Source organism: Sorangium sp. So ce296, from assembly GCF_051529605.1.
Lineage (GTDB): Bacteria > Myxococcota_A > Polyangia > Polyangiales > Polyangiaceae > Sorangium > Sorangium cellulosum_D.
The window spans coordinates 12956330-13013534 of record NZ_CP150325.1; the positions used below are offsets into that span (position 1 = coordinate 12956330).

Consider the following 57205-nt stretch of genomic DNA (forward strand, 5'->3'; position numbering starts at 1 on the left):
CGCGCGAGGAGCCGCCCGCGCACCTCCTTCGCGACGTCGTACGCCTCGGCCTGGCTCGCGGCGGCGAGCGCGTGCGGCAGCCACCGGGCGCAGAACGGCCACGTCTCCACGTCGTCGCTGCTCTCGGGGAACGCGTGGTCGACGAGGCGGACCGCCGCCTCGGCCCACATCCGCCGGTCCTGGGGCGAGAGGCGATCGCGCACCACCGCCTGGACGAGCCGGTGCACCGAGAGCGCGCCCTCGTGCACGTCGATGAACGAGTAGCGGCGCAGCGCGGCGACCGCCTCGTCGAGCATCAGCGGATCGCTCAGCGCCTCCGCGAGCGCCGGCGGCAGGTGCGGCGCGGCGTCGGCGAGGCCCTCGCGCGGGATGTCGTCGGGCGCGAGGAACGCGCACAGGCTCAGGAGATCGACCGCGACCGGCGAGAAGCGCTGCGCCTCCTGGAACGCGAGGCCCCAGGTGGTGGCGACCGGCGTCGGGTAATCCATCGGCACGCCGCGGAGCAAGAGCTCGCGCTGGTGGTCGCCGAAGACCGCGTGGTAGGTCGCGATCGACGCCCCCGTCTCCTTGATGGTCGCCGCCGCCTGCACCAGCGCGAGCGGCAGGTCGCCGAGCGTCTCGGCGAGCCTCTCCGCGGCGCGCTCGTCGCTCTGCCCGGTCTTCTCGAGCAGGAACTTCACCGAGTCGGCGCGATCGAGCGCCGGCACGGTGAGCGGCGTGGCGATGCCGCGAAAGCTCGGGTTGCGCGAGGTGATGAGGATGTGCCCGGTGCGCGGGTGCGGGAGGTACGGGGCGACGTCCCGCGGATCGTTCACGTTGTCGAAGACGAGGAGCCACTTGTCGTTGCGCGACAGCCACGACCGGACCGCCTCGATGGCGATCCGCTGGTCGGCCTCGTTCTGCTCCGGCAGGTCGAGCGCCGCGGCGAGGCGCGCGAAGTCCTCGGCCGTCGTCGCCGGCTCCTCGGCGCGGACCCACCAGACGACGTTGTACTGGCTCGCGTACCGGTGCGCGTACTCCGCGGCGAGCTGGGTCTTGCCGATCCCGCCGAGGCCGCTGATCGCCTGCGTGAGCGCCGCGGGCCCGCCCGTCGTGAGCGCGCTCCGCAGCTCGTCGAGGAGCCGGTCGCGCCCGGTGAAGCTCGGGTTGCGCGGCGGCAGCTTCTTGATGTGCGGCTCTGCGTCGGGCGAGCTCGACGGCCGCCGGGGGGCCGGCCGCTGCGTCGGCGGCTCCGTCTCGCGCACGGCGCTCCGTATCCCCTTCGCGATCTCGGTGAACGCCTCGCTCTGGTTGGGGTAGCTCGTCACCGGCCGCGCGCGGTTCGGCAGCGGCTGCAGCTTGCCGAGCGCCGTCTTCTCCCAGGCGCAGGGCCGCAGGATGACCGGGATGACCCGGCACTCCCCCGCCTCGTGCCGGGCGATCGCCTCCCGGAGCTCCGGGGAGAGCCACGCGTCGGTGTTGAGGAAGTCCGCGCTCACGAGCAGCAGCACGACCCGCGCTTCGCGCAGCCTCGCCGCGAACGCCTCTCTCCGCTCCCGCCCGCCGCCGAGGGCGAAGCCCTGGTATGTCCGGATGACCCCTTGCCGCTTCAGCGCGTCGAGGTGGGTCTCCAGCTTGGGCCGCAGGTCCTCGTCCCTCGGGGAGTAGGAGAAGAACAGATCGGCGGGGCTCGTCGCCAAGGCAACCATAGTTCCTCTCGCGGGCCTTAAGGTCTCACGACGGACCTGGAGCGCAACGAGAATACGCGCTCGGGAAAGGCCCAGGAAGGGACGGGTTGTGACGCTCTCGGCGGATACATGCGGGTCGAACCTCCATGGCTTCTTCGGGGGTTTGCCTTACCCAGAATCCGGCTCCGTCCTACCTTCGCGTTCCTCTTCCGTGCCGGGGAGGAACCTGCCGGAAGCCTGCACGATGCGGCGCGCCGCTTCCATCCACTGACGCCGATCGTCCCGCCGCAGCTGGTTGCGGACGACGATCTTCACGAGGCGGTGGACGCTGAGCGCGTGCGGCCGCACCTCGATGAGCGAGTGCAGCCGCAGCATCGCGATCGCGTCGTCGAGCGCGAGCGGGTCGTACTCGCTCAGCGCCCGCCGCGGGATCTGGTCCATCGGCAGGAACGAGCACAGGCTGAGGAGCTCCGCCGCGGCCTGGTGGCTGAACACGGCGGCGAGCGCGCTCTCCCACGCGGTCGCGACCGTCACCGGGAAGCTGACCGGGCGCTCCAGGAGCGCGGCCGGGCGCTGGCGGAACAGCGCGAGGTACTCGGCGAGCGGGCGCCCGGTCTCCTCGATGTACGCGCCGGCCTGCGCCAGGGCGAGCGGCAGGTCGCCGAGCTCCTCGGCGAGCGCGTCGGCCGACTCCGCGTCGGTCTCGCCGGTGCGCCGGAGCAGGAAGGCCACCGACTCGCCGCGCTCGATGCCGCGGACGGTCACCGTCGTCAGCCCGCGCCAGATCGGGTTCTGCGACGTCGCGAGGATGTGGCCGCCGTGCGAGACGCTCGGAACGTAGGGCTCGACCTCGCTCGGGTCGCGCACGCCGTCGAAGAGGAGGAGCCAGCGCCCGCGGCGCCCGAGCCGGTTGCGCACCGCCGCGGCCGCGCGCGCGGGATCCAGCTGCTCGTGATCGGGCAGCCGCATCTCCGCGGCGAGCGCCACGAAGCCGGCGTCCATCGTCGCCGGGCTCTGGCCGTCGATGAGGAAGACCGTGTCGTAAGCGCTGGCGTTGCGGTGCGCGTACTCGATCGCGAGCATGGTCTTGCCGGTGCCGCCGAGCCCGCAGAGCGGCGCCATGCCGCGCCGCGCGAGCGTGGCGCCGATCTCGGCGAGCAGATCCTCGCGCGAGGCCAGGTTCCGGCCGGTCCACGCGGGGACGCTCCAGATCCCGGGCGGCGGTGGCACCTCCGATTGGCTCACCGGCTGGGCGCCGGGGGTCGGTGAGCCTACGGGGGGTTTTGGGTGAGCTGCTCGACCTGCTTTCGGATGCCCTTGGCGATGTCGGTGAACGCCTCGCTCTGGTTGACCCAGCTCGTCACCGGGCGCCCGCCCCGCGGCAGGCTGGCCAGCCTGCCGAAGGGCGCGCCCTCCCAGTCGCAGGCGTCGAGGATGACCGGGATGACGCGCGCCTCCCCCCGCTCGTGGCGCTCGATCGCCTTCTGCATCTCGACGTCGTAACAGAAGTCCGACGCGAGGAAGTCGGCGCTGATGAGCAGGAGGATGACCTTCGCGGTCTCGAGGTGCTCGGCGAGCGCCCGGTCGCGCTCCTCGCCGGCGCCGATCTCGCCGTCGTGCCAGCCGCGGATGACGCCCTTGCGCTTGAGGATGGCGAGGTGCGTCTCGAGCTTGTCGCGCAGCTCGCGGTTGCTCTCCGAGTACGAGAAGAACACCTCGATGGGGCTCGCCGGAGGCTCGGACACCCGCTCGCGCCGCGGCGAGTCGAGCGCCCCCGGCATCGTGACCGTGTCGTCGTACGCCGCCGCGTCGGGCGGGAGATCGTACGACGGGAAGCCGAGCGGCGACGACGACGGCGGAAGCTCGAGGTCGGGGATCGGCGGCGGGACGATCGAGCGGGAGCGGGTCGGCGCCCCGCGCGGGCGGGGCGCGCTCACGCGCTCGAGGATCGCGAGCGCCTGGTCGTGGCTGCCGTCGGAGGTGTCGTAGGGCAGGAGCGAGAACCCCATGTCGACGAGCGTCGCGCGGCGGAACGGCGTCAGGCTCGCGCTCGGGACGATGACGAAGCGGGGCGGCGGCGAGCTGCCCGAGAGCGCGTGGATGTCGGCCAGCATCTCGTCGAGGTTGCCGTCGGCGCGCCCGAAGCCGATGAAGAGCACGGGGCAGTTCGAGAGCACGGCCGTGAGCGACCTGCGCACGTCCGGGTCCGCGATCGAGGCGAGGAAGCGGTCGCGCGCGAACACCCAGCTGCTCGGCTCCTTCAGCGTGCCGTGCAGCTTGAGGATGAAGCGCCGCCGCCACGCGACCTCGTCGGTGACGCGCCACAGGGTGTCCCACTCGGGGCCGAAGGCGCGCTCGAGCAGGTGGTTGAGGTTCGTGGTGAGCACCGCGCGCAGCCTGTCCCGCAGCGCGGCGATCGCGAGCGCGATGCGCGGCGGCTCGAGCCCCTCGTCGTCGAGCGCGTCCTCCACGAACGCGTTGAACTCCGCCGCGCCGAGCGCGTGCTCCGCCGCGGCGAGCGCCTCGCTGTAGCGCTGCGATAGCGCGAGCGACGCGACCTCGGCGGTCATCACCTCGTCGCCGACCTGCTCGCGCACCCTCTCGACGAGCAGGTCGACGAGCTGGCGCCACGTCGGCAGCCCGGCCGCGGCCGAGATGCCTCCCCCCACGAAGAGCACGAGCTCTCCGCTCTCGAACGCCTCGCGCAGCTCTTCGATCACCGCGGCGTCGAGCTCCGCGCTCACCGTGTTGCCGTTGTCCATAAGGGTTGACATCGAGCCCCTCGAGTCTATCGCTCCTCGGCGCCCGGCGCACTTTTGCGGCGCGTCGCGCGCGCTTCCGCGCGTGACGCGCGTGACGCGCGACGCGCGACGCCGGGCCCCGCGGGGCGGCCGGCCCGCGCCCGCGATGTCCCAGACGACAGGGCCGCGCCGCCGCGGGCGCGGTCAGCCGCGGTCGGAACAGGCGGAAACAGTCCGCGAGCCTGGAGCATGCTACGCCTGCGACATGCGTCCGGCGGCTCTGTTCGTGCTGGCCACGCTGGCCTCGATTTTCGCAGTCTCCATGGTCGGCGTGGCGGCTCCTGCGCCGGCGCCTCCCCAGCCGCCGCCTACCCGCGCGCGGCGCGCCCCGCGCCTGCCGGCGGGCGCAGAGGCCGCGCTCCCGGCGGGCGCCGGCGGCCAGGGCGCGCGCTCGCCCGCGAGCGTCGTCGCGCTGCGCGCGCCCGGCCCGCCCGCGGTCCTCGTGCGCGCGGGCAGCTTCACGATGGGCTCGAGCGAGGTCGAGATCGCGCACGCGGTGACGCTCTGCAAGCTCGAGCCGGGCGGCGATCTGTGCGTCGACGAGACCGAGGCGAGCTTCGCGAACGAGCTCGTGCCGCACGAGGTGTACCTGTCGGACTTCTGGATCGATCGCACCGAGGTCACCGTCGCCAGCTACCGCCGGTGCGTCTCGGCCGGACTCTGCACCGAGCCTCCGTATGCGTCCGGCGGGCAGCGGTTCGATCGGCCGGAGTATCCGGTGGTGCTCGTCTCGTGGGGCGACGCGCAGCGCTACTGCGCCTGGGCCGGCGGCCGCCTGCCGACCGAGGCCGAGTGGGAGCGCGCCGCGCGCGGCGCGGCCGGGCGTCGCTACCCGTGGGGCCATGTCTACAACCCGTTCCACGCGAACCACGGGAGGCTCTCGTTCGACGAGCTCGACGACGGCGACGGCTTCCTCGAGCTCGCGCCCGTCGGCTCGCTCGTCGCCGGGCGGACCCCCGACGGCATCGACGATCTCGCCGGCAACGTCGAGGAGTGGGTCGCCGACTACTACCATCCCGAATATCCAAGCGGCAGCGCGAAGGATCCGCGGGGGCCCGACATGGGGGAGGAGCGCGTGCTGCGGGGCGGCAGCTACATCCTGGGTCGACCGTGGCTGCGCGGCGCCGCGCGTGGGCACGACCTGCCGACCAGCCGCCGCGCGTGGCGCGGCTTCCGCTGCGCGCGCGACGCCTGACCGCGCCGGCGCGCGCGGCGCCCATGCGCGCCGGCGATGCGCTCGCGCGGCGGTTGGCCGCCGCGCCGGATGGGCCCATACTGCGCCCGTGAGGATCGCGCACCTCTCAGATCTCCACCTCCTGTCCCTCGAGGGGGCCATACCGTTCCGGCTGCTGAACAAGCGGCTCACGGGCTACATCAACCTCCGCTTCCGGCGCCGCGCCATCCACAAGCCGCACGCGGTGCACGCGGCGGCGAAGGAGATCCGGCGGCTCGGCATCGACCACGTCGTCATCACGGGCGACGTGTCGAACCTCGCGCTCGAGCGGGAGTTCGTCCTCGTCCGCAGCTTCCTGCAGCGCGATCTCGGGCTCCCTCCGGAGCGGGTGAGCATCGTCCCGGGGAACCACGACGCGTACACGAAGGGCGCGCACCGCTCGCAGCGGTTCTCCCAGTACTTCGCGCCGTACCTGCGCTCCGACCTCCCGCTCGACGACGCGGCCAAGCGCGATGACGGCGCAGGCGGCAGCGACGGCGGGGGCTCGGCGTTCCCCTTCGTCCACCTGCGCGGGCCGGTGGCGATCATCGGCCTGTCGACCGCCTGGCCCCGTCCGCCGCTGGTCGCCTCGGGGCGGCTCGGCCCGGTGCAGCTACGCGCGCTGGAGCGCGTGCTGTCGCACCCGGAGGTGCGGCGGCGGACGCCGATCGTGCTCCAGCACCACCCCTTCCACAACCCGGCGAGCCGGGCGAAGACCTTGCTGGAGGGCCTGGGAGACGCCGCGGCCGAGGGGCGATTGCTCCGGCACGTCAGCCGCGGCCTGCTGCTGCACGGGCACCTGCACCGCCGCATTCACCGGAAGCTGCACACCGAGCGGGGTCACATCGACGCCGTCGGCGCCGCCAGCGCCTCGCTGCTTCACGAGAGCGATGAGCGGATGGCCGGGTTCAACGTCTACGAGGTCGACGACGCGGGCGCGATCAGGGGCATCACGTCCCACCGCTTCGTCCCGGGTCAAGAGGCGTTTCGCGAGGTCCCGGTCCCTGAACGCTGAGCGTACCCCGCGCTCGGCAGAACGCCCCGCGGGATGGGGCGCTCTGCCGAGCGCCCCACCGGACACCGCGCGCAGCTCATCCGCCACGCGACGAACCCGCCGTGCGGGCGCGAGATGATCGGGCTCGGAGGGGGGTGGTTCGATCGCAGCGGGGGGAGCTGCGCTGGCAGTCCGGTGGGGCGCTGGTCAGGAGGAGATTCAGGCGGTGGCGCGGATCACGTTGACCGCCTGGAGACCTTTGGGACCTTCCTTGATCTCAAATTCAACGGTCTCGTCCTCGAACAGACGGCGGCGCCCCTCCCCGTTGATCTGCGAATAGTGAACGAAGACATCGGGGCCGGTCTCCTGCTTGATGAAGCCCCAACCCTTCTCGTCGTTGAACCACTTGACCTTGCCAACTGCCATATTTCCTCCACTTCAGAGCTCGTCGATACCCGAGGCGCGCAGGCTGGGAGTCGGGAGGAGGCCGCGGCTGCGGCTGCGGCTGCGGCCACGGCTCCCATGATTCCGATGCGGGCTTCGCTGCTTGCAGCAAAACCCCCCTCGTAGACAAATCCAGCTTGCGCAGGGCGGCTGCCCAGCCGCTGGTTGATGTGCATGCGCGGCGACTTCGACGATTCTCCCCGGTCCGAGCGGGCGCCAACGTAAACGGCCCGATGCGCCAAGGTCAAGCAGCGATGATGGTCCGACCCACGCTTGCGCGAGGCCGCACCGCCTCACCGGCAGTCCCTCCTTGCAGCCGCTTCCGACGAGAATGCCCCGCCGTACAGCAGATCCTGACGACGAGTACGGAAACGCGATCAATCACGGGGTTGCCTCGCGGTGCGAAGCAGGATTCGCGCGGCTGTCAAGATTTGCGCTCTTATCGAAGAGCCTTGTGCGTCGGCCCGCGCATGGCGTCGCGCCCTCGACGCGGCTCGTGAGATCGCCTCGCGCCCCTGGACGCGGCCATCGAGATGTCGCATGGCCGGCGACCGCCCGCGGACGTCGCGCCGCTGGCAGGCGTTGGCTCGGCCTGTTCGGCGGCGCGCCGCCGGCGCGCCCCCTGCGCGCGTGGCGCGGTGCGGCTCCTCAAGCGGCGCCTGCGCCGCGCCCCACCGAGCGGCGCCTGCGCCGCGCCCCACCGAGCGGCGCCTGCGCCGCGCCCCGCCGAGCGGCGCCTGCGCCGCGCCCCGCTGAGCGCGGCCGGCGCGGGCGCGCGAGCCGACGCCCCGCGCGCCCGCTCGCCGCCCGGGAGCACGATCCGAAGGCATCTCGTTGACATGTCTGTTCGAGCTTGCTCGTATGGCGTGGCGAGGGCATCGGGTCTCACCTCCGCCCTGGCCCCGCGAGGCGACGAGATGTTCTCGGTGATCATCAGCGAGAAAGGGGGCGCGGAGCGCCGCGAAACCTTCGACCGGACAGAGATCAACGTCGGTCGCGTGCAGGGCAACGACCTGATGCTGCCGAAGGGCAACGTGTCGAAGCGGCACGCCCGCCTGCTCTTCCGCGACGGGCGCTTCATCGTCACCGACCTCAAGAGCACGAACGGCACGTACGTCAACGGTCGGAAGATCGCCCAGGCGACGATCGTCCGCGAGGGCGACAAGATCTACATCGGCGACTTCGTGCTGCGGATCGAGACGGCGGCGGCCGGAACGGCGCCCCCGGACAGCACGGCGCCCCCGGCGCGCGTGCCCGAGGAGACGGGCACCGGCGACCCCGCCCACCTCGCCGACCGCGCGGCGCCGCCGTCCGCCGAGAAGGGGCTGCACCGGTCCGCGCCCCTGCCGCTGATCAACGAGAAGGGCGAGCCGTCGCGCACCAGCCAGGGCGTGATCAGCCACTTCCCGCTCGAGAACGATCCGGACGAGTCGGCCGACGCCGCCGCGGCCGTCCCCGGCCCGCCGCGCATCCCCTCGCCTCGCCCGCCCATCGCGCCGGGCTCGCACATCGGCGCGTCCGGCCCTCCGCCCCTGCCGATCCCTCCGGCGACGCCGAACGCGCCGGGCGCGCGCGACGGCCGCGCCGTGGCGCCCCCCGTCCACCCGACCACGCAGATGGCGCGCCCCTACCCGACCGCGACGCCGCTGCCGGGACCGGGCGGCGCGAACATCGCCGGGCCGGCGCAGGGCGCCGCGAACGTCGCCGTCCACCCCAGCGTGGTCCCCATCCCCAGCCGGCGCGCCATCCCGCCCGTCTCGGACCGGGTCGACCGCGGGCAAGGCGACTCGGCGCAGGCCGTGGCGCACCGCAGGGCGCTCGCGCGCCTCGTGGAGCGGCTCGCCGACCTCGTCGACCTCACGCCGCTCGACGGCGGGGCGCCGCCGGACCGCGCGCTCGCCCAGCGGATCGAGCAGGCCGTCGCCGCTGCCGCGGAGGCGATGCGCGCGACGGGCGAGCTCACCGCCGAGGTCGACGCCGAGGCGCTCATGGCCGACGCGCACCGGGAGCTCCTCACGCTCGGCCCGCTCGATCGGCTGCTCGACGACGCCGAGGTCGGCGAGATCCAGGTGTTCCGCCACGACCACGTGATCGCGATGCACGGGCGCCGGCGCGTCATCACGGAGGTCGGGTTCAGCAGCGATCGCGCGGTCGACCGCGTCATCCGCCGGCTCTGCGCGATGGCCGGGCAGCCGCTCGAGCCGGGCGCGCGCTTCGCCGAGCGGACGCTGCCGCAGGGGCGGCGGCTCTTCGCCGTGCTCCCGCCGGCGGCGACCTCCACGCTGGTGATCCGGAAGCCGCAGCGCCCCGACGTCACGCTCGAGGACCTGGTGCGCAACGGGACGATCTCGCGGGCGATGGCCGTCCTGCTCTCCCAGTGCGTGATCGGGCGCGGCAACCTGCTCGTCACCGGGACGCGGGACGCCGGCACGGGCTGGCTGCTCGGCGCGCTCGCGGCCGCGGCGCAGCCCGACGATCGGTTCGTCGTGCTCCAGGACGAGGACGAGCTCGCCCTCGATCAGCCCAACACCCTGTCCATCGCGCTCGGCAGCACCGCGGACGAGCGGGCGCGGGCGGTGCAGGCGGCCGTGCGCCTCCGGCCGGAGCGGGTCGTGGTGAGCTCGTTCTCGGGCCACGTCGCGGCCGAGATCGTCGACGCGATCGGCGGCGGCATGGATGGCGTGCTCGCGGCCGCCCGGGCGCCCACGCTGCGCCAGGCGGTGACGCGGCTCCCCGCGGACATCGCCGCGACCCGCCCGGGGATCACGCCGGAGGCGGCGCGCGAGTGGCTGGCGTCGTCGTTCGACCTGGCGATCGAGATCGCGCTGCTCCGCGACGGCCGCCACCGCGTGCTCCGCATGGCCGAGCTCGCGGTCGAGAACGGGCAGATCGCCATCCGCGACGTCTTCACGTTCGTGGTCGAGCGGACGGCCGCCGGCGGCGCGCTGGAGGGGACGTTCCACCCCTCCGGGCTGGTGCCGGACATCGTGGAAGATCTCCAGTCCCGCGGGCTCACCGTCGACACGTCGACCTCGTTCCGGCGTAACCGCTAGTCCCGCCGGCCAGCGCGCCATCACGGGCACGGGCAATCACGGCGAGCACGGGCAATCACGGCAAGCACGGGCAAGCTGCGCAAGAAGCGCGCGAATCTCCGGCGCCAGGCGAGAACGTCTTGACGGGCGCCGGCGAGAAACGGAGGTTATGCTGTTGAACAGCCATGGCCATCCGCACCATCCTCCACTATCCCGACCCGCGCCTGCGACAGAAGGCGCAGCCGGTCGGGGACATCACCCCCGAAATCACCAAGCTTATCGACGACATGGCCGAGACCATGTACGCCGCGCCCGGCGTCGGCCTCGCGGCCACGCAGATCGGGGAGCCACACCGCATCTTCCTCGTCGACGTCGCCTCCGACAACGAGCCGAGCAACCTCCTCGTGTTCATCAACCCGGAGATCGTCCGGCAGGAGGGGCAGCAGGTCGGCCCCGAAGGCTGCCTGTCGTTCCCCGGCATCAGCGAGGACATCAAGCGCGCCGATCGTGTCAGCGTCCGCGCCCGCGGGCGCGACGGCGCGACGTTCGAGATCGCGGCCGACGGCCTGCTCGCCGTGGCCATCCAGCATGAGCTCGATCACCTCGACGGCGTGCTGATGATCGACCGAATGGGCACGCTCAAGAAGCGCATCGTCCAGCGGAAGATGCAGAAGCGCGGCGCCGAGGCGACGGGCTGAGCCGCGCCCGCGCCCCGGTCAGCTGCGCGCCGGGAAGGCCAGGGGGCCGCTGACGTACGCGTCGCGGCCGCAGAGCTCCCAGCGCGGATCGACGATCCGGGGCGCGTCCCCCGGCGTGTCCGGGCCGGCCCAGTCGACCGCGCCCGGCCGGCCGCGGGGGCCGAGCAGGATGGGCGCGACGAAGGCGTGGAGCTCGTCCGGCAGGCGCGACGCGAGCAGGCTGCCGGCGAGCTCGGCGCCGCCCTCCACGAGGATCGAGACGATCCCCTGCGAGGCGCAGAGGCGCATCGCGGCGGTCACGTCGACCCGGCCCTCCGCCGAGGTCGGCGCGCGCAGGACGACGCAGCCCGCGTCCACGAGGACCTGCTCGGCCGCCTCGGGCGCGTCGGCGCCCGTGAGCACCCACGTCGGCACCTCCCGCGCCGTCTGCGCCAGGCGCGTGTGGAGCGGCAGCCGGAGCCGCGTGTCGAAGACGAGCCGGATGGGGCTCCGCCCGCCCGGCGCGAGCCCCGCCTCGCGCAAGGTGAGGCGAGGGTCGTCGGCCAGCGCGGTGCCGATGCCGATCGCCACCGCATCGTGGCGCGAGCGGAGCTCCTGCACCTTGGCGCGCGCCTCCGGACCGGTGACCCACTTCGAGGCCCCCGTGCGGGTCGCGATGCGGCCGTCGAGCGACAGGGCGAGCTTGAGCGCGATGTGGGGGATGCCGGTCGTGATGAACTTGGTCCAGGGCGCGATCAGCGCGCGGGCGTCGGCGGTGGCCACGCCGAGCTCGACGGCGAGCCCGGCGTCGCTGAGCCGCTGCGCGCCGCCGCCGACCACCCCCGGGTTCGGATCGGGCGCGCCGATGACGACGCGCTTGATGCCGGCGCTCAGCACCGCGTCCACGCAGGGCGGCGTGCGCCCCTCGTGGTTGCACGGCTCCAGCGTCACGTAGAGCGTCCCGCCGCGCGCCGCGTCCCCGGCCATCGCGAGCGCGAGCCCCTCAGCGTGCTCCTCGCCGGCGCGCGCGTGGTGCGCCACGGCGATGACGTCCCCCGCGGTGTTCACCACCACCGCGCCGACCGGGGGGTTCGGCGACGGCATCGCCTTGTGCGCCTCCTCGATGGCGAGGCGCATCATCGCGGCGTCGAACTCGGGATCGGGGGTGGGGAGCTTCGCAGACATCGAAGTGCCGGATCTACTAGGGCGCCTTGGCCTTCACAAGCTTGCCAAGCTCGACCATGAACTGGTCGATGTCCCGAAAGGAACGATAGACGCTGGCGAACCGGACGTAGGCGACCTCATCGAGCGCCCGCAGGTGGTTCATCACCCGCTCGCCGAGCTCGGTCGACAGGATCTCCCGCCGCTCGGATTCCTGCGCCTCGCGCTCGATCGCGTCGGCGATGGCCTCGATCTGGTCGGTGGACACGGGCCGTTTGTTGCAGGCGATGCGGAGCCCCCGCACGAGCTTCTGCCGGTCGAACGTCTCCCGCCGGCCGTCCTTCTTGACGACCGTCGGCAGGATGTCCTCGACGCGCTCGTACGTCGTGAACCGGCGCTCGCACGAGGCGCACTCGCGCCGTCGGCGGATCACGTCGCCCGCGCCGCCGGCGCGGGAGTCGATGACCCGGTCCTCGAGGTGGCCGCAAAATGGGCACTTCATCGAGCCATCCGGCGCGGCGCGCGCTCAGCCGTCGAACTGGGAGAACACGAGCGACACGTTCGTCCCGCCGAAGCCGAAGGAGTTCGACATGACGTGCTTCAGGCGGCGCTCGCGGGAGGTGAACGGCACGTAGTCCAGGGTGCACTCGGGATCGGGGTCGTCCAGGTTGAGCGTCGGCGGCACCGCGCCGTGGTGCAGCGCGAGGGCGCAGACCGCCGCCTCGACCCCGCCGGCGCCCCCGAGCAGGTGGCCCATCGCCGACTTTGTCGAGCTCACCCAGAGGCGCTTCGACGCCGCGTGATCGCCGAAGAGCTTGAGGATCGCCCGGGTCTCCTCGATGTCGCCCTGGGGCGTCGAGGTGCCGTGGGCGTTGATGTAGTCGATCGCGTCCGGCGCGAGCCTGGCGTCGTCGAGCGCCATCTTCATCGCGCGCTGCGCCCCGGCGCCCTCGGGCGCCGGCTTCGTGATGTGGTACGCGTCGCACGAGGCGCCGTACCCCACGACCTCCGCGTAGATCTTCGCGCCGCGCTTCTTCGCGTGGGAGAGCGACTCGAGCAGGAGCGACCCGGCGCCCTCGGAGCAGACGAAGCCGTCGCGCCCCTTGTCCCAGGGGCGGCTCGCCCGCTGCGGCTCCTCGTTGCGCCGCGAGAGCGCGAACATCGCGCAGAACCCGCCGATGCCGAGGCCGGTGATCGTCGCCTCGGCGCCGCCCGTGAGCATGATGTGCGAGCGCCCACGGCGGATCCACTCGAACGCCTCGCCGAGCGAGTGCGCGCTCGACGAGCACGCGCTCGTGTTGCAGTAGCTCGCGCCCCGCAGGTCGAGCGCCAGCGCCACCTGTCCAGCGGCGAGGTTGGCGATGACCGTCGGGATGAAATAGGGGCTGACCTTCTGAGGGCCCTTCTCGTGCAGCGTGATCGAGTGCTGGAACAGGTACTCGAGGCCGCCGAGGCCGACGCCGATGAAGGTGCCGCACTGGTCGCGGTCCTCCTCGGTGAGCTCGATCCCCGCGTCCTTCACGCACATCTGCGAGGCGGCGACGGAGAGCTGGGCGAAGCGGCCCATCTCCTTCACCTTCTTCTTGGGGATGTACTCCTCCGGGACGAACCCCTTCACCTCGCCAGCGAAGCGCGTCGGAAAGGCGCTCGCGTCGAAGAGGGTGATGGGTCCAATACCGGACTGGCCAGCCAGCAACGATTGCCAGGTGGCCTGCGTCCCGATGCCGTTGGGCGTAACGAGCCCGATGCCGGTGATGACAACGCGTTCCATGGCTCTTTTTGCCCTAGCGCCACCACAGAGGGGAGGACACATGCATCGGCGAGGGGCGGACCCTTCGCCGGCTCACGCGCCATCTCACCTCCATGGTGACGCCGCGTCCGGTAGGGCGGTGGGGACGCTACTTCTTGGCATTCCTTTCGATGTAGTCGACCGCATCCTGGACGGTCCGGATCTTCTCCGTGTCCTCGTCCGGAATGTCGATCTCGAACGCCTCCTCGAACGCGAGGACAAGCTCCACCAGGCCCAGCGAATCGGCGCCCAGATCGTCGATGAAACTCGCTTCAGGCTTGATGTCCTTCTCGTCGACGTCGAGCTGTTCCTTGATGATTCGCTTTACTTCGGCCGTGATGTCGCGACCTTCAGCCATGGTATTCCTCCCGGGAAAACGGACCCCCTAGTAGCCCATCGCCATGGGCGTTGCACCATCGAATTACCTGCGACCGTCTTTTTCGTGTGCGCCTGGTTTGCCGCCGAGCGGACGCCTGGCTGGCTGCCGACGTCTCCCCGACGAGCGCGCTCAGACGTACATGCCGCCGTTGACGCGCAGCGTCTCGCCCGTCACGTAGCTGGCCTCATCGGAGCACAGGAATGCGATCGCCGCGGCGACCTCCTCCGGCCGGCCCGTACGCCCGAGCGGGACCATCTTCGTCAGCCCCTCTTTCATCTCAGCGCTGATCGTCGTCGTCATGTCGGTGTCGATGAAGCCCGGCGCCACCGCGTTGATGGTGATGCCGCGCCCAGCGTACTCGCGGGCGAGCGACTTCGTCACGCCGAGCAGGGCCGCCTTGGTCGCGGCGTACGCCGCCTGGCCCACGTTGCCCATCTCGGCCACGACGCTGGAGAGGAAGACGATGCGCCCCGTGCGCGCGCGCATCATCACCTTGGTCGCGGCCCGGGCGCACGCGATCGCGCCCTTGACGTTGACGGCGAAGAGGCGATCCAGGTCCTCCTCCTTGATCCGGAGGAGCAGCCCGTCGATCGCGATCCCCGCGTTCGCGACGAGGATGTCGAGCCGGCCGAGGCGCTTCGCCGCCTCGGCGATGGCGGCCTCGGTCGCCTGCAGGTTCGCGACGTCGAAGCCGAGCGCCTCGGCCTTGCCGCCGCGCGCGGTGATCGCCTCGACGAGCGCGCGCGCCTCGGCCTCCCCGCGCACGTAGTTGACGATCACGTGCGCCCCCTGCGCCGCCAGCGCCTCCGACGCAGCCCGCCCGATCCCCCGCGATCCACCCGTGACGATCGCAACTTTGCCCGTAAGGTCGAACATCGATGCCTATGCCTCCGAAAGGAACGCGCTCACGCGCTCAATCCCCGCCATGTCGCTCACGCTGAGCACCTTGATCTGCTTCGTGATCCGCTTCACCAGCCCGGCGAGCACCTTGCCAGGGCCGATCTCCAGGGCGTGCGTGACGCCGTCCTCGGCCATGCGCTCGATCGTCCGCATCCACTGCACGGTGCCGTCGACCTGGCGCAGGAGGAGCGACCGCACCCGCTCCGGATCGGTGTTCGGCGCCGCGTCGACGTTCGCGATCACCGGGAAGGCGAGCGGCCTCAGCTGGGTGCGCTCGAGCTCGGGGCGCAGGCGCTCGGCCGCGGGCCGCATCAGCGCGCAGTGGAAGGGGGCGCTCACCTTGAGCGGGACCGCCTTGCCGCCGCGGGCGGCGGCGATCTCGCGCGCCCGCGCCACCGCGGGGCTGTGGCCGGCGATCACGATCTGCCCCGGCCCGTTGTAGTTCGCCGGCGCGACCACCTCGCCTTGCGCCGCCTCCTCGCAGATCGCGAGCACCGCGGGCTGGTCGAGCCCCATGATCGCGGCCATGGCCCCCTCGCCCGCCGGCACGGCCTCCTGCATCGCGGCGCCGCGGATCCGGCAGAGCCGCACCGCCTCCTCGATCTCGAGCGCGCCGGCGGCGACCAGCGCGCTGTACTCGCCGAGCGAGTGGCCGGCGGCGTAGAGCGGCGGCTCGAGGTCGGGCAGGTGCTCGATGAGCGCCGCGGCGACGGCGCAGCTCGTGGCGACGATGGCGGGCTGGGTGTTGCTCGTCTTCGTCAGCTCCTCCATCGGCCCCTCGAAGCAGAGCCGCGAGATCGGCTCGCCGAGCGCGGCGTCCGCGCGCGCGAACGCGCCGCGCGCCGCCGCCGAGGCCTCGGCGAGGGCCTTGCCCATCCCCACTTCCTGCGCCCCTTGCCCTGGAAACAGCCAAGCGATTTTCACGTTTGTCCTCACTTCCAAGCGGGGGACGCGGACGTCGGTCCGTCCCCGAACCACGTCACGGGGCAGGCGCGCGCGCGCCGCTCACATCCCCGCTCATGCCGGCGCGCCGGGCGAGCTCGGCCGCCCAAACGCGCAGATCTCGACCCCGACGCCGGCGCGCGCGCATGGCCCCCTCACATCCGGACGACGGATGCGCCCCAGGAGATGCCAGCGCCGAGCGCGCAGAACAGGACGTTGTGGCCCGGCTTGATGCGCCCGTCGCGGACCGCCTCGTCGAGGGCGATCGGGATCGAGGCGCTCGAGGTGTTGCCGTACTCCTCGATGTTCAGGACGAACCGATCCAGCGGGAGGCTGAGCCGCGCCGCGACCTGGCTGATGATCCGCAGGTTCGCCTGGTGCGCGACGACCCAGTCGACGTCGGTGGCCGACATGCCCGCCGTTTCGAGGGCGATCAGCGAGGCGCTGGAGAGGTTCTTCACGGCGACCTTGAAGATGTCCTGCCCCACCATGTGGACCTTGTTGCGGTTCTGCTCGATGCCCTCGGCGGTGAGCGGCTCGGCCGTGCCGCCGCCCGGGATGACCAGCGAGCTCGCGAGCCCGCCGTCGCTGAAGATCCGCGTCGAGACGATGCCCCTGCCGTCGCCGGACGCCGGCCCGAGCACGACCGCCCCGGCGCCGTCGCCGAACAAGACGCACGTCGTGCGATCCTTCCAGTTCAGGATGCGCGAGAGCAGCTCGACGCCGACCACGAGGATGTTCCGGGCCACGCCGTTGGAGATGAACTGATCGGCGATGGTGAGCCCGTAGACGAAGCCCGCGCAGGCCGCCGAGATGTCGAACGAGGGGATCTCCTGGGCGCCGAGCTTCTGCTGCACGTGCACCGCGCACGCGGGCATCGGGCTGTCGCCGCTGATCGTCCCGACGATGATCATGTCGAGGTCGGCGGCGGAGAGCCCGGCCGCTGCCAGCGCGGAGCGCCCGGCGGCGGCGGCCATGTCGCTCGTGAGCTCGCCCTCGGCGGCGATGTGGCGCCGGCGGATCCCGGTCCGCTCGCTGATCCAGCTGTCGGAGGTGTCGACGATCTTCTCGAGATCGGTGTTGTGCAGGACCCGGGCTGGCGCGTAGCTGCCCGTCCCGAGGATGCGGCTCTTCGGCCGCGCGGCGCTCATGCGAGGCCCCCTCGCACGCCCGCGTGGGTCGGCGCCGCGCCCGCGTGGTTCAGCGCCGCGCCCGGGTGCGCGGGCGCAGCGATCGCGCGCCCCGGCGTCCGCGCACCCGCCCCGGTCATGTGGCCGCGGTCGCCTTGGTCGCCTTCGCCTTGCGCCCGTTGTAGTGCCCGCAGGCGCCACAGGCGCGGTGCGGGAGCCGGGCTTCCCCGCAGTTCTCGCAAGAGACGAGCTGGACGGGGGTCACCTTGTCGTGGTTGGCGCGCCGCATGTCGCGCTTGCTGGGGGTGGTTTTCCTCTTGGGGACGGCCACGGAGCTACTCCTTCTTGGTCTTCTTCTTCGGTGTCCCGGCCTTGGCCGGGGAGGTCGAGGCAGGTTGCGCGCGCCGGTCAGAGCCGCCGGGCTTCTGTCCAAGCTTCTCTCGGAGCGCGCTGAGCGGCGCGAGCCGCGGGTCGAGGCCTGGAGCCTCGTCCTCCTCCGCCGCCCCGCCGGCGAGGGTCGAGGAGCCGCCTTCGCGGTCCTCTCGGGACGCGGCAGGACCGATACCCGGGCAAGCCTCGGAGCACAAGGGGAAGTTCGGCATCTCGAGGAGAATGGCTTCCCGGATAAACGGATCGAGCACCACCGTCTCGCCGTCGTACGTGTCGACGTCGGCCTCCTCGGCCGTGAACTCGTACTCGGGCTCCTTGGCCTTGGCCCCCGCCTTCGCCGCCCCGTTGCGGCCCCCGTCGTCCCGCCGGTGGCCGTGCCCGTGGGCCTCGGTCTTCGGCGCCGGACGCAAGAGGAGCGAGAGCTCGGCGTCGATGTCCAGCGCGGCGGGCGACAGGCACCGCGCGCACGGCGTCGCGACCGGCGCCTTGACGCGGCCGCGCACGACGATCTCGTTCCCCGTGCGGGAGAGGCGGGCGGTGAGGTGGCCGGGCGCGCGCCCGGCGACGTCGGCGTCGGCGAGCTCTGCGCTCAGCCAGTCGGCGGGCAGCGGCGTGTCCAGCGAGAGGCCGGAGATGTCGATGTCATTGGCGGAGACGGCGATCTGGGACATGGGTTCCGGGCCAGTGAAAGCGGAGCGTTTAGCGCGGGGTGCGTTGGCTCGCAAGACCGAGCGCGAGCCGCCGCCGCGGCGGGGCCGCGTGGTAGCGTCGCCCCCGCATGAACCGCAGCGCCACGCCCGAGATCCCCCCCGCGGGCGCCGCCGGCGAGCGACCGGAGCCTTCGGGAGGGGCCCCGCGGGCGAGCCGGCGCGCAGCGATCGCGCTCGCCCTCTATGCGCTGGTGACGCTCGTGTACGGCGCCAGCGCCTCGCGCGAGCTCTTCGCTGTCCACACGCCCTTCAACCACTACGCGCTGCTGGCCGAGGCGTGGCTCGACGGCCGCCTCGACCTCGGCGGTCCGCCGCCGGCGTACGCGGGCGGCAACGACTTCGCCGTGTTCGGCGATCGCACCTACGTCAGCTTTCCCCCCTTCCCCGCCGTCCTCATCGCGCCGCTCGTGAAGCTCGCGGGCAGCGCCGAGCGCGTGCGCGACGGGCAGTTCTTCCTGGCGTTCGCCGGCGTCGGCCCGGCCGTCCTCTTCCTCGCGCTCGAGAGGCTCTCGGCGTCGCGGCGCAGCCGCCGCACGCAGGCCGAGAACGCCGCGCTCGCGCTGCTCTTCGCGTTCGGGAGCGTCTACTGGTTCAGCGCCGTGCAAGGGACGGTGTGGTTCGCGGCGCACGTCGTCGGCGTGGCGCTCGCGTGCATCTACCTGTACTGCGCGCTCGACGCCGCCCACCCGCTGGCCGCGGGCCTCGCCCTGGGCCTCGGCTTCGCGACCCGCACGCCGCTCGGCTTCGCCCTGCCGCTGTTCCTCTGCGAGGCGCTCCGCGTCGGCCGCTCGGATCCGCGCGCCCTCGCCCGCCGGCTCGCCCTGTTCGCCGCGCCGGCGGCGCTCGTCCTCGCCGCGCTGCTCTGGCACAACCACGCGCGGTTCGGCGACGCGGCCGAGTTCGGGCACCGGTACCTCCACATCGCCTGGCGCGCGCGGATCGAGAAGTGGGGGCTCTTCTCGTACCACTACCTGCCGCGCAACCTCGCGGTGGTGCTCACGAGCTTGCCGTACACCCACGCGCAGGGCGCGCCCTTCCAGATCAACGCGCACGGCCTCGCGCTCTGGGTGACGACGCCGATCTACGCGTGGGCGCTCTGGCCCCGGCGCACGCCGCCCGTGTTCTGGGCGCTCGCCGCCACGGCGGCCGCGGTCGCGCTGCCGAGCCTCTTCTACCAGAACAGCGGCTGGATCCAGTTCGGCTACCGCTTCTCCAACGACTTCGCGCCGTTCCTCTTCGCCATGATCGCCGTCGGCGGCCGCCGCTTCGGCGCGCCGTTCTACGCCCTCGGCGCGGCTGCGATCGCCGTGAACGCGTTCGGCGCGCTCACGTTCCAGCGCGCGGGCTTCGAGCGGTTCTATTTCCTCGAGCGCACCCAGCGCGTCCTCCACCAGCCGGATTGACCGCGGCGGCGCCGCCGCGGCGCCGCGCCGTTCGTCCCCGCCGCCGCGCGAGGGCCCGACGGCAGCGCGCCCCCGCGGGCGAGCGGGCGATCCGGCGGGCGGCGCACGCGGGCCTTGGGTGCAGGGCGCTCGCTGTGCTAGCCCTCGCCGCGCCATGGAAGCTCTGCTCGACCCGGCCGCCATCGGGCGCGGCCTGCGGCGCATCGCGCTCCAGATCGCCGAGCGCGGCCGCGGCGTGGACGATCTGGCGCTCATCGGGATCCGGCGGGGCGGCGAGCCGCTCGCCAAGCGGCTCGCCGCGCTGCTCCTCGAGATCGAGGGGCAGGCGCCGCCGGTCGGCGCCGTCGACATCACGCTCTACCGCGACGACGCCGCGACCGCCCTGCCGAACCCGCGCATCGGCCCCAGCCACATCACCTTCCCCGTCGACGGCCGGCGCATCGTGCTGATCGACGACGTGATCTACACCGGCCGCACCATCCGCGCGGCGCTCGACGCGGTGCTCGACTACGGGCGGCCGCAGCGGATCGAGCTCGTCGCGCTCGTCGATCGCGGCGGCCGGGAGCTGCCGATTCACCCCGACTACATCGTCCGCGCGGTCGAGCTCGCCCCCGGGCAGCGCGTCGACGTGGTGGAGCGCGCTGGCGAGCTCTGGGCTCTCGTCACCGCCGCCGGCGCCAAGATCTCGGAGCCCCCCTCTCCCCCGGAAGGAACGTAAGCGAGCGCATGAGGAGGATTTACCCGCACCGACACCTGCTCGGCATCGAGGGGCTGACGCGCCCCGAGATCGTGGCCCTCCTGGACGCCGCCGAGTCGCTCTTCGACGTCTCCCGGCGGAGCGTCCGCAAGGTGCCCACGCTCCGCGGCAAGACGGTCGTGAACCTGTTCTACGAGCCCTCGACGCGCACGCGGACGTCGTTCGAGCTCGCGGGCAAGCGGCTCAGCGCCGATGTGATCAACATCAGCGTCTCCACCTCGAGCGCCGTCAAGGGGGAGTCGCTGCTCGACACGGTGCAGAACCTCCAGGCGATGCAGCCCGACGTCCTCGTCATCCGGCACAGCGCGTCGGGCGCGCCGCACCACATCGCCGAGCGCACGCGCGCCGCGGTCGTCAACGCGGGCGACGGCACGCACGAGCACCCGACGCAGGCGCTGCTCGACGCGTTCACGATCCGCCGCGCCAAGGGGCGGCTGGAGGGGCTGGAGGTCGCCATCTGCGGCGACATCGTCCACAGCCGCGTGGCCCGCTCGAACGCGCACCTGCTCACGACGATGGGCGCGCGGGTCCGGTTCGCCGGGCCGCGCACGCTCCTGCCGGTCGCGGGCGAGTCGCTCGGCGCGACGATCTACGACCGGATCGAGCCCGCCCTCGAGGGCGCCGACGTGGTGATGATGCTGCGGGTGCAGCGCGAGCGGCTGAGCGGCAGCTTCCTGCCCAGCACGCGCGAGTACAGCCGCACCTTCGGGCTGAGCCCGGCCCGGCTCGCGCTCGCCAAGCCGGACGCGATCGTCATGCACCCGGGGCCGATGAACCGCGGCGTGGAGATCGATCCGCGCGTCGCGGACGGCCAGCAGAGCGTCATCCTCGACCAGGTCGAGGCCGGCGTCGCGGTCAGGATGGCGGTGCTCTGGGTCCTGGCCGCGGAGGCCAACGAGTTCTCCGCGACCGGCGAGCCGCGGCCCGCGGTCTGACGCCGGCCGCGCGGCCGGCGTCAGCGTCAGAGCGCGGCGAGCGGGCCGCGCGCCCGAACCATCACGAGCGGACGGGAGGGAGCGGCGCGCCGGGGGCGGACGCGCTGTCCCCTCGTGCCGTTCCCGCGTGGCCGCGCGGGCTTGCGGCGGCCCGCGGCGAACGGGGTTCCCTGCCGTGCCGCGTTTGAATACGCTGGTCCATCTTTTTGAAAGGGTGGATGCCAACCATGTTTTCGCGAGACGTCCTCAAGATCGATGCCCCGGCGGTAGCGCAAGAGATCGAGCAGGCCATCCGGGATCAGGTATTCGGTACGCTGCGGCGGCGCGGGGCCGTGGTCGGGATCTCGGGCGGGATCGACAGCTCCGTCGTCTCGACGCTGTGCGCTCGCGCGCTCGGCAAGGACAAGGTGCTCGGCATCTTCATGCCCGAGCGCGACACCTCGGACGACGCGCTCCGGCTCGGCAAGATGCTCGCCGAGCACCTCGGCATCGAGTCGGTCATCGAGAACATCAAGCCCGCGCTCACCGGCCTCCGCTGCTACGAGCGGCAGGACGAGGCGATCCGGATGGTCTACCCGGACTATACCGAGAGCTGGAAGTTCAAGATCACCCTGCCCTCGATCCTCGAGAGCGACCGGCTGAACGTCTCGCAGCTGACGGCGCAGCCGCCCGGCGAGGAGCCGCGGGTGAAGCGGATGCCGCTGAACGCGTACCTGCAGCTCGTCGCCGCGACGAACTTCAAGCAGCGCATCCGCAAGATGATGGAGTACTACCACGCGGACAGGCTCAATTACGCCGTCGCCGGCACGCCGAACCTGCTCGAGTACGATCAGGGCTTCTTCGTGAAGCAGGGCGACGGCGCCGCGGATTTCAAGCCGATCGCGCACCTGTACAAGAGCCAGGTCTACGCGCTCGCCGAGCACATCGGCGTCCCCGCGGACATCCGCAGGCGCGCGCCGACGACGGACACGTTCTCGCTGCCGCAGGGACAGGACGAGTTCTACTTCGCGCTCCCCTACGACAAGATGGACCTCTGCCTCTACGCCTACAACAACAAGGTACCGGCCGCGGAGGCGGCGCCCGCCGTCGGCATCACGCCGGCGCAGGTCGAGCGCGTGTTCAAGGACATCGAGGCGAAGCGCCGCGTGGCGCAGTACCTCCACGCGCAGCCGCAGCTCGTCCGCGATTTGAGCCACGCCTGACGATCCGCGCGCCGCGCGCCCGACGCCCACGACACACGCGCCCGACGGCGCTGCTCCGGGCGCGAAACCGACCGGAAACATGGCGGCCAGCGTGCGCGAGATCAACAAGGCCAACAAGGACGTGAGCGGCAGGGCGCGCTCGCGAGAGCGCCCCACGACCACGACGGACTCGCGACGAGATCGCGAGTCGCGACTCTCACCTCGGCAGCGCCCATCCCGCGGCGGCCAGCGCCGGACAGCGACGGGACAGCGCCCTCGGGCGATCCGCGCGACGCGCTGGGACGCGCGCTAGGACACGCGCGCGGCTCCTCCGAGTGTCCTCGACAGGTAAGCCTGGGGGGTGATAGACGTAGAAGTTAACTCCATGAGCACTTCCAGCATCGAATCGACGATTCGCAACTTCCTGGTCGCCTCGTTCGGATACAGGGGCGCTACCGCCGATCTGGGGGCCGAGGTCCCTTTGCTCGATCAAGGAATCCTCGACTCGACGGCCGTCCTCGAGATCGTCCAGTTCCTCGAGCAGGACCTCGGCATCCAGGTCGCCGACGAGGAGATGGTGCCGGAGAATTTCGGCTCGATCGCCCGCCTCGTGACCTACGTCAACGGGAAGAAGAGCAGCAACTAGCCCGAACACCCGGGGGGCGCATGAGCACGCAGCACACCGCTCGCCGCGATCCGCGCTCGGATCGCTTCCTCATCGACTCCGCGCTGCGATCGTTCGCCGCGTCGCGCCCCGACCACGTCGCGCTGGTCGCCGAGGGGCGGCGGCTCACGTACCGCGAGCTCGACGCGCTCGCCGACCGCTGCGCCGCCCTCTTCCGCGCGTCCGGCGTGCAGCGCGGCGATCGCGTGATGATCGCGCTCGACAACGGCGTGGACGCGGTCGTCGCCTACTACGGCACGCTCCGGGCCGACGGGGTGCCGTCGCTGCTCGGCACCGCGATGCGACCCCGGCGCCTCGGGCAGGTCATGGAGCTCGCCGAGCCGCGCGCGCTCGTGGCGGCGCGCAGCATGCGCGATGGGCTCGCGGCCGTGGCCGAGCTCCCGCCCGCCGCGAGGCCGGCGGCGACGTTCCTGAGCGGCGCCGCGCCCCCGGCCGCCGCGGCCGGCCCCTCGCCAGAGGCGCGCGACTTCCAGGAGGCGCTGGCCGGCGCGCCGAGCGAGGCCCCCGAGCGCCGCGCGATCGAGCTCGACCTCGCGACCCTCTGCTGGACGAGCGGCAGCACGGGCGAGTCGAAGGGCGTCATGCTGACGCACCAGAACCTCCGCAACAGCAGCGCGGCGATCGGCGCGTACCTCGAGCACACGGCGGACGACGTGATCCTCTGCGTCCTGCCGCTGTCGCACACCTACGGGCTCTTCCAGCTGCTCGTGACGCACGCGTTCGGCGGGACCGTCGTGCTCGAGAAGGGCTTCTCCATGCCGTGGCCGATCGTCCAGAAGCTGGCCGACGAGCGCGCCACCGGCTTCGCGGGCGTGCCGACGATCTTCGCCTCGATGCTGTCGCTCAAGAACTTCGCGAAGGCGGACCTCTCGGCGCTCCGTTACATGACGAACGCCGCGTACGGGCTCCCCGCGCCGCAGCTCCTGCGCCTGCGCGAGCTCCTCCCGAACGTCTCCTTCTTCGCGATGTACGGCCAGACCGAGTGCACGCGGGTCTGCTACCTGCCGCCGTCGCTGGCGCTGGAGCGGCCGTCCTCCGTGGGCATCGCGATGCCGAACGAGGAGCTCTGGATCGAGCGGGAGGACGGCACGCGGGCGGAGCCGGGCGAGGTGGGCGAGCTCGTCGTGCGCGGGCCCAACGTGATGCGCGGCTACTGGAAGAACCCCGACGCGACCGCGCGCGCGCTCCGGCCGGGGCCGCTCCCGGGCGAGGTCGTGCTCCACACCGGCGACCTCTTCAAGATGGATGAGGAGCGGTACCTCTACTTCGTCGCGCGCAAGGACGACATCATCAAGACCCGCGGCGAGAAGGTGAGCCCCCTCGAGGTCGAGTCCGTGATCTGCAAGGTCCCGGGCGTGATCGAGGCGGCGGTCGTCGGCGTGCCGGATCAGGTGCTCGGCGTCGCGGTGAAGGCCGCCGTCGTGAAGGCGGAGGGCGCCGCGGTGACGGCCGACGACGTCCGCAAGAAGGTGCGGTCCGAGCTCGACGAGGTCGCCGTGCCGAAGTTCGTCGAGTTCATGGACGCGCTCCCCAAGACGGCGAGCGGCAAAGTCAAGAAGAGCGAGCTCATCTGATATGTGCGGTATCGCCGGCCTGATCAACCTACGCTCCGACGCGCCGAACCCCGACCGCGACCTGGCCCTCAGGATGGCGCGGGCGCTCCGCCACCGCGGCCCCGACGGCTTCGGCATCTACCGCGATCGCCACGTCGCGCTGGCCCACGCCCGCCTGTCGATCATCGACCTCGACGGCGGCTGGCAGCCGATGGCCAACGCCGAGGAGACGCTCTGGGTCTGCTTCAACGGCGAGATCTTCAATTACATCGAGCTCCGCGAGGAGCTCACGGCGAAGGGCCACCACTTCCGGACCAAGAGCGACACCGAGGCGCTGATCCACGCCTACGCCGAGTACGGCGAGGCCATGGTCGATCGGCTGAACGGCCAGTGGGCGTTCGTCCTCTGGGACGTGAAGCGGAGGCGCGCCTTCTTCTCGCGCGACCGCGTCGGCATCAACCCGCTCTTCTGGACGGTCCACCGCGGCGTCCTCCGGTTCGCCAGCGAGGTGAAGTCGCTCTTCCAGGACCCCACCATCCCCCGCGCGATCTCCCGCGACGGGCTCGACGAGGCCCTGACGTTCTGGGCGCCGGTCGCCCCGCTCACCCCGTACGAGGGCATCCAGCAGATCCCGCCGGGCTCGGTGGCGACGCTCGATCTCGATCGCGACGTGGCGCCGCGCGTCTCGATCCGCTTCCGGCCCGAGTTCCCCGTCGAGCGCGCGCGCGGGTCGGTCGGCGACGAGGCGGCGCTCGTCTCGGGCGTGCGCGAGGCGGTCCGCGGCGGCTCGACGATCCGCCTGCGCGCCGACGTCCCCGTCGGCAGCTACCTGAGCGGCGGGCTCGACTCGACGATCGTCGCGGCGCTGATCGCCTCGAACCGCGAGGTGCCGCTGCGCACGTTCTCGGTCGAGTTCGCCGAGCGCGAGTTCGACGAGGCCGAGCACCAGCGCGACGCCGTCGCGCACCTCGGCACGTCGCACGCCTCGATCCAGTGCGGCGACGCCGACATCGCCCGCGTCTTCCCGGACGTCGTCTACCACGCCGAGGCCCCGCTCCTGCGCACCGCCCCGGCGCCGCTGTTCATCCTGGCGCGCCTCGTCCGGCAGAGCGGCTACCGCGTGGTGCTGACCGGCGAGGGCGCCGACGAGTTCTTCGCCGGCTACGACATCTTCCGCGAGGACCGCGTCCGCCGCTTCTGGGCGCGCCACCCGGACAGCAAGCTCCGGCCCCAGCTCCTCCTCCGGCTCTACCCCTACCTGCAGCGGTCGCCGGTCGCGCAGGTCGAGATGGCGAAGGCCTTCTTCGGGCGGAACCTCGCGCAGACGGGCGACCCGTTCTACTCCCACCGCCCGCGGTGGGACGCCACGAGCCGCATCAAGCTCATGCTCGACCCGGCGATGCGCGAGGGCGTCGCCGACACCGCGGCCGCCGATCGCCTGAGGGAGCAGCTGCCCGCGGACTTCATGCGCTGGACGCCGCTCGCGCGCGCGCAGTACCTGGAGATCGCGACCCTGCTCTCGGGCTACCTGCTCTCCTCGCAGGGCGAGCGCATGATGATGGCGAACTCGGTCGAGGGTCGCTTCCCGTTCCTCGATCCCAACGTGATGGACGTGGCGGACGCGCTGCCGGACGCGCTCAAGCTCCGCACGCTCGACGAGAAGCACGTGCTCAAGCGCGCGATGGGCGACCTCTTGCCGCCCGGCGTCCTCGCGCGGAAGAAGCAGCCGTACCGCGCGCCCGTGGTGCAGCCGTTCTTCGGGGGCGGGTCGCCGGACTACGTCGAGACGTGCCTGTCGCCGGACGCCATCAAGGACGCGGGCATCTGGCAGCCGCAGCCGGTCGCGTCGCTGGTCGCGAAGTGCCGCAAGACCGGCGGCAAGTCGATGAGCAACACCGACGACATGGCGTTCTGCGCCATCCTCTCCACGCAGCTCATGGCGCGCGACATCATCCAGGGCGCGCGCGTCGTCTCGGCCGCCGACGACACGTCGGGCCGTCTCGGCGTCGACGTCGACCGGCTGCGCGACGCCGCGGGCTGATCCCGCGCGCCCGGCGCCCGGGCGAGGCGGCGCCGGGCGCCCCTCCTCAGAGGGGCCGCTTGCGCACCCCGCCGGAGCCCTGCTCCTCCACCCAGAACACGAACCCGCCGTGGAGCGCGATCCCGCGCGGGCTGCCGCCCTCGTGCAGCACCTGTTGCCGCCCCGAGCCGTCCTTGCGCTTGCGCAGGACGCGGGGGGTCCCCTGATCGGTCCAGTAGACGAAGCCGTCCTCCGCATCGTCGACGGCGATGCAGTCCGGGGACGGGTGCGCCATGTCGTCGTCGGCGGGCCTCCAGAGCGCCTGCGGCTCCCCCGCGCGGTCCTTCCGCGCCCGCATCACGGCGGCTTCCGCCTCGCCGGCGTTGCCGCCGCGCGGGCTGTTGGTCCAGTAGACGAACGCGTCATCGACGGCGATGGCGTACGGGAACGACTGGTTGTCCGCCAGCCTGTCCGTCTGGCCGTTACTTCGCCGCGTCCGGTTCACCGTGCCGCGCGCGCTCCGATCGACCCAGTACACGAACTCCTCGTCGAGCGCGATGAGGTGCGGGGACGCGCGCTCGTCCTCGTGGAACCGGTCGTCCGGCCATCCGTCGGGCATCGTGATCTGGCCGATGAGGCTCCCTCTCCCGGGCATGCCGATGCCCGCCGAGCGCTGGGACCAGAACACCTCCCGGTCGTCCGCCGCCACGCCGAGGGTCGCGAAGTTCGAGTCGAAGATCTCCTTCGGGTCCTCTGCTCCCTCGCGATCCACCCACATGATGTTCTTGGCGTTGAGGTTGGCCCAGAAGACGCCGTGCTCGTTGACCGCGATCCCGTACGGCGTGTTCTGCCCGTCGGCGAGGAGCGTGACCGGCCCGCCGTTGACCGGCACCTTCTGCACGCTGCCGTTCGCGCTCTCGCCGGCCGTCCAGTAGACCTCATCCCGGTAGATGAAGAGGTGCCTCCCGTTCGCGTCGTCCGGGGTCGGGTACCCGCGCGCGATCTCCGTGACCCCGCTGCAGCTGCCGTCGCGGCACGTCCCGCCGTTCAGGCATATCGCGCCGCAGGCGCCGCAGTTCAGGGGGTCGGCGTCCACGCTCATTTCGCAGTCGCCGTCACCGTCGCAGTCCGCCAGGCCGGCCGCGCACCCCGAGGACCCGCCGGAGGACCCGCCAGACGAGCTCGCGCCGCCCCCTTCCCCCACCGCGAAGTCCCCGAGCAAGCTCGTGCATGCGGGAGCGATCGCGACGGCAACGCTGAGCATCAAGCCGACCCGGAACGCGTGGCGCATCAGAAAGTCCCCTTCGCTCCCGCGGAGCCGAGCCCGATCACGGGCGTGATCGATATCCCGGCGCGCTGCGGCGAGCTCGGCGCCGTGAGGAGAAGAAACGTCCCGACGCCGACGCCCGCGGCGCCGACCGCGAACCCGATCGTCGAGAGGGTGCCCATCGCATGGTAGCTGTCGACGTCGCCTTGGAGCGACGGGTCGCACCGGTCGGCAGGGCAGCGGTCCGAGAGGTCGCGGTGCTTGCCGATCGCGAGCACGCCGCCCACCGCGCCGGCCGCGAGGCCGACGCCGCCGAGCCCCAGCGCGGCGATCCCCAGGACGGTGCGGGTGCTGCCCCCCGAAGCAGCGCCAGGGCCCGCGTCGGGCGCTGGCGCGACCGGCCGCGGCGGCGCGGGCGGGGGCGGCGGCGCGAGCGGCTTGAGCTCGAGCGCGACGGTCTCGCTCGCGCCCTCCGCCAGGGTCACCTTCGCCTCGACCGGCGCGAACCCCGCCGCCTCGGCGCGCACGGTGTGGTCGCCGGGATCGACCGGCCGCTTGACCCCGAGCGCGGCGCGCGGCACGGGCTCGCCGTCGATCGTGACGGCGGCGGTCTCCGGCCCGCGCACCGAGATGAGCACCTGCGGGATCCGGGGCGCGAGCGCGTCGAGCTCGCGCTGGGCCGCCGCGATCGCCTCGAAGAACTGCTCGGGCGATTTCTCCGGCGCCCCCTCGCGGACGATGCGGCTGTACGACTCCTGCGCCGCGATCCACGCGCCCAGGCCCACCTGGGCGCGCGCGACGCCGAGCAGCAGCGTCGGGGCGTGGATGATGGCGTCGGCGCGGCGGAACCGATCGAGCGCGGCGGAGAAGTCCTTCCGGTCGAGGGCCTCCTGGCCCTCCACGGCGAGCGAGCGCGCCGTCGCGCGATCGGCGTCCGAGACCTGCGCCAGCGCGGCGGGCGCGCAGGTCAGCGCGAGCAGCAAGGAAGCGATCCCTAGTCGACGAGCCATACGAGCGAGGTGTGTGCGAGGTGCTGCGGTGAACTTCAGATGCCGAAGTCCGTCGGCTTCGGCTTGCGGCGCGCGCTGCCCGCCGGCGCCGGGGCGCGCGGCCTCGCCGGAGCGGGCTGCGCCGCGGGCGCGCGCGGGCCGCGCGGCGCCGCCGTCGACGTCGGGGGCGCCGGCGCGGCAGAGCCGGCCGCGGAGGCGGGCGGCTCGGGCTCCTTCGCCGGCGCGGCGGCCGACGCCGCGGCGTCGGGCCCCGGCGGCGCGCCGGGCGCCGACGGCATCGACGACGGCGGCGCCGGCTGCGCGAGGGGCTGAGCCGGGTCGGTGGGGCCCGCGCCGCGCAGGGCGAAGAACCCGACGGCGGCGAGGACGACCGCGCAGGCCCCCGCGGCGGCGAGCGCCCGCCCGACGATGGGCCGCCGGACCGGGGGCGACACCACCGAGACCAGCGCGCTGGCGGTGTGCGACCGCATCTGGCGGCCCGCCGCCTCCGCCTCCCCCGGCGAGGACACCGTCCTGCCGGAGCTCGCCGAGATCCGCTCGGCCTCGGCCTCCGACGAGGCGACCAGCGTCGCCGCGTCGGCGAGCGACGGCGCGGCGCTGTCGGGCCCCGGGTCGACCAGCGTGGCGCTCTCCTTCGACCGCGGCGAGAACCCGAGCTCCACCGAGATGCGCTCGCCGGACGGCCGGAGCGGGCCGACGATGCTCGTCCTCGACTCGAAGCTGTCGCTCGCGACGTCGAGGGCGACCGCGAGCGCGTCGCAGAACTCCTTCGCGCTCTGGAAGCGGGCCTCCGGCTCGCGCGACGCCGCGCGGGCCCACCAGGCGTCGAAGCCGGGCGGCACCGGGGCGAGCTGCGACGGCACGGGCAGCGGCTTCACCATGATCTTGAGGAGCAGATCGCCGAACGCCTCGCTGTTGAACGGGAGCTTGCCGGTCAGGCACTCGAACACCACGACGGCGAGCGACCAGAGGTCCGAGCGGTGATCGATGCTCTTGGTCCCCTGCGCCTGCTCCGGGCTCATGTACGCGGGGGTCCCGAGCAGCGAGCCGGTCTTCGTCGTGGAGGTGACCCGGGGCGTGCTGTCCTTCGCGATGCCGAAGTCGAGCACCTTGGCGATCTCGCGGTCGTCGTCCCGGACGAGGAAGATGTTGGCCGGCTTGAGGTCGCGGTGGACCAGGCCGGCCGCGTGCGCCCGGGTGAGCGCGCGCGCCACCTGCGCCGTGATCGCCATCGTGTCGTACGGGTCGAGCCGCCCCACCCGCTGGATGCGGGCGTCGAGATCCTCGCCGTCGAGGTACTCCATCGCGATGTACGGCGTCCCTTGCCACACACCGTGGTCAAGGATCTGCACCACGTGGGGGCTCCGGATCTGCGCTGCGACCTTCGCCTCCCGCTCGAAGCGGAGCCGCACCTCCTTCGAGACCCCCTGCGCGTGCATGAACTTGATCGCGCACGGGATGTCGAGGCCGATGTGCTGAGCGAGCCACACCGAGCCCATCCCGCCTTGCCTGAGCGGACGCACCAGGCGAAAGCGATCGGCAACGGTGTTCCCCGCGGCGGGTGTCACGGAGCCTCCCAGACCTTCTCGGATATCACAGATGGCCGTCCAGGGTCACGTTTGCGCCGTGAAAAACCGCATCCGGACGACGTCGCCGCGGGCGCGGCTTGTGCCGCGCGTTACGAAGCGCGCGGGTCATCGGGCGCGCGCTTCGTGACGCGCTTCGGGCGCGCGCTTCGTGATGCGCCTCGGGCGCGCTGTCCTGACGCAAGCCAAGCGCGAGCCTAGCGCGAGCCCGAGCTCGCCGCGGGCTCCTGCGGAGGCCGCCGCGCGCCGGACGGAGCCGGAGGCGCGCTGCCCCCGCCCGCGGCGCCGAGCGACGTGCCCGTCGTCTGCGCGAGCTTCTGGCCCCGCGGATCGTCCGGGAACGCGTCGATGAACTTGCGCACGTGGTGGCGCGACTCCTCGAGGATGCCCGCGCGGAACGTCAGGAGCGCGAGGTTGTAGCGCGCGTCGGCGTTCCTCGGATCGGCCTTCAGGGCGGCGAGGTAGCCCTGGCGCGCGCCGTTGTAGTCGCCGCGCTTGTCGGCGACGAGCGCGAGGTTGTAGAGCGCCTCGGCGTCCGAGGGATCCTGCTCGGCGAGCGGCGCGAGGCGCGCCCTGGCCCCGTCGAGATCCCCGGCGAGGATCGCGAGCGCGCCCGCGAGGAGCTGCGCCTTCCGGCTAGCGCCGGCCTCGATCGCGCGCTCCGCCTCGGCCCGGGCCTCCGAGAGGCGGCCCTCGCGCTGGAGCGCGAGGGCGAGCGCGTAGCGGAGCCGCGACGGATCGCCGCCGTCCTCCAGCGCGGCCTGCGCCTCGGCGCGCGCGCGCTCGGGGCGGCCGGCGACGGCGAGCGCCTCGGCCAGGACGGCGCGCGCGCTCTTCTGCTCCGGGCATCGCTCGCGCGCCGCCTCCGCGTCGCGGAGCGCGGCGACGGCGTTCCTGGAGTGCAGCCTCGCCTCGGCGCGGAGCGAGAGGCAGGCGCACGTGGCCGGCGCCGCGGGCGCGGCCGCGGCGGGGTGCATCTTCAGGCAGCGCGCCGCGACCGCGTCGAGCTCGTCGAGCTTGCGCCGCTCGAGGAGCGGCCTCGCGAGCTCGTCGACCGCGCGCAGGTGCGCGCCGTCGCGGCGCAGCGCCGCCCACCACATCCGCTCGGGCGACCCGAGCAGGGGCGCCGCCCCGACCAGCTGGACGGCGCCGAGGCCGATCACGACGATGGCCGCGCCCATCCGCCGGTGCTTGAAGGCCGAGCCGAGCCACTGCTCCGCCGCGGCCGCGGCGAGCGTCGCGAGCGCCGCCCACAGCGGCACGGCGACGAGCACGGCCCCCTGCGCGAGCGGCGCGCGGGGCCCGCGGTAGTAGAGCGGGACCGCGAGCGCCGCCGCGATCGCGAGCCAGAGGAGCGCCGCGCCGTTCCTGGCGAGCCGCGTGTCCAGCCGCGCGGCGAACCACGCCGACAGGCCGAGCGCCGCCGCGAGCGCGGCCGCCGAGAGCGCGCCGGAGAGCGCGAGCGCGGACGGCGGCAGCGGCTCGGGCGAGAGCCACGTGGGCGCGATCGCGAGGACCGCGAGGTGCAGCGCGCGGCTCAGGTGCAGGGCGAGCTCGGCGAGCCAGGGCACGGCGTGACCTTAGCCCACGGCCCCCCGCGGACCAACCGGCGCCCGAGCGGCGCGGCGGCGGCCAGCGCTCCGCGGGGGCGGCGCGCTCAGGGCAGGACCATCTCGATCTCGACGGCGACGCGCGTCCCGGGCGGCGGCACGCCGATCCCGAGCGGGATCATCCGGAGGCACTGCGCGGCGTCGGGGCGCTCCATCCCTCGCACCTCGCTGATGCCGCGGGCGATCTCTTTCCCGGACTCGTCGAAGGTCATGCTGAAGAGGTACTTGGCGCGCGGCGGCGCTGGGTTCTTCCGGACCGAGGGCTCCCAGCACCGCTTCAGGAATTGCGGCCGCCGCGCCTCGAGCGCCTTCACGGCGTCCGCCTCGACGCGCTTGTAGAGCTCGCGCGGCAGCGCCGGCGGGGCCGCGGCCGGGGCCGGGTGAGGTTGCGACTGTGCGTCCGCCGGCGCCGGCGGGGACTTCACGGAGGCGGCCGCGGCCTCCGCGCCCGCGGGCGGCGGCCCGGAGGAGGGCGCCGGGCGCTGGAGCCCCAGGTAGAGACCCGTCGCGATGACGACGCTGCCGAGCAGGATCGCCGCGGGGGTCATCAGCTCCTTCTGCATGGTGGAGATCGCCGTCCAGGCGCCGCGCAGGCCGCGCGGCGCGGGGCTGGCCGCCCCGCCCGACCTTACTCCATGGCGACGACGGCGGAGGTGTAGGAATAGTCGTTGTTGGTCCAGAACGGGCTCTCGGAGCTCCCGCAGAGGCCCACGTTGTACTGGCCGGGGGGCAGCGAGAGCACCGCGCTCAGCCCCATGCTGACGCTCGTGTTCGCCGGGACCCGGAGCGCGTACACGCCGGTCCCGGTCGGGTGGATGTCGCCGAGCGGCTGGATCTGCTGGGAGCAGATCCAGAGAAAGAGCCGGTCCGCGGGGGACGCCGCGGCGCCGAGCGCCTTGTTGGACACGACGAAGACGCGCTGCCCCAGGTCGGTCACGCTCACGGTGGCAGGCGCAGCGAGGAACTGCAGCGTTGCCCGCGGGTCGGCGCCCACGCCGGAAACGGAGGTGCTCGAGACCACGCCAGGCGGCCCCGGCGGCCCTGCCGTCCCCGGGAGACCCGGCGGCCCCGGCTCGCCCGGCGGCCCCGGCTCGCCCGGCGGCCCTGGCTCGCCCGGCCCACCCGGCGGCCCCGCAGGCCCGATCGGACCGGCGGGACCGGGCGGGCCCTGCAGGCCGACCGGGTCGCCGACCCACATGCCGCCGCTGTCGATGACGAGGCGGCCGCCGACCGAGATGGAGCTCGGCGTGATGGGGCCGGCGACGTTGCTGGCCAGGAGCGCGTACGGGACGCTCGCGATCCTGGCGCGCGGGGTCATCTCGGGATCGTCCCCCACCCGGATGCCCAGGTAGCGCGCCGTGCCCTCGAACACCGGCCTGTCCACGGGCGTGAGCTCGCCGAGGTCGACCGAGAAGTACCCGTGGTCGAACGTGACGGTGTGGATCTCGCTCCAGATGGGCACGGCGGCGTCGACCGCGTCATAGAACGCGAACACCACCTCGAGCGTGTCGTCGATGGGCCGTCCTGCCGCATCGAACAGGCGCCCCTGATGGGTCATCGTGAGCGGGACCGCCGCGGCGGCGGGCCCGGAGAGCGCGGTCGCCGCCGCGAGGACCAGCGCGTTGATCGTTCGTGCCTTCATCGCGAGCTCCCGTCGTTCGCCCTCGCGAGCCGGCGCCAGGGAGCGCCGCGGCGCACGTCGCGCGCGGGACGAGCGCGGCCCGGGGGGCCGGAAATCCTCGGGCGCGGCGAGCTCTGCCCTATCTCGCGAAGGAGCAGCGCCTTGGATGCCGGAGGTCACCGGCCGGTTGCGGTCGCGCTCGCGTTGGTAGTGGTCGAATTTGAACCTGAAGGCGGGAAGAAAACCCTAATGATCTTCCCGCCTTCCCGCCTTCATGGGGGCTCTCTCCGGGCAGAGCTGACCGCTACGCGGCGTCGCCGGGGCGGCGCCGCCGCGGGCCGAGCGTCCGGGCCGGGCGCGCGCCCGGCGCGCGGGGGTGCGCCTCGAGCGGACGCGCCCCGATCCGCTGCGCGGGCGAGCCCGCCGGAGATCGCCGGCGCCGCGCTACTCGAGGTCGAACGGCTCGACCTTCACCTCGGTCAGCCTCGCGACGGCGGCGGCGACCGCCTCGCCGATCTCCGCGTGGGTCCCGACGACGCCGATCACGAGATCGTCCTCGGAGATCCGGCGCCGCACGGCGGCGTTCGCCTCCTCGAGGGTGACCTCCTCGACCCGCTTCAGGTAGGTCTCGTGGTACCCCTCCGGCAGGTCGTACAGGATCTCCTCGAGCTTCTGGTGCACGCGCTTCCTCGCGGTGTCGATCTCGAACGCGTGGGAGCGGACGAGGTAGCGCTTCACGAACGTGAGCTCGTCCTCGGTGATCCCGTCGCGCCGGAGCGCCTCGAGCAGCCCGAGCTCCAGGGAGAGGCACGCGGCCGCGTCCTGCGCCGCGGGCGCGGTCCACATGGTGAAGGCGTCGCGGTGCCGGTCGAAGCCCGCCCGCGACGAGGCCCCGTAGGACCAGCCGCGCTTCGCCCGCACCTCCTGCATCAGCCGCGACGAGAAGGTGCCCCCGAAGGCGGTGTTCGCGACGAGGAGCGCCATGTGATCCGGGTCGTGCGCGTCGGTGCCGAGCCCGCCGATGACCATCTGCGTCTGCGTCCGCTCGGGTTTGTCGACGAACACGAGGCACCGCCCCGGCCTGGCCGGGGGATCCGTCACCGGATCGGGGATCGCCTCGCCCTCGGGCAGGCCGGACAGGAGGCGCTCGGCGACCCGGTGCGCCTCGCCGGGCTCGATGTCGCCCGAGATGGCCACGAGCGCGTTGCGCCGCGTGTAGTGCCGCGCGTAGAACGCCGCGACGTCGTCGCGCGTGATCTCCCGCAGCGTCGGGATGGTGCCCGCGATGCGCCGGCCGTAGGGGTGCCCCGCGAACAGGGTCCGCCGGAAGGCGCGGCTGCAGAGCGCGCGATCGCTGTCGCGCGCCTCGATGAGCTCGGCCTCGGCCTCGCGCAGGAGCCGCGCGAGCTCGGGCGGCGAGAACGTCGGGCGCGCGAGGAGCGTGGCCCCGAGCTCGATGAACTTGTCGAGCGAGCGCTTGATCACCTCGAAGTGCACCGTGGTCGCGCTCGTCGCCACGTCCGCGCCGAACTCCCCGCCGAGCGCGTCGATCGTCTCCTCGATCTCGTTCGCGCTGTAGCCCTCCGCCCCGCGGCGGAGCATGCGCGCCGTGATCCGGGCGAGCCCCTCGCGCCCGACCGGATCGTGCGCCGAGCCGGAGCGGAACGCGACCACGATGCTGACGATGGGGAGCGCGTGGCTCGTCTCCACGAGCACCGCGCCGTCGCGCGGCGCGACGCGCGCGCCCGGCGCTCCCCTGCCCTGCCCCTCGGCGCCCCACGCGACGGCGCCCTTCACGCTCTGGGTCACGATGCCTCCTCGCTCTCCGCGTCCTCGCCGCCCTCGTCGTCCTCGTCGCCCGACCCGTCCGGGATCACGTGGATCACGGTCCGCGCCGACGTCACGAGGTAGCGCCGCGCCACGCGCAGGAGATCCCCCACGGTCGCCCGCCGGTAGGCCCCGAGCCGCTCGAACAGGGCCGCGGGATCGCCGAGCACCGTCTCGTAGAAGCCGATCTGCTCGGCCTTGCCGGCGACGGTCTCGAGCCCCTGCAGGACCGAGAGCTCGATGCGCGCCTTCGCCCGGTCGAGCTCCGCCTCGGCGACCGGGGTGCGGCACACCGCCTCGAGGAGCGGGTCGAGGGCCGCGAGCAGCTCGTCGCCGGTGTGGGCGCCGCGGGCCGACAGGTAGATGTCGTACAGCGCGGGGTCGCGGAACGAGCCGACCCAGCCGCGGATCTCGCTCGCGATCTCCTGCTCCTGCACGAGCGCGCGGTGCACGCGCGACGACCGCCCGGCGAAGAGGATCTCGTTCAGCAGCACGAGGGGCGCGTGGTCGAAGTCGCCGAGCGCCGGCGAGCGGTAGCCGATCGCCACCTTGTGCGTCGCGGTCGGCTTCGCCACCTCGGCGCGGCGCTCGGCCACCTGCGGCGGCTCGGGGCACACGTCCTCCACCGGGAGCTTCGACGGCTCCTGCGCGCCGTAGTGGTCCTGCACCGCCCTGAGCGCCTGATCGAGCGCGACGTCGCCCACGATGACCAGCGCCGCGTTGTTGGGCGCGTAGTACGTCCGGTAGAACTCGACGCAGTCGTCGGTCGTGAAGCCCTTGATGTCCGCCATCCAGCCGATGGTGGGCCACCCGTAGGCGTGCTTGGTGAACGCCTCCTTGTAGAGCAGCTCGCTCACCGCGCCGTCGACGTCGTCGTCGACCCGCTGCCGCCGCTCGTTGGCGACGACCTCCTTCTCGCTCGACACCTGGGGGTCGCGGAGGACGAGCCGCGCCATGCGCTCCGCCTCGAGGCGGAGGGTGAGCTCGAGCGCGTCCTTCGGCAGGTTCGTGTGGTAGTACGTCCAGTCGAGGAACGTCGCCGCGTTCGTCTCGGCGCCGGCCTCCTCGAGCATCCGGTCGAACGCGCCGTGGGCGACGCTCTCCGTCTCGCCGAACATGAGGTGCTCGAACAGGTGGGCGATGCCGGTCTTGCCCACGCGCTCGTGGCGCGAGCCGACGCCGAACCAGGTCTGCAAGCAGACCACGGGCGCCGAGGCGTCGACGAGCACGAGCACCTTGAGCCCGTTGCCGAGGAAGAAGCGCTCGACGCGCATGGCGGGGCCGAAGGCGATGGTGGCGTCGTGGCGCAGCCGGGCGAGCGGCGGGCGGTTCTGGTTCAGCTCGGCGAGCATCTCGGCGAGCGGATCCGGTCGAGGGAGCGCGTTGGCGCCGGGGACCGAGTAGGCAAGCGTCTCCTGCATGGCAGACGCAGCCCATACCACGCTCAGCGCCGCGGCGCTGCGTGGCACAGGACGTCGTCCGGATCCCGCGTCGACTGGTGGCACTCCCACAGCGCGTCGTGGCAGGAGACGACGAGGATCCCGGCGTCGTACGCCGCCTTGAGAGACGAGCCTGCCCGCTGCGCGAGCAGGTTCGACGGGGTGCGCTCGGTGCACCCCTTGCCCATATCGACCTCGATCTTCCGGTTCCCCTTGGTCGCCTTCACCGGGTCGGGCGGCGTCTTGCCCTTGTCCGCGGTGCGCGCCGCGGCGGCGAGCTTCGGCAGGATGCCCTCGAGGTAGGCCTTGTCCACGAGGGGATCGGTCGGCTGCGGCGACACCATGGCGAGCGTGTACTGGATCGCCATCATCTGCTGCTCGGCCGGCGCGCTCGGCTGGATCGGCCCGCTCGAGCCGATCGGGACCGGCCGCGGCGGCATGTCCCGCTTCGGGGCCTGCGCCGTCGCGGGGGCCGGGGCGGCGCTGGGCGCCGGCGCGGCGCTGGCCGCGGCCTCCGGCGCGGGAGCAGCGGGAGCCGAGGCGGACGCCGCCGGCGCCGGGGCGCGCGGATCGTCGCACGCGAGGACGGCGAGGCCGAGGGCGAGGACAGGGAGCGCCGCGCGGCGAGCGCGCGGGCGGGCGGGGGCGGGCTGCATGGGCGGCTTATACGGGCGGGGGCCGCGCGCCGCCACGCCCGCGTGCCGCGCCGGCGCGGCGCGTGGGCGGCGCCCTGCGCCTCAGTCGATCTTCAGGATGGCGAGGAACGCCTCCTGCGGGATCTCGACGCTCCCGACCATCTTCATCCGCTTCTTGCCCTCTTTCTGCTTCTCGAGGAGCTTGCGCTTGCGGCTGATGTCGCCGCCGTAGCACTTGGCGGTCACGTCCTTGCGCATCGCCTTCACGGTCGTCCGCGCGATGACCTTCGACCCGATCGCCGCCTGGATGGCGACCTCGTACTGCTGGCGCGGCACGATGTCCTTGAGCTTCACGGCGAGGTCCCGGCCGCGGGCGTAGGCCTTCTCCCGGTGCACGATGACGCTGAGGGCGTCGAGCGGGTCGCCGTTCACCAGCATGTCCAGCTTGATGAGGTCGTCGGCGCGGTACCCGACCAGCTCGTAGTCCATCGACGCATAGCCGCGCGACACGCTCTTCAGCTTGTCGTGGAAGTCGAAGAGCACCTCGCTGAGGGGCATGTCGTACGTGATGATCACGCGGTCGGACGAGGCGTACTGGATCGACTTCTGCTCCCCGCGCCGCTCCTGGCACAGGGCGAGGACCGCGCCGACGTACGCCGACGGCACGTGGACGGTCATCCGGAAGATCGGCTCCTCGATGCGATCGATGAGGTTCGGCGGCGGGAGCTTCGCCGGGTTCTCGATCGACTTCATCGAGCCGTCGTTCAGGAAGCAGTGGTAGACGACGCTCGGCGCGGTCGTGATGAGGTCGAGGTTGTACTCGCGCTCGAGCCGCTCCTGGATGATCTCCATGTGGAGCAGGCCGAGGAAGCCGCACCGGAAGCCGAACCCGAGCGCCTCGGACGTATCGGGCTCGAAGACGAACGCCGCGTCGTTCATGTGGAGCTTCGACAGGGCGTCGCGGAGGTCCTCGTACTGGGCCGAGTCCGTCGGGAAGATCCCGGCGAAGACCATCGGCTTGACCTCCTTGAAGCCGGGCAGCGGCGTCGTCGCGGGGTGGACGGCGTCGGTCACCGTGTCGCCGATCTTCGTGTCGACCACGCTCTTGATGTTGCCGACGAGGAAGCCGACCTCCCCGGGCCCGAGCTCGGTGATGGCGGTCGCGTGGGGCGTGAACACGCCCATCTCGGTGACCTCGTAGTCGCGGCCGGTCGCCATGAAGCGGACCTTCTGCCCCTTGCGGAGGACGCCGTCGACGACGCGCACCATGACCACCGCGCCGCGGTAGCTGTCGTACCAGCTGTCGAAGATGAGGGCGCGGGGCGCCGCGCTCGGATCGCCCTTGGGCGCGGGGACGCGCGCGACCACGGCCTCGAGGATCTCCGCGATGCCGATCCCCGTCTTGGCGCTGGCGGGGATGGCGCCGGAGCAGTCGAGGCCGATCACGTCCTCGATCTCGCGGGTCGTCCGCTCGACGTCGGCGGACGGGAGGTCGATCTTGTTGAGGACCGGGACGATCGAGAGGTTGTTGTCGAGCGCGAGGAAGACGTTCGCGAGGGTCTGCGCCTCGACGCCCTGGCTGGCGTCGACGACGAGCAGCGCGCCCTCGCACGCCTGGAGGCTGCGCGAGACCTCGTAGTTGAAGTCGACGTGCCCGGGCGTATCGATGAGGTGCAGCCGGTAGGTCTGCCCGTCCTTCGCGGCGTAATCGAGCCGCACGGTCTGGGCTTTGATGGTGATGCCCCGCTCGCGCTCGAGGTCCATCTTGTCGAGGAACTGCTCCTTCTGCTCGCGGGCGGTGAGCGCCCCGGTCGCGTCGAGGATGCGGTCGGCGAGCGTGGACTTGCCGTGGTCGATATGGGCGATGATGGAGAAGTTGCGGATGAGCTTGGCGTCAACGGGCATGGCGAGCTTCAGGGCGCGGCGACCTGACCAGCGTTAGCGGCCGCGGCGCGCGGCCTCGACCGGGATGCGAAGGAGCGGACCCGAGGTCCGTGACCCTCCGAGAAACGAACCGCAGCACGTCGCGCTGCGAGCGCCGCGGGAAATGGTGGACCGCGGCGTGCCTGCTCCTAGCGCGACCTGCGCCGCGAAGCTATCCGCCCCGACAGCGCGCTGCGTCCGGGCGCCCGCCCTCCCCGGTCGCCTCCGGCCGCTTCCGGGGCCGAGGACGCGGGCAGTCTGGCCGGGAGGGCGTGTCAGCCCCCGGTCGGGGTCATTTCTTCGGGATCGGCGGCGGGGGGACCGGCGTGCTCTCCAGGGACATCTGCCCTGGCAGCACGTGCTCATAGTGCTTGAGAACCATGTCGATCCCTTCGCGGATGTAGACGGCGATCGGGACCTTGGTGCGTTCGTGCAGGATCTTCAGCCGCTCGGCCTGCTCGGGCGTGATGTAGATGGTCGTCGAGACTTTCTTCCGCGACATGTCACGCCCGGGAGGGTAAACCCGCCAGTCTCGATGGGTACGACTGACAAGACGTTACCCTAGATGCCGGTACGTATGTTGTCAATCGGAATGGCGCTGACGGTGGTCGGCGATGGCCCGGGATCGAGCGCGCTGGCAGGCGGGTCGCCTCCTGTGGGCTTCTTGATGTGCGCACGGACGGCGGTCTAGACTGCCGCCGAAGCTGGTCCGCGTCGGGACGGCTCGCCCGGCGCGCCGAGCTTGTCCCGAAGGTCCCGGGCCCGCCGGAGGAATCTCTCGATGACGCGATTCCCGCTCACCTGGCCGTCGCCCAGGTGCTTGCTCGTGGCCCTGATGACCGCCGCCGTCGCCTCCTGCGCGTCCTCGACGCCGGAGCCAAAGAGCGCGAAGAGCGCGACCGGCGAGCGGGACACGGCGATCGTCCACGAGCCCTGCGAGAAAGACTCCGCCGCTGCGCAGAAGGTCGATGTGAACGGCGACGGGACGCCCGACATCATCCACGTAAACAAGGATGGCCGGGAGGTCTGCCGGGTCGTCGACCTGAACCTGGACGGCGCGATCGACGCCTTCATCTACTACGACGGCCAGGGGCTCGAGCGCCGGCGCGAGTCGGACTTCGACCGCGACGGGCGCGCCGACGAGATCGCGCACTACGAGCGCGGCGCCGTGGTGCTGAAGGAGCGCGAGACCAACTTCGACGACAAGCTCGACACCTGGGACTACTACGAGGGGCCGCGCCTCGCGCGCCGCGAGCGCGACTCCGATGGCGATGGAATCGTCGACCAGTGGTGGCAGTTCAACAACCCGAACGACCCGAAGTGCGCGGTCGTGGCGAGCGATCAGAACGCCGACGGCAAGCCCGATCCGAACAGCGTGGTGGATCTCTGCGCCGAGTCGTACGGCGCGCCGAAGGCGGCCGCGCCTCCGCCGGCCAGCGCGGCGCCCCCCGCGGGCGACGCGGGCGCCGCGCCGGGGCAGCCGGCGGCGGCCGGTGCGCCGGCGGGCGCGGCGGCCCCGGCCGGCGCGGCCCCGGCGGCGAGCGCCGCGCCCGCGGGCTCCGCGCCCTCCCCTGCCAACGCCGCGAGCCAGCCGGCCGACAAGAAGGGACCGTGACATGAGGAGACAAGCGCTCATCGCGCTCGCCGCGCTCGGCCTGCTCGGCGCGGCGTGCGGCTCGGATCCGGGGTTCGACGGCACGAAGGCGCCGAAGGTCGAGGCGGCGCGCAGGGCCGACGGCAGCATCGACGATCGCTCGATGTGCGACTGGAAGGGCAGACAGGATCGCGAGGCGAGCGAGACCGCGGGGCCGGGCGCGATCCAGCCCAACGTGCGGCGCGTCTACCAGATCGTGGGCACCGGCGAGGATCGTCACCGGGCGCTCGTCTGCCGCGAGATCGACACCAACTTCGACGGGGTGAAGGACGTCGTCCGCAGGTACAACGACAAGGGCGAGAGCCTTCACGAGGAGTCCGACGCGAACTACGACGGCCGGATCGACACCTGGCTCACGTTCGCCGGCGGGCGGCTGGCCGAGGTGAGGATCGACTCCGATCGCGACGGCAACCCCGACGAGTGGAAGTACTACAGTGGCGGCAAGCTCGCGCGCATCAAGCGGGACACCAACCGCGACGGCAAGCCGGACGTGTGGGAGATCTACCGCATGGGCCGGCTCGAGCGGATGGGCGTGGACATCGACGCCGACGAGCGGGTCGATCGGTGGGACCACGACAACGAGGTGAAGCGCCGCGTCGAGGAAGACGAGCGCAAGAAGGAAGAGGAGGCCGCCGCGGCGGCCGCGAAGAAGGCCGCGGAGGATCAAGCCGCCGCGGACAAGGCGAACGAGGCCGCGGGCGGCAGCGGGAGCGCGGAGCCCGCCAAGGACAAGAAATAGCGCGCGCCTCCTCCGGCCGGCCTGGAGGCCGATCCCGCCCGCCTGGCCTCGCCTGCGGCCCGCGCCCCGGCGCTGCTGGGCCGCGGGCGCTCGCCGCCGCCGACCTCTTGGCGCGCCGGCGCCGACGCCGGGCTCGGGCGTGAGGAGCGCGCGGAACCAACGTTGGTCGACGCGGCGCGAGGGGCGTGCTTATCAGAGCCGCCCGCCGGCATCGCAGCGTCGGCGCAGGTCCCGAGCACACCATGGAAGAACGTCTGCAGAAGATCATCGCGCGGGCCGGCGTGGCCTCGCGCAGGTCGGCCGAGGAGCTCATCCTCGCCGGGCGGGTGCGCGTGAACGGCCGCGTCGTCACCGAGCTCGGCCTCAAGGCGGACCGGCAGAAGGACCGGATCGAGGTCGACGGCAAGCGCCTGGTCTCCGAGGCGCCGGTCTACGTGGCCCTGCACAAGCCGCGGAACGTCGTCTCGACCCTGCGCGATCCCGAGGGGCGCCCGACGGTCGCCGACTACGTGCGCGGCACGGGCGCGCGCCTCTACCCCGTGGGTCGGCTCGACTTCGCGACCAGCGGCATCCTGCTGATGACGAACGACGGCGACTTCGCCAACGGGCTGCTCCATCCGCGCGGCGGTGTGCCGAAGACGTACGTGCTGAAGGTCCAGGGCGTCATGAGCGAGGACGACCTCACGCCGTGGCGCGAGGGGATCCGCCTGGAGGACGGCGTCACGCTGCCGGCCGAGGCGCGGGTGCTCCGCCGCGAGGGCGACAAGACGTGGCTCGAGGTGACCCTCCGCGAGGGCCGCAACCAGCAGATCCGGCGCATGGGCGAGGCGACCGGCTGGCCGGTGATGCGCCTGGCCCGGACGACGTTCGCGGGCGTGAGCTCGGAAGGGCTTCGGCCGGGGGAGTGGCGCGCCCTGACGGTGGACGAGCTCCTCCACATCCGCGAGGCGTTCGGCGTGCCCAAGCGCATCCGTGGCGCGGTGATGGGCGCGTCGTCGGGGCCGGTCGACCATCGCCGCGCCGCCGGCCTGGCCCGCTCGGGCGCGAAGGCGTCGCCTCGAGGCGCGGCGGAGGCCGCCGGCCCGTCCGGGCGCAGCCGTGGGGCGCCCGCGCAGCCGCGGGCCCGCGCGCGTGCCGGCGCCGACGCCGCGAGCGCGCCCGGGTTCGGCCCGGCCGCGCCCAGGGCACGCTCCAGGGCCGGCGCCGACGCCGCGAACGCGCCCGGGTTCGGTCCGGCCGCGCCCAGGGCACGCTCCAGGGCCACCGGCGGCTCGCCGGCGGCGCCCGGCGCGGGTCCGGCCGCGCCCAGGGCACGCTCCAGGGCCACCGGCGGCTCGCCGGCGGCGCCCGGCGCCGACCGCGCTAGATCTGGGCGAAGCGCCCGCTCCGAAACGACGCCTCGAGCAGCTGAGACACGCGCGCCTCGAGCTCGCGGGCGCGGGCGTCGTTGATGCCGGCGAGCGCCTGCTTGATCTCGCCGAGCGCCTTCAGCTGACTGAACAGCTGCACATCGCCGAGCGCGGCGCCCCCCGTGAGGATCTGCCGGATGCGGTCGATCTCCGCGGCGAGCGCCTCCACCCCGACGCCGAGCGCGCCGACGCGGCGGCGATCCGGGTGCTCGCGGAAGAACGCCTCCAGCACCGGCTGCACGATGCCCTCGAGGATCGCCGCCTGATCCTGGTTGTTCCAGATGTGCTTGAGCACGAAGAAATCGCTCGCGTCCGTGGTCTGACGGCCGTCGAGGTAGGCGCTCGCGGCGAAGAGCTTGAGCATCTTCACGACGCGGCGGTCCGAGAGCGATATCCCCTCGGCGCGGATCTGGAACACCAGCCCTTTGTAGGCCGACAGGAACGCGTCGCCGAAGTTCATCCGCGCGCCGAACCCACGGCCGAGCTCGGCGAGCTCGCGCGCGGCGACCAGCGGGCGGAGCGGCTCGCCGGCCATGTGCCGGATCTCCTGCTGGATGCCGCGCTGGAGCAGCTCGCTGAAGTGGTAGGCGTCGAGGTTGTCGGACTGCACGCGCAGGAGGAAGCGGTCGAAGATCGCCGTCAGCGTCTCGTCGCCCGGCACCTCGTTCGAGGCCGCGAACACGCTGATGAGCGGGCAGCGGATCACCTGGCCGCCGCTCGAGAACTTGCGCTCGTTCAGGAGCGTGAGCAGCGCGTTCAGGATCGCGCTGTTCGACTTGAAGACCTCGTCGAGGAAGACGATCTCGGCCTCGGGGAGCATCCCCGACGTGTTCCGTCGGTAGACGCCCTCGCGGAAAGCGCCGATATCGACGGGGCCGAAGATCTCGTTCGGCTCGGTGAAGCGGGTGAGCAGGTACTCGAAGTACTGGGCCTGCATCAGCTCGGCGAGCGTGCGGATGAGCGCGCTCTTCGCGGTCCCGGGCGGGCCGAGGAGCACGCAATGCTCCCCCGCGACGACCGCGATCATGAGCAGGCGGATGATCTCGTCCTTGCCCAGGAACTGCCGCTCGAGGCTGTGGGCAAGGAGGCGCAGGCGCTCGTGGAGCGGAGCGGACATGAGGCGACTCCTCGTATCACAGGCCTGCCGCCCGGCGCATCGATCGACGCATCGATCGACGCATGATCAGCGCTTCGAGCCCCGTCGCGCCCCGCGCTTCCCCCCCGGCGCCCGCGCGCCGAGCGGTGGAACAAAACACAGAGGCCGGTGGGTCGCACCGGCCTCGCTGGTCTGCTCGCTGTCGCAGAGCCTATGTCGTGGAGCGGGAGACGGGATTTGAACCCGCGACGTCAACCTTGGCAAGGTTGCACTCTACCACTGAGTTACTCCCGCAGATGTCAATCACCCAATTCAGAAATTCATTTTCAGACAGCCGACTGAACCGTTGTCCGAATTTGAAAGCGCTCGTCAGAGATTTCCTGATTCGCGCCGGGTCATCACCGGAGGGCGCCTCCGTCGATGCGTGGCGGATGAGTACCAATCGGCGTGACCAGAGTCAAGCTCTGAAGAACAAAACCTTAAAACTTCCGTCGCCGGCAGGTTGCACGGCCGCTCTGGTCGAGTATTGTGTGGCCATTGCGAGCGAGGGGGCTCGCCAAGCAGCACCGCGCAAGGTGCCGCTCACAAAAGCCTTCGCGTTCGCGACAGCGGCACCGTGTGGCGCGCTCTTACATCATAAGGGTGCCCGCCGCTCGGCGCGCTCTTGGTTGGCCTGGGTCGACCAGGCAGGTCCTTTGGACTTGGGGGGAGCATGAACGAACAGACTGCTTTGCGAGTGGACGTTGCGGAGACAGCGGCGCCGGTCCTTCAGAAGGAGTACCGGTCCGGAGTCCACGCCAAGCGACAGGATGACGACGGCGGGTGGGGGCTCGTCCTGATCGGGCTCGACGGTCCGCCGCGGATCGTGAGCCTCATGGACGGCGCCGTGATCGGCAGCGCCGCGCGCGACGGGCGCATCGAGGGGAACGGGGTCGCGCCGGAGCACGCCAAGATCAGCGTGCGCTCGGACGGTTGTTACATCGAGGACATGGACACCCACGACGGCACGTGGGTGAACGGCGTCCGCGCCCGCCGCATCGGCGTGATGCACGGCGACGTGGTGCGGCTCGGCCAGCAGCTCGCGGTCTTCGTCGAGCGGCACCTCGCGCTGTACGACGGCGCGCCGTCGCGCCTCGGGCCGCTCGTGTTCGGCTCGAAGCAGCGCAAGGACTGGATCGATCCGGTGATGAAGCTCGTGCAGTCGGGCTCCAGCGTCTGCATCGAGGGCGCGCCCGGGGTCGGCAAGCGCACGCTCGCCCGCCTCGCCGCCGCGGTGCGCGAGGGCCTGGGCGAGACCCTGGTCGTCGACGGCGGCGCCGAGACCAAGCCGGTCATCCCGCCGGGCGCGCGGCCGATGACCTGGCTCGTCCTCGACGCCGATCGCCTGCCGCGGCCGCAGCAGCTCGAGATCGCGCACTCGGTCGGCCGCTCGAACGGCGTCAGCATCATCGCGACGACCGGGCAGCCCCTCGATCGGGCGGCCGGCGACGGGCGCGTGGCGCCGTGGTTCGCGTCGCTCTTCTCCGGCAAGCGGATCACGATCCCGACGCTCGAGATGCGGCGCGAGGACGTGCCGCTCATCGTGCGCGACATCGCGGAGCGCAACGCGATCGGCCTCGATCGCTTCACCCCGCAGCTCCTGGAGGCGCTCGTCCGCGCCGGCTGGCCGGGCGGCGTGCCGCAGCTCGAGAACGCCATCGTGACCGCGGCGCAGGCCGCGCCGGATGGTCCGCTCTCCGTCACGCCGATCGCGGGCTCGCTCGCGCGCGGCCCGCGCGTGAAGCCGAACCTCCCGCCGGCGACGGATCCGTCGCTCGCGCGCGCCCGCCTCGAGGACGCGCTCGCCCGCGCCAACGGCTCCGTCGCGTCGGCGGCGCGGGCCCTCGGCATGTCGCGGCAGGCGATCTACCGCGAGGCCGACCGGCTCGGCCTCGACATCGCGCGCCGCAGGGTCCCGCGCGGCTGAGCCGACCGCCGTCCGCCAGGGAGCCTCGCGGCGCGAAAGCGCGGGGCTCCCGGCGCGCCCCACGGCGACGCGCAGCGCGGCGGACGAGCGCGCTTCGCCCCGTGACGACGCGCGACGCGCCGAGCGAACGCGACCTTCAACCGTAGAATCCGAGCGACGTGTGGCTGACGATCGATCCCTCCTCGGGGTCGACGCACTGCTCGTAGTTCAGCAGCTCTCCGCGCGACGACGGCGGGAGGGCGCGGAGCAGCGTGTAGATGGGGCCGAGGCCGCAGACGCGGCGGGTGCCGAGGTCCTGGGCGACATCGGCGAAGAAGCCCGGCGCATCGACCGACGTCGCGCGCTCGATCGACGCGAGATCGCGATCGCGCAGCGCCCCCCGCTGGCGCTCGTCGAGCGGCGCGGGATCGCCGAAGCGCGGCCCGACGTGGGCGAGGTCCGCCCCAGCGATCACGAGCACGCGGCCGGGGCGCCTCGCCAGCGCGCCGCGGAGCGCGGTCAGGAACGACTCGGCGCCGTCGTCCTGCGCGGGGTCGCGGCGCCGCGCCTGGCACTCCGAGAGACCGCAGAGGATGGGCACGATCGACGCCGCGCGACCGCCGAGGAGGTGCCGCACGAACACGGCCTGGAACTCGATCGAGTGCTCGTTCTTGTGCAGGTACTGATCCTCGTGCACGTCGAAGCGGCTCGCCGCCCCGAGCTCCGCGATCATCTCGCGATCCGGCTCGAGCGGGCCGAGCGGCGTCGCGAACGTCTTCTCGCAGACCGCATACGGTCGACGCATCGGCGCGTGCGACGTCCCGAGCAGAACGAAGGTGTCGACCTTCTCCAGCCCCGGCGCCGCAAGCGCCTGCTCGAGCGCGGCGTAGGCGTGCCCGTAGCCGGCCGCGGCGCGCCAGAGGTCCATGTGCGGCGCGCAGAGCCCGACCATGCGCTTCGTCGCGCCCTGGGCCGCGGCGCGCGCCGCGCCGCCCTGCGGCCGCGCGACCCCGAGGCACTGGCGCTCGATGAACTCGGCGAGCTTCAGCCGATCGCCGTGGTACGCGCCGCCCGCGTGGGCCGCGGTCCGGATCGGCGCCGCGTCGAACGACCGCACGACGGTCCGCCGGCGCGCGTGGAACCGCGGGCTGTCCAGCATCCACGCGTCCTCCAGCTCGTCGGCCAGCTGCGCCACGTAGGCGGCGTCCACGCGCTGGCCGGTCGACCGGGAGGCGTCGCGCGCGATCTCGTCGATCGATCGCCGTCCGTCGAAGCGCGCGAGCACCGCGGAGCTCCCGGCGGGCACGACGACGGCGGACGGGGCGATGCCCTCGGTGTCGCGCAGCATCAGCGCGCGGCCGTGGCGCTCATCCTGGATGACGACGACCTCCAGAGCTCGAAGCTTCGGGCGCAGAGATGACATCGTCCGCGAGGATAGCGCGTGCGCGCTCGCCGCCCAGCGCGCGAAGCTCGCGCGCCCCGCCGCGGCAGCGGCGGCGTCCGCCGGCGCAGGGCGGCCCGCCTCCGGGAAGGCCGCGCTGGTGCCGCGCGTCAGCGCTCCAGGCGCGGTCGCGGATTGCCGCTTCGCGGCGGCGCCGCGCGGCACTAGGCTCGCGACGCGGGATCCGCCGCTCCGATCCCGCCCCGCGCCGGCCGCCGCCGTGCGCGCGGACGCACGAGCGCCCGCCCTGACGAATGCGCCGCACCGCGACCCCTGAGCCGCACGCCCGTGAAGCCGATCTGCTCGCCGAGCTTTCGGCCGTGTACCGCGAGGCGGAGGAGGTCTTCCAGGGCTGGACCTGCCCGGCCTCGACCGAGTGCTGCCGGTTCGGCATCACGGGCCGCGAGCCGTACGTGACGTCCGTCGAGCTCGCCGCCGTCCGGCGCGCGATCGCGGCCCTGGGCGGCCCCCGGGCGCTCCAGGGCGTCGTGCGAGCCGGCGGGGCTCCGGCGCCCGAGCCGACGGCGTCCGCCGGCGAGCCGGGCCGGCGGCGCGCGCTGCCGCAGGCCGCCGAGCGGCGGTGCCCGCTGCTCACCGACGCCGGCCGCTGCGCGATCTACGCCGCGAGGCCGCTCGGGTGCCGCACGTTCTTCTGCGACCGCGCCGCCGCCGGCGCGCCGGTGCGCCACCACGACGTGACCCGGCTCGTGCGCAAGGTGCAGGAGATCGCGGCGCGGCACGAGCCGGGCGGCGACCTCGGCCGCCCCCTCACCCGCGCGCTCCCGGACGCCGGCCCGGGCGCCGCAGGTGGTCCGCCCAGGGCGAGCGGCGGGGCGCGCGCTCGCCGCGGCCGATGACGCGCCGGCTCAGGTCCGCTCGACCGCCATCACGCCGGGGATCCGCTGCAGGCGCCGGATGACGCTCTTCAGCTGCGCGAGATCGGAGCAGAGGAAGGTGAACGTGTTCATCGCCCGGCCGTCGTCGCCCGCGCGACACGTCGCCTCGCTGATGTTGATGCCCTGCTCGTGGAACGTGTGGCCGACCGTCGCGAGGATGCCCGGCCGGTTCGCCGTCATCACCTTGATCTGCACCGGGCGGTTGATCTTCGCGCGCGAGTCCCACGAGATCTCCACGCGGCGCTCGGGGTCCGTGTCGAACGCCTTGGCACAGTTGCGGCGGTGGACCGTGATGCCGCGGCCGCGGGTGATGAACCCGACGATCTCGTCGCCGGGGAGCGGGTTGCAGCACTTCGTGTAGCGGACGAGGACATCGTCGATGCCGTTCAGGAGGATGCCGGGGCTGTCGCGCCCTGTCACCTTGCGGACGAGCGACTCGATGCGCCCTTCCTTGATCGACTCGGGCGGCGTCGTCGGGGTGCCCTTGTCGTTCTCCTTGGGGGTGGGCGCCAGGAACTCGCACACCGCGCGGACGCTCACCTTGCCGTAGCCGACCGAGATGAACAGCTCGTCGGCCGAGGCGACGCCGAACTTGTCCATGACCTTGCGCAGCTCGGCCTCGTTCTTGGTGAGGCGGCTCAGGCTCATGCTCCGCTGGTGCATCTCCTTCTCGAGGAGCTCGCGGCCGAGCTTGAGCGACTTCTCGCGCTGCTCCGCGCGCAGGTAGTTGCGGATCTTGGAGCGCGCGCGGCTGGTCGACACGTAGTCGAGCCAGTCCTTCGACGGGTGCTGGCTCGGGTTGGTCATCACCTCGACGACGTCGCCGTTCCGGAGCTTCGAGCGGAGCGGGACGATGGCGCCGTTGACCCGCGCCCCCGAGCAGTGCTCGCCGACCTTCGTGTGGATGGCGTAGGCGAAGTCGATCGGCGTCGAGCCGCGGGGGAAGACGCGCACGTCCCCCTTCGGCGTGAAGACGTACACCTCGTCCTGGAACAGGTCGACCTTGACGCTCTCCAGGAACTCGGCCGGGTCCTTGAGCTCCTTCTGGAACTCCATCAGCTGGCGGAGCCAGCCGAACCGCGCGGCGTCCTTCGGGTCGATGCCGCCGGAGTTGTTCTCCTTGTACTTCCAGTGCGCCGCGATGCCCTGCTCCGCCACGCGGTGCATCTCGTGGGTGCGGATCTGGATCTCGATCCGCTCGCGCCCGGGCCCGATGACCGTCGTGTGCAGCGACTGGTACATGTTCGGCTTGGGCAGCGCGACGTAGTCCTTGAAGCGGCCGGGGACCGGGGTCCACTGCGAGTGGATGACGCCGAGCGTCGCGTAGCAGTCGGCGACCGACTCGACGAGCACGCGGAACGCGATGACGTCGTAGACCTGGTCGAAGTCGCACTGCTGCGCCTGCATCTTGCGCCAGATCGAGTAGAGGTGCTTCGCGCGGCCGGTGACGTCGACCGCGAAGCCCTGCTCCGCGAGCTTGCCCGCGAGCACCTTCGAGACCTCGTGGATGTACCTGTCGCGCTCCTTCGCGGTCGTCTTGACCTTCTGAGAGAGGTCCGCCCACGCCTCCGGCTCGATGTACCTGAACGACAGGTCCTCGAGCTCGCTCTTGAAGCGCGCGATGCCGAGGCGGTTCGCGAGCGGGGCGTAGATCTCCATCGTCTCCCGGGCGATCCGGTCCTGCGCCTCGGGCTTCATGAACTCGAGCGTCCGCATGTTGTCGAGGCGGTCGCACAGCTTCACGAGGAGCACGCGGATGTCGCGCGCCATCGCCACCAGCATCTTGCGGAAGTTCTCGGCTTGCCGATCCTCCTTGGAGGCGAAGTTGATCTTCGAGAGCTTCGTCACGCCGTCGACGAGGAACGCCACCTCCTGGCCGAAGGTGTTCTCGATGTCGGTGGTCGTCGCGAGGGTGTCCTCGACGACGTCGTGCAAGAGCCCGGCGCAGACGCTCGCGGTGTCCAGCTTGAGCTCGGTGATGATCGCGGCGACGCTCGCCGGGTGGGAGAAATACGGGTCGCCGCTCTTGCGGGTCTGCCCTCTGTGAGCGTCAGAGCTGTAGGCGTAAGCCCGGGCGATGAGATCGACGTCTGCAGCCGGCTGGTAGGTCCGAACGCGATCGACAAGCTCCGTCAACGTCAGCATGAAGAGTTCGGCGGGCGCAATGCGCCCTCTCCCTTTGGCACGCTAACACCGCGATCTAGGCCCCGCAATTGTGTCACCATGCGCGTCTCCGGCGCGGGTCGCGCCGCCGATGCATTTCTCATTTCCCGCAGCGGCCGCCCCGGCCGCGTCCGTCGCCTCGGTTGCGTCAGTTGCCTCGGTTGCGTCAGTTGCGTCGGTTACGTCAGTCGCGTCAGCTACGTCGATTGCGTCGGTCGTCTCGGCCGAGCCGGTCGCGTCGGTCGCGTCGGTCGCGTCGGTCGCGTCGGTCGCGTCCGTTACGCCCATCGCACCCGTCGCATCCGCATCCGTCGCATCCGCTGTCTCCTATGTTCATGGATTCCATGGAGCCGATCACCGCCTACGTCCACTTCCCCTGGTGCCTCAAGAAGTGTCCCTACTGCGACTTCGTCTCTTTCGCGAAGGCGCGGGAGGCGATCGACCACCGCGGCTATGCCGACGCCGTGCTCGCCGAGCTCCGGAGGCGGGCGGATGCGCTGGGCGAGCGCGAGCTCCGGAGCGTGTTCTTCGGCGGCGGGACGCCGTCCCTGTGGGAGCCGGAGGAGATGGGCAGGGTGCTGTCCGCCATCACCGCGGCCGCCGGCCGCCTCTCGCCCGACCTCGAGGTGACCGTCGAGTGCAACCCGACCTCCCTCGACGAGCAGCGGGCCCGAGCGTTCCGAGCGATCGGGGTCAACCGTCTGAGCGTCGGCGTTCAGGGGCTCGACGTGGAGCGGCTCCGGTTCCTCGGGCGCCTGCACGACCCCGACGGCGGGCTCGGCGCGCTCGCGGCGGCGCTCCGGTCCGGGATGCCGCGCGTGAGCGGCGATCTCATCTACGGTGTCGCGGTGGGGACGGCCGAGGAAGCGCGGGAGCAGCGCCCGGAGCAGGCCGCCGCCGAGGCGCGCGCCGTGGCCTCGACCGGCGTGACCCACATCTCGGCGTACAGCCTCACGGTCGAGCCGGGCACCTCGTTCGGAGAGCTGGCGCGGCGCGGGCGCCTGCCGCTCGCCGGAGACGACGGGGTGGCGGACACGTTCTTCGCGATCGACGAGGCGCTCGAGGCCGAGGGGCTCGCCCACTACGAGGTCTCGAATTACGCGAAGCCCGGCCACGAGGCGCGCCACAACCTCGGCTACTGGAAAGGCGTCGATTACGTCGGGCTCGGGTGCGCCGCCTACGGGACCGTATCGCGCCCGGATCCGCGCTGGGGCCTGGGCTCGGCCGGCGCGGAGGACGGCGGCGAGGCGTTCGCGATCCGCTACCGGAACGTCGTGAGCCCGGATCGGTACATGGCCGCCATGGCCGAGGGCGGCGGGCCCGTCCCGGTGGAGAGCCACGAGCGGCTCGACCCGGAGACGCGCCTGTCCGAGCGGATCATGCTCGGGCTCCGGCTGCGGGAGGGGTTCGATCTGGAGGCGACGGCGGCGGCGCTCGGGGTGCCGGCGTGGACGCCCGCGCGACGGCGGGCCGCGGAGCGGCTCGAGCGCGACGGCCGCCTGAAGGTCGACGGCGGGCGGCTCAGCGTCCCGCGGGCCGCCTGGGTCTTCGCCGACGGCATCGCGGCCGACCTGTTCTGACGCCGCGCCGCGCTCGCGGGCGCCGCGCGCTCGCGGTGGACGTCGGGCGCAGGCCGCGCTCCGATGCCCGTCCATGAGCCCCTTGCCGACGATCGAGGACATCCGCCGCGCCGCCGCGCGCCTCGCGCCGCACGCCCACGTGACCCCCGTCATGACCAGCCGGACGATCGACGGCATGGCGGGCGCGCGCGTCTTCTTCAAGTGCGAGAACCTGCAGCGGGTCGGCGCGTTCAAGTTCCGCGGCGCGTGCAACGCGGTCCTGGCCCTCTCGGACGAGGACGCGCGCCGCGGCGTCGCCACCCACTCCTCGGGCAACCACGCCGCCGCGCTCGCGCTCGCCGCCCGCATCCGCGGCGTCCCCGCGCACATCGTCATGCCCGAGAGCGCGCCCGCCGTGAAGCGCGCCGCTGTGGAGGGCTACGGCGCCCGGATCGTGACCTGCGCCCCGACGCTCCGGGCGCGCGAGGAGACGCTCGCCCGCGTGCTGTCCGAGACGGGCGCGATCCTGGTCCACCCGTACAACGACCCGCACGTCATCGCCGGCCAGGGCACGGCCGCGCTGGAGCTCGCGGGCCAGGTGGAGGACCTCGACGCCGTGGTCGCGCCCGTCGGCGGCGGCGGGCTGCTCTCGGGCACCGCCATCGCGACGAGCGCGCTGTCGCGCGCGCGCACGGTCGGCGCCGAGCCCCAGGCGGCCGACGACGCGGCCCGCTCGCTGCGCGAGGGGAAGATCCTCCCCTCGAACGACCCGATCACGATCGCGGACGGCCTCCGGACCTCGCTCGGCGAGCTCACCTTCGGGGTCCTGCGCGAGCGCGGGGTCGAGATCGTCACCGTGGGCGAAGAGGACATCGTCAAGGCGATGCGCGTCGTCTGGGAGCGGATGAAGATCCTCATCGAGCCGAGCTCGGCGGTCCCGGTGGCGGCCGTCCTGCTGCGCAAGGTCGAGGGAGCGCGGATCGGCGTCATCCTGAGCGGGGGAAACGTCGACCTGAGCAAGCTCCCGTTCGCCTGAGCGCGATCGCGGCGCGCCGGCGCTGGGCGAGCTCCCTCGACTTCCCTCAGCTGTCGCGCCCGTCCTGCCCGAGGCGCAAGGCGGCGCGCACGACGCTCGGCCCCGGACCAGGCGGCGCCGCCGCCACCGTTCGCCCGTCGGCGTCGAGGATGCGCGAGCCGCCCTGGCCGCCCAGCGCGGGGCGGGACGGCCCCCAGTTCGCGTTCACGATCGCCACGCGATGGCGCCGCGCGAGCGCGGGGAGGAGCTCGGCGCGCGCGTCGCCCTCCCCGGGCGGATCGACCCAGGCCGTCGGGAAGAGCAGCAGCTCGGCCGCGTCGAGCGCCTCGCCCGCGTCCTCGGAGAGGAAGTGGACGTCGAAGCAGATCGCGACCGTCACCTTCACGCCGAGCAGATCGAACACCGGGGTCCCGAGATCGCCAGGCGCCGCCCAGCGCTCCGGGAACCAGGGGTGGCGCTTGCGGTAGTGACCGACGCGCCGCCCGTCGCGGTCGAAGACGAGCAGGGTGTTGTAGAAGCGGCCCCGGCTCTCCTCGACGAGCGGGCCCGCCAGCGCGACGCCGTGCTCGCGCGCGAGCTCGGAGAGCCGCCGCGCGGACTCGCCGTCGAGCGGCTCCGCGAAGCGGCGTAGATCGCTGCCGCCCCGCGGCGAGACGTAGCCCGTGACGATCAGCTCGGGCAGGAGCGCGAGGTCGGCCCCGGCCAGCGCGGGCGCGCCGAGGAGACGATCGATCTCCGCGAGCGAGCCCCGGAGGTCGCCGAAGCGCTGCGGCAGCTCGAGCGCGACAACGTCGAGGGAGCGGGCGCTCACCGCCATCGCCCGGCGCGCCTGCGCCGCGACCGAGAGGCCGCGGAGGCCGGCGGCGCTCCCGGCATGTCGATGTGCAGCGCGCGCCGGAGGGTCACGGGGCGCGCTCGGCTCAGCGGAGGTTCTTCGTCGCCTGGAGCTGGTGCAGGCTCACCGCGAGGTCGACCTGACGGCGCAGATCCGAGGCGATCCAGGGCTTCGTGATGATCCGGAAGCTCGCGCTCTCCCGGGAGATCTTCTGGATCTGCTCCACGTCGGTCGGCGCGCAGACGAGCACCGGGACGTAGCTCAGCCCCTGCCGGCGCAGCTCGCGCAGCAGCGCGAGCCCGCTGAAATGAGGCATCCGGTAGTCCGCGACGACCACGGAGGGCGGCTCCTTCACCGCCGCCGCGAGCGCGCGGCGCGGATCGCCGAAGGTGCGGACCTGGTAGCCGGAGCGGAGCGCCCGGTCCATGAGGTCCAGGTTGCTCTCCTCGTCGTCGACGGCGTAGAGGAGCGTTCCTTGGCCCCGGCCACTCGAAGGTGGCGGCATGCTGCCAGAATGCGGGGCATTGCCCATCAAGCGCGAGGGTATCAGACCTCGTCCTCCCGCACCACGCGCTCAAGCCGAAGTAATCTCGGTTGCCTGACTCACGCTCAGCGCCGGACCGCGAAGCGCGCTGCGCCGCGGGGCCAGAGGGGTGGGCGCCGCGGAGGCGTGGGCCAGCTCCCCATCTCGAGGCCGCGGCCGGCCTCGGGACGCGCGAGCGATCAACCTGGGCTGTCAGCGGCGTTCACGATCCCCTCCGGCGGCGTTCGGCTGTAAGAGATCAAGAGATGTCCGCTCGCGATGGATTGCTCGAGGTCGGCGCGCTCGTGGACGGCCGGTATCAGGTGCTCGGCCACCTCGGCAGCGGTGGTCATAGCGTCGTTTACGACGCGCGCCAGATCGTGACCACCCAGCGCGTGGCCCTCAAGCTGCTGCGGCCCGAGGCGCTGCGGCGCTCGCGCGAGTCCGGCTCGCAGGAGGCGCGCTTCGAGCGCGAGATGCAGGTCATCGCCCAGCTGAGCCACCCGAACATCGTCCGCCTCCTCGACGCCGGACGCCTGCCCGACGGCGAGCTCTACCTGGCCCTGGAGTACGTCGACGGCGAGACGCTGAGCGCGCGCTGCCAGCGCACGCGGGGGATCGAGCCGAACGAGGCGAAGCGGCTGATGCTCCAGGTGCTCGACGCCATCGGCTTCGCCCACGAGCGCGGCGTCATCCACCGCGACCTCAAGCCGCACAACATCATGGTCGCCGGCTCCGGCAAGCGGACGCACGTCAAGGTGCTCGACTTCGGCATCGCCGCGCTGATCGGCGAGGCCCGCGCCGCCGACTACCGCGCGCTCACGCGCACCGGCGAGTTCAACGGGACCCCGGCCTACATGGCCCCGGAGCAGCTCGTGCAGTCGACCCCGACCACAGCGGCGGACATCTACGCATGGGGGCTCACCTTTCTCGAGTGCCTGATCGGCGCGCCGGTGATGCACGAGGCGACGGTCGCCGAGGTCATCTTTCGCCAGCTGAGCCCCGAGCCGGTGCCCATCCCCCGCGCCCTCCGCGGCCACCCGCTCGGCGCGCTGCTGGCGCAGGCGACCGCCAAGTCGCCGGCGCACCGCTTCCGGTCCGCCCGCGACGCGTACGAGCTGCTGGAGGGCTGCGACGTGTCGGCGATCCCGTGGCCGCTGCCTCGCGACGACGAGCGCGGCGGCTCGCCGGAGCAGCGGGCCATCGCGACGCGCGCGGTGCACGACGCCGCGGCGGACCAGGAGACGCAGCTCGTGCCCTCCGAGCCCGAGCCGCCGCCGGGCACGCAGCGCAGATCGCCCGAGCAGCAGTGGCAGGACGAGCGGCTCGGCGCAGCGCCGACGCTCGCGATCCCGGGCCGCGGCCTCGCGCCCGCCGGGCCGTCGGTGAGGCCGATCCGCAGCGCGTCGTTCCACCCCGGCGCCGCCGGCACCCAGGAGGCGCCGCTGGCCCCGAAGCTCCCCTCCTTCCCGAGCGCCGCGCCCGGGACGCGGCCGGTGACCGCCACCGGCCGCGGCGAGCGCCGCCAGCTGACCGTGCTGGTCTGCGGGCTCGCCGGCGCCGAGCGCATCGCCGACACGGTCGACAGCGAGGCGTTCCACGAGCTCGTGCAGATGTTCCAGGCCGCGTGCGCCCAGGTGATCGGGGCGCAGGAGGGGGTGTTCCTCCGCTCGCCCGGCGAGGAGACGATCGCCTACTTCGGCCACCCCGTGGCCAAGGAGGACGACGCCCTCCGCGCGGTGCAGGCGGCGCTCGATCTCGTCGAGCACATCTCCCGCCTGAACGCGCGGGAGATCGTGTCCGTGCCCCTGTCGGTGCAGGTCGGCGTGCACACCGGGATCGTCGTCGTGGCCGACAGCGACGCCGTGCCTTCGCTCGCCGGCCCGACCCTGAACGCCGCGACGCAGCTGAAGACCCACGCCGAGCCGGGCACGGTGCTCGTCAGCCGCGCCACGCAGAAGCTCATCGAGGGCTACTACTACGTGGACGCGCTCGGCGAGATCAGCCCGAAGGGCGCGCGCCAGCCGATCGAGATCTTCGCGGTGCAGGGGCGCACGACCGCGCGGGACCGGCTCGACGCGAGGATGCACCACGGGCTCACCCCGCTCGTCGGGCGGGACAGCGAGCTCGACGAGCTCGCGGCCCGGTGGTCGCGGGCCTCGGGCGGCGCCGGGCAGGTCGTGCTGGTGACGGGCGAGGCCGGCATCGGCAAGTCGCGGAGCGTGCGC

Annotated in this window: 48 protein-coding genes and 1 tRNA gene (2 of these 49 cut by a window edge); 19 read left to right on the forward strand and 30 right to left on the reverse strand. The window is 72.7% G+C overall.

The window, feature by feature from the left end; genetic code table 11:
- The 3 genes from fxsT to WME98_RS47800 all read right to left on the reverse strand — a co-directional run.
- Window positions 1–1688, reverse strand: the 5' portion of a protein-coding gene (gene fxsT / locus WME98_RS47790; RefSeq protein WP_437948227.1) for an FxSxx-COOH system tetratricopeptide repeat protein. The gene continues 1183 nt to the left of window position 1, outside the view; only the first 1688 of its 2871 coding nucleotides appear in the window; it begins with the start codon at window positions 1686–1688; its stop codon lies beyond the left edge, outside the window.
- A 147-nt stretch (window positions 1689–1835) separates the two neighbouring features.
- Window positions 1836–2912 carry an ATP/GTP-binding protein gene (locus tag WME98_RS47795; protein ID WP_437339098.1) on the reverse strand — a complete coding sequence of 359 codons (1077 nt, stop codon included), beginning with the start codon at window positions 2910–2912 and terminating at the stop codon, window positions 1836–1838.
- Between the two features lie 26 nt (window positions 2913–2938).
- Complete coding sequence (locus WME98_RS47800; RefSeq protein WP_437948228.1) at window positions 2939–4441, reverse strand: SIR2 family protein; 1503 nt, start codon at window positions 4439–4441, stop codon at window positions 2939–2941.
- Window positions 4442–4673: 232 nt separating this feature from the next.
- On the opposite strand from WME98_RS47800, the gene WME98_RS47805 reads away from it, so the two are divergent.
- Window positions 4674–5663, forward strand: a complete 990-nt coding sequence (locus tag WME98_RS47805; protein WP_437948229.1) for a formylglycine-generating enzyme family protein — start codon at window positions 4674–4676, stop codon at window positions 5661–5663.
- An 88-nt stretch (window positions 5664–5751) separates the two neighbouring features.
- On the forward strand, window positions 5752–6696 hold the full coding sequence (locus WME98_RS47810; protein ID WP_437948230.1) for a metallophosphoesterase family protein: 945 nt from the start codon (window positions 5752–5754) through the stop codon (window positions 6694–6696).
- A gap of 198 nt (window positions 6697–6894) precedes the next feature.
- On the opposite strand, the gene WME98_RS47815 is transcribed toward WME98_RS47810, so the two are convergent.
- The gene (locus WME98_RS47815) at window positions 6895–7101 is read right to left on the reverse strand and encodes a cold-shock protein (RefSeq protein ID WP_012236438.1); all 207 of its coding nucleotides are present in this window, start codon (window positions 7099–7101) and stop codon (window positions 6895–6897) included.
- Window positions 7102–8036: 935 nt separating this feature from the next.
- Between WME98_RS47815 and WME98_RS47820 the strand changes: the two genes are divergently transcribed.
- Together WME98_RS47820 and def are read left to right on the forward strand one after the other, a co-directional pair.
- The gene (locus WME98_RS47820; protein ID WP_437948231.1) at window positions 8037–10172 is read left to right on the forward strand and encodes an ATPase, T2SS/T4P/T4SS family; all 2136 of its coding nucleotides are present in this window, start codon (window positions 8037–8039) and stop codon (window positions 10170–10172) included.
- A gap of 164 nt (window positions 10173–10336) precedes the next feature.
- Window positions 10337–10849 (forward strand): peptide deformylase, encoded by a 513-nt coding sequence (gene def / locus WME98_RS47825; RefSeq protein WP_020736508.1) that lies wholly within the window; start codon window positions 10337–10339, stop codon window positions 10847–10849.
- An 18-nt stretch (window positions 10850–10867) separates the two neighbouring features.
- On the opposite strand, the gene ribD is transcribed toward def, so the two are convergent.
- The 9 genes from ribD to WME98_RS47870 form a co-directional block, all read right to left on the reverse strand.
- The gene (ribD, locus tag WME98_RS47830) at window positions 10868–12013 is read right to left on the reverse strand and encodes a bifunctional diaminohydroxyphosphoribosylaminopyrimidine deaminase/5-amino-6-(5-phosphoribosylamino)uracil reductase RibD (RefSeq protein ID WP_061625366.1); all 1146 of its coding nucleotides are present in this window, start codon (window positions 12011–12013) and stop codon (window positions 10868–10870) included.
- A 16-nt stretch (window positions 12014–12029) separates the two neighbouring features.
- Entirely contained in the window at window positions 12030–12491 is a 462-nt protein-coding gene (gene nrdR, locus WME98_RS47835) for a transcriptional regulator NrdR (RefSeq protein WP_061625365.1), read from the reverse strand.
- 24 nt (window positions 12492–12515) lie between these two features.
- Window positions 12516–13760, reverse strand: coding sequence for a beta-ketoacyl-ACP synthase II (fabF, locus tag WME98_RS47840; protein ID WP_437948232.1), 1245 nt, complete (start codon window positions 13758–13760; stop codon window positions 12516–12518).
- A gap of 127 nt (window positions 13761–13887) precedes the next feature.
- Window positions 13888–14136 carry an acyl carrier protein gene (gene acpP, locus WME98_RS47845; protein ID WP_020736512.1) on the reverse strand — a complete coding sequence of 83 codons (249 nt, stop codon included), beginning with the start codon at window positions 14134–14136 and terminating at the stop codon, window positions 13888–13890.
- Between the two features lie 150 nt (window positions 14137–14286).
- The gene (gene fabG / locus WME98_RS47850; protein ID WP_437339105.1) at window positions 14287–15033 is read right to left on the reverse strand and encodes a 3-oxoacyl-ACP reductase FabG; all 747 of its coding nucleotides are present in this window, start codon (window positions 15031–15033) and stop codon (window positions 14287–14289) included.
- A 6-nt stretch (window positions 15034–15039) separates the two neighbouring features.
- A complete protein-coding gene (gene fabD, locus WME98_RS47855) occupies window positions 15040–15981 on the reverse strand; it encodes an ACP S-malonyltransferase (RefSeq protein WP_437948233.1) in 942 nt (313 codons plus the stop codon).
- 173 nt (window positions 15982–16154) lie between these two features.
- Entirely contained in the window at window positions 16155–17150 is a 996-nt protein-coding gene (locus tag WME98_RS47860; RefSeq protein ID WP_437321427.1) for a beta-ketoacyl-ACP synthase III, read from the reverse strand.
- Between the two features lie 115 nt (window positions 17151–17265).
- Window positions 17266–17460: a 50S ribosomal protein L32 gene (rpmF, locus tag WME98_RS47865; protein WP_020736516.1), complete on the reverse strand. Its 195-nt coding sequence runs from the start codon at window positions 17458–17460 to the stop codon at window positions 17266–17268.
- Between the two features lie 4 nt (window positions 17461–17464).
- Window positions 17465–18190: a YceD family protein gene (locus WME98_RS47870; protein WP_437948234.1), complete on the reverse strand. Its 726-nt coding sequence runs from the start codon at window positions 18188–18190 to the stop codon at window positions 17465–17467.
- A 107-nt stretch (window positions 18191–18297) separates the two neighbouring features.
- Between WME98_RS47870 and WME98_RS47875 the strand changes: the two genes are divergently transcribed.
- The 7 genes from WME98_RS47875 (at window position 18298) to asnB (ending at window position 26784) form a co-directional block, all read left to right on the forward strand.
- Window positions 18298–19632, forward strand: coding sequence for a hypothetical protein (locus WME98_RS47875; protein ID WP_437948235.1), 1335 nt, complete (start codon window positions 18298–18300; stop codon window positions 19630–19632).
- A gap of 154 nt (window positions 19633–19786) precedes the next feature.
- The gene (gene pyrR / locus WME98_RS47880; RefSeq protein WP_020736519.1) at window positions 19787–20350 is read left to right on the forward strand and encodes a bifunctional pyr operon transcriptional regulator/uracil phosphoribosyltransferase PyrR; all 564 of its coding nucleotides are present in this window, start codon (window positions 19787–19789) and stop codon (window positions 20348–20350) included.
- An 8-nt stretch (window positions 20351–20358) separates the two neighbouring features.
- A complete protein-coding gene (locus tag WME98_RS47885) occupies window positions 20359–21324 on the forward strand; it encodes an aspartate carbamoyltransferase catalytic subunit (RefSeq protein WP_061625357.1) in 966 nt (321 codons plus the stop codon).
- Between the two features lie 227 nt (window positions 21325–21551).
- Entirely contained in the window at window positions 21552–22526 is a 975-nt protein-coding gene (gene nadE, locus WME98_RS47890) for an NAD(+) synthase (RefSeq protein ID WP_437948236.1), read from the forward strand.
- Window positions 22527–22890: 364 nt separating this feature from the next.
- Window positions 22891–23151 (forward strand): acyl carrier protein, encoded by a 261-nt coding sequence (locus WME98_RS47895; protein ID WP_061625355.1) that lies wholly within the window; start codon window positions 22891–22893, stop codon window positions 23149–23151.
- A gap of 20 nt (window positions 23152–23171) precedes the next feature.
- On the forward strand, window positions 23172–24764 hold the full coding sequence (locus WME98_RS47900) for a class I adenylate-forming enzyme family protein (RefSeq protein WP_437948237.1): 1593 nt from the start codon (window positions 23172–23174) through the stop codon (window positions 24762–24764).
- Window position 24765: 1 nt separating this feature from the next.
- Window positions 24766–26784 carry an asparagine synthase (glutamine-hydrolyzing) gene (gene asnB, locus WME98_RS47905; protein ID WP_061625353.1) on the forward strand — a complete coding sequence of 673 codons (2019 nt, stop codon included), beginning with the start codon at window positions 24766–24768 and terminating at the stop codon, window positions 26782–26784.
- A 46-nt stretch (window positions 26785–26830) separates the two neighbouring features.
- Here asnB and WME98_RS47910 read toward each other — a convergent pair whose 3' ends face one another.
- From WME98_RS47910 to WME98_RS47960, 11 genes are all read right to left on the reverse strand, one after another.
- Window positions 26831–28054: a lipoprotein receptor gene (locus WME98_RS47910; RefSeq protein WP_437948238.1), complete on the reverse strand. Its 1224-nt coding sequence runs from the start codon at window positions 28052–28054 to the stop codon at window positions 26831–26833.
- The gene (locus tag WME98_RS47915; RefSeq protein WP_437948239.1) at window positions 28054–29013 is read right to left on the reverse strand and encodes a PEGA domain-containing protein; all 960 of its coding nucleotides are present in this window, start codon (window positions 29011–29013) and stop codon (window positions 28054–28056) included. Before WME98_RS47915 ends, WME98_RS47910 begins: the two co-directional genes overlap by 1 nt.
- Before the next feature lie 62 nt (window positions 29014–29075).
- Window positions 29076–30539, reverse strand: coding sequence for a serine/threonine-protein kinase (locus tag WME98_RS47920; protein ID WP_437948240.1), 1464 nt, complete (start codon window positions 30537–30539; stop codon window positions 29076–29078).
- Between the two features lie 284 nt (window positions 30540–30823).
- On the reverse strand, window positions 30824–32197 hold the full coding sequence (locus WME98_RS47925) for a tetratricopeptide repeat protein (RefSeq protein ID WP_437948241.1): 1374 nt from the start codon (window positions 32195–32197) through the stop codon (window positions 30824–30826).
- Window positions 32198–32283: 86 nt separating this feature from the next.
- Complete coding sequence (locus WME98_RS47930) at window positions 32284–32799, reverse strand: hypothetical protein (RefSeq protein ID WP_437948242.1); 516 nt, start codon at window positions 32797–32799, stop codon at window positions 32284–32286.
- 65 nt (window positions 32800–32864) lie between these two features.
- Window positions 32865–33878, reverse strand: a complete 1014-nt coding sequence (locus WME98_RS47935; RefSeq protein WP_437948243.1) for a collagen-like protein — start codon at window positions 33876–33878, stop codon at window positions 32865–32867.
- A 423-nt stretch (window positions 33879–34301) separates the two neighbouring features.
- Window positions 34302–35666: a M16 family metallopeptidase gene (locus tag WME98_RS47940; protein WP_061621625.1), complete on the reverse strand. Its 1365-nt coding sequence runs from the start codon at window positions 35664–35666 to the stop codon at window positions 34302–34304.
- Complete coding sequence (locus WME98_RS47945; protein ID WP_061621626.1) at window positions 35663–37105, reverse strand: M16 family metallopeptidase; 1443 nt, start codon at window positions 37103–37105, stop codon at window positions 35663–35665. The genes WME98_RS47940 and WME98_RS47945 overlap by 4 nt, the downstream gene beginning before the upstream one ends.
- 23 nt (window positions 37106–37128) lie before the next feature.
- Window positions 37129–37779 (reverse strand): hypothetical protein, encoded by a 651-nt coding sequence (locus WME98_RS47950; protein WP_437948244.1) that lies wholly within the window; start codon window positions 37777–37779, stop codon window positions 37129–37131.
- 81 nt (window positions 37780–37860) lie between these two features.
- A complete protein-coding gene (gene lepA / locus WME98_RS47955; RefSeq protein ID WP_437339122.1) occupies window positions 37861–39663 on the reverse strand; it encodes an elongation factor 4 in 1803 nt (600 codons plus the stop codon).
- A gap of 310 nt (window positions 39664–39973) precedes the next feature.
- On the reverse strand, window positions 39974–40183 hold the full coding sequence (locus tag WME98_RS47960; protein ID WP_020736532.1) for a ribbon-helix-helix domain-containing protein: 210 nt from the start codon (window positions 40181–40183) through the stop codon (window positions 39974–39976).
- Window positions 40184–40462: 279 nt separating this feature from the next.
- On the opposite strand from WME98_RS47960, the gene WME98_RS47965 reads away from it, so the two are divergent.
- The 3 genes from WME98_RS47965 to WME98_RS47975 all read left to right on the forward strand — a co-directional run bounded on the left by WME98_RS47965 (window position 40463) and on the right by WME98_RS47975 (window position 43525).
- Window positions 40463–41296, forward strand: a complete 834-nt coding sequence (locus WME98_RS47965) for a hypothetical protein (RefSeq protein ID WP_437948245.1) — start codon at window positions 40463–40465, stop codon at window positions 41294–41296.
- A 1-nt stretch (window position 41297) separates the two neighbouring features.
- Window positions 41298–42074: a hypothetical protein gene (locus WME98_RS47970; protein WP_437948246.1), complete on the forward strand. Its 777-nt coding sequence runs from the start codon at window positions 41298–41300 to the stop codon at window positions 42072–42074.
- Between the two features lie 242 nt (window positions 42075–42316).
- On the forward strand, window positions 42317–43525 hold the full coding sequence (locus WME98_RS47975) for a pseudouridine synthase (protein WP_437948247.1): 1209 nt from the start codon (window positions 42317–42319) through the stop codon (window positions 43523–43525).
- Here the strand turns inward: WME98_RS47975 and WME98_RS47980 are convergent.
- On the reverse strand, window positions 43437–44600 hold the full coding sequence (locus WME98_RS47980; protein WP_020736536.1) for an AAA family ATPase: 1164 nt from the start codon (window positions 44598–44600) through the stop codon (window positions 43437–43439). The two genes, WME98_RS47975 and WME98_RS47980, sit on opposite strands and share 89 nt — an antisense overlap.
- 198 nt (window positions 44601–44798) lie before the next feature.
- Window positions 44799–44873 (reverse strand) — tRNA-Gly (locus WME98_RS47985).
- Between the two features lie 442 nt (window positions 44874–45315).
- Here WME98_RS47985 and WME98_RS47990 point away from each other — a divergent pair.
- On the forward strand, window positions 45316–46545 hold the full coding sequence (locus WME98_RS47990; RefSeq protein WP_020736537.1) for an FHA domain-containing protein: 1230 nt from the start codon (window positions 45316–45318) through the stop codon (window positions 46543–46545).
- 136 nt (window positions 46546–46681) lie between these two features.
- Here WME98_RS47990 and amrB read toward each other — a convergent pair whose 3' ends face one another.
- The gene (amrB, locus tag WME98_RS47995) at window positions 46682–47947 is read right to left on the reverse strand and encodes an AmmeMemoRadiSam system protein B (RefSeq protein WP_437948248.1); all 1266 of its coding nucleotides are present in this window, start codon (window positions 47945–47947) and stop codon (window positions 46682–46684) included.
- 338 nt (window positions 47948–48285) lie between these two features.
- On the opposite strand from amrB, the gene WME98_RS48000 reads away from it, so the two are divergent.
- Window positions 48286–48822 carry a YkgJ family cysteine cluster protein gene (locus WME98_RS48000; protein ID WP_437948249.1) on the forward strand — a complete coding sequence of 179 codons (537 nt, stop codon included), beginning with the start codon at window positions 48286–48288 and terminating at the stop codon, window positions 48820–48822.
- 9 nt (window positions 48823–48831) lie between these two features.
- On the opposite strand, the gene WME98_RS48005 is transcribed toward WME98_RS48000, so the two are convergent.
- Window positions 48832–51006 (reverse strand): RelA/SpoT family protein, encoded by a 2175-nt coding sequence (locus WME98_RS48005; protein ID WP_437948250.1) that lies wholly within the window; start codon window positions 51004–51006, stop codon window positions 48832–48834.
- Between the two features lie 362 nt (window positions 51007–51368).
- On the opposite strand from WME98_RS48005, the gene hemW reads away from it, so the two are divergent.
- Together hemW and WME98_RS48015 are read left to right on the forward strand one after the other, a co-directional pair.
- A complete protein-coding gene (gene hemW, locus WME98_RS48010) occupies window positions 51369–52604 on the forward strand; it encodes a radical SAM family heme chaperone HemW (protein ID WP_437948251.1) in 1236 nt (411 codons plus the stop codon).
- A gap of 73 nt (window positions 52605–52677) precedes the next feature.
- Window positions 52678–53619: a pyridoxal-phosphate dependent enzyme gene (locus tag WME98_RS48015; RefSeq protein WP_437948252.1), complete on the forward strand. Its 942-nt coding sequence runs from the start codon at window positions 52678–52680 to the stop codon at window positions 53617–53619.
- Between the two features lie 46 nt (window positions 53620–53665).
- Here the strand turns inward: WME98_RS48015 and WME98_RS48020 are convergent, their stop codons facing one another.
- Together WME98_RS48020 and WME98_RS48025 are read right to left on the reverse strand one after the other, a co-directional pair.
- A complete protein-coding gene (locus WME98_RS48020) occupies window positions 53666–54436 on the reverse strand; it encodes a carbon-nitrogen hydrolase family protein (protein WP_437948253.1) in 771 nt (256 codons plus the stop codon).
- Window positions 54437–54539: 103 nt separating this feature from the next.
- Window positions 54540–54959, reverse strand: coding sequence for a response regulator (locus WME98_RS48025; RefSeq protein ID WP_237245555.1), 420 nt, complete (start codon window positions 54957–54959; stop codon window positions 54540–54542).
- A gap of 284 nt (window positions 54960–55243) precedes the next feature.
- Between WME98_RS48025 and WME98_RS48030 the strand changes: the two genes are divergently transcribed.
- Window positions 55244–57205: the start of a protein kinase domain-containing protein gene (locus WME98_RS48030; RefSeq protein ID WP_437948254.1), read on the forward strand. Its footprint extends 2472 nt past the window's final position; only the first 1962 of its 4434 coding nucleotides appear in the window; it begins with the start codon at window positions 55244–55246; its stop codon lies off the right edge, out of view.

Coding starts and splice junctions, on each gene's coding strand:
- WME98_RS47860 (WP_437321427.1), bottom strand. CDS start 17,150: ATGAGCGCCGCGCGGCCGAAGAGCCGCATCCTCGGGACGGGCAGCTAC.
- ribD (WP_061625366.1), bottom strand. CDS start 12,013: ATGTCTGCGAAGCTCCCCACCCCCGATCCCGAGTTCGACGCCGCGATG.
- WME98_RS47935 (WP_437948243.1), bottom strand. CDS start 33,878: ATGAAGGCACGAACGATCAACGCGCTGGTCCTCGCGGCGGCGACCGCG.
- WME98_RS47805 (WP_437948229.1), top strand. CDS start 4,674: ATGCGTCCGGCGGCTCTGTTCGTGCTGGCCACGCTGGCCTCGATTTTC.
- fabG (WP_437339105.1), bottom strand. CDS start 15,033: ATGTTCGACCTTACGGGCAAAGTTGCGATCGTCACGGGTGGATCGCGG.
- WME98_RS48025 (WP_237245555.1), bottom strand. CDS start 54,959: ATGCCGCCACCTTCGAGTGGCCGGGGCCAAGGAACGCTCCTCTACGCC.
- WME98_RS47800 (WP_437948228.1), bottom strand. CDS start 4,441: ATGTCAACCCTTATGGACAACGGCAACACGGTGAGCGCGGAGCTCGAC.
- WME98_RS47870 (WP_437948234.1), bottom strand. CDS start 18,190: ATGTCCCAGATCGCCGTCTCCGCCAATGACATCGACATCTCCGGCCTC.
- WME98_RS48020 (WP_437948253.1), bottom strand. CDS start 54,436: ATGGCGGTGAGCGCCCGCTCCCTCGACGTTGTCGCGCTCGAGCTGCCG.
- pyrR (WP_020736519.1), top strand. CDS start 19,787: ATGGAAGCTCTGCTCGACCCGGCCGCCATCGGGCGCGGCCTGCGGCGC.
- WME98_RS47960 (WP_020736532.1), bottom strand. CDS start 40,183: ATGTCGCGGAAGAAAGTCTCGACGACCATCTACATCACGCCCGAGCAG.
- WME98_RS47970 (WP_437948246.1), top strand. CDS start 41,298: ATGAGGAGACAAGCGCTCATCGCGCTCGCCGCGCTCGGCCTGCTCGGC.
- WME98_RS47910 (WP_437948238.1), bottom strand. CDS start 28,054: ATGCGCCACGCGTTCCGGGTCGGCTTGATGCTCAGCGTTGCCGTCGCG.
- nrdR (WP_061625365.1), bottom strand. CDS start 12,491: ATGAAGTGCCCATTTTGCGGCCACCTCGAGGACCGGGTCATCGACTCC.
- WME98_RS47920 (WP_437948240.1), bottom strand. CDS start 30,539: ATGGGCTCGGTGTGGCTCGCTCAGCACATCGGCCTCGACATCCCGTGC.
- asnB (WP_061625353.1), top strand. CDS start 24,766: ATGTGCGGTATCGCCGGCCTGATCAACCTACGCTCCGACGCGCCGAAC.
- WME98_RS47900 (WP_437948237.1), top strand. CDS start 23,172: ATGAGCACGCAGCACACCGCTCGCCGCGATCCGCGCTCGGATCGCTTC.
- lepA (WP_437339122.1), bottom strand. CDS start 39,663: ATGCCCGTTGACGCCAAGCTCATCCGCAACTTCTCCATCATCGCCCAT.
- def (WP_020736508.1), top strand. CDS start 10,337: ATGGCCATCCGCACCATCCTCCACTATCCCGACCCGCGCCTGCGACAG.
- WME98_RS47975 (WP_437948247.1), top strand. CDS start 42,317: ATGGAAGAACGTCTGCAGAAGATCATCGCGCGGGCCGGCGTGGCCTCG.
- hemW (WP_437948251.1), top strand. CDS start 51,369: ATGGAGCCGATCACCGCCTACGTCCACTTCCCCTGGTGCCTCAAGAAG.
- WME98_RS47815 (WP_012236438.1), bottom strand. CDS start 7,101: ATGGCAGTTGGCAAGGTCAAGTGGTTCAACGACGAGAAGGGTTGGGGC.
- WME98_RS48015 (WP_437948252.1), top strand. CDS start 52,678: ATGAGCCCCTTGCCGACGATCGAGGACATCCGCCGCGCCGCCGCGCGC.
- WME98_RS47875 (WP_437948235.1), top strand. CDS start 18,298: ATGAACCGCAGCGCCACGCCCGAGATCCCCCCCGCGGGCGCCGCCGGC.
- WME98_RS47980 (WP_020736536.1), bottom strand. CDS start 44,600: ATGTCCGCTCCGCTCCACGAGCGCCTGCGCCTCCTTGCCCACAGCCTC.
- WME98_RS48005 (WP_437948250.1), bottom strand. CDS start 51,006: ATGCTGACGTTGACGGAGCTTGTCGATCGCGTTCGGACCTACCAGCCG.
- WME98_RS47895 (WP_061625355.1), top strand. CDS start 22,891: ATGAGCACTTCCAGCATCGAATCGACGATTCGCAACTTCCTGGTCGCC.
- nadE (WP_437948236.1), top strand. CDS start 21,552: ATGTTTTCGCGAGACGTCCTCAAGATCGATGCCCCGGCGGTAGCGCAA.
- WME98_RS47820 (WP_437948231.1), top strand. CDS start 8,037: ATGTTCTCGGTGATCATCAGCGAGAAAGGGGGCGCGGAGCGCCGCGAA.
- WME98_RS47885 (WP_061625357.1), top strand. CDS start 20,359: ATGAGGAGGATTTACCCGCACCGACACCTGCTCGGCATCGAGGGGCTG.
- WME98_RS47965 (WP_437948245.1), top strand. CDS start 40,463: ATGACGCGATTCCCGCTCACCTGGCCGTCGCCCAGGTGCTTGCTCGTG.
- WME98_RS47930 (WP_437948242.1), bottom strand. CDS start 32,799: ATGCAGAAGGAGCTGATGACCCCCGCGGCGATCCTGCTCGGCAGCGTC.
- acpP (WP_020736512.1), bottom strand. CDS start 14,136: ATGGCTGAAGGTCGCGACATCACGGCCGAAGTAAAGCGAATCATCAAG.
- WME98_RS47945 (WP_061621626.1), bottom strand. CDS start 37,105: ATGCAGGAGACGCTTGCCTACTCGGTCCCCGGCGCCAACGCGCTCCCT.
- WME98_RS47950 (WP_437948244.1), bottom strand. CDS start 37,779: ATGCAGCCCGCCCCCGCCCGCCCGCGCGCTCGCCGCGCGGCGCTCCCT.
- fabF (WP_437948232.1), bottom strand. CDS start 13,760: ATGGAACGCGTTGTCATCACCGGCATCGGGCTCGTTACGCCCAACGGC.
- amrB (WP_437948248.1), bottom strand. CDS start 47,947: ATGTCATCTCTGCGCCCGAAGCTTCGAGCTCTGGAGGTCGTCGTCATC.